This is a genomic window from Corynebacterium sp. CNJ-954 (assembly GCF_001942345.1).
Lineage (GTDB): Bacteria > Actinomycetota > Actinomycetes > Mycobacteriales > Mycobacteriaceae > Corynebacterium.
Map to the genome: position 1 here is coordinate 114,610 of NZ_MKKI01000042.1, position 57,671 is coordinate 172,280.

Here is a 57,671-nt window from a genome sequence, read left to right on the forward strand (position 1 = left end):
GCCCGCCGAGCGCGAGTGTCAGCCCGAGGACCAGCCAACCGGATACCCCGGGGCCGGTACCGTTGGTCACCAGACCGACGAGAACGGCGACGACGTAGCCTGCGGTGATGCCCGCCAGGATCGCGATACCACCCATGGTGGGTGTGCCACGCTTACGCAGGTGCGACTTGAGCCCCTCTTCACGGATCTCCTGGCCGATGCCTTCCGCCGAGAATCGCCGGATCAGCACAGGGGTGAGGAAGATCGAGACGAAGAACGCCACGAGGGCGGCGACGATGATCTGTGTCATGGCTTCGGTTACCTGCTCTCTTCTTCGCCGACGAACAGGCCCTCGGCAACACTCCACAGGCCGTCGGCGTAGGACGCCTTGACCAGGACGACATCATTGGGTTCGACGTTGAGGTCGAGGAAGTTGACGGCGGCGTCGGCGTTCTCGACCTGTCGCACGGAGACCCCGTGGGCTTCCGCAGCCTCCGCCAGCGCGCTCTGGTTGACCCCGTTACCCACGATCACCGCATGACCGATACGACGCTGGGCGAGGACTTCGCCGAGGTGCGCATGCTCGTCACGCGCGCCGTCGCCCAGCTCAGCCATCTGCCCCAGCACGGCCCAGCTCTGCACGTCAGAACGTCCGGCCGCGGTGTAGGCGAGGGCGTCGATACCGGCACGCATCGAATCCGGGTTCGCGTTGTAGGTGTCGTTGATGACCGTCACACCGTCCGCCCGGGTCCGTACGTCCATGCGGTTCGCGCTGGCGGCGACGTGACTGTTCAGGCTCCGGCGACAGTGGCGGCGTCCAGGCCGCATTCCATGCCGACAGCGGCGGCAGCGAGGGCGTTGGACACCTGGTGTGCCCCGAACACGCCGAGTGTGACCTGCACCGGATCCCCGTAGGGGTGGTGCAACGTGAACGACGCACGGGCGACCTCGTCCAGCGTGATGTCCGAGGCGTAGTAGTCCGCGTGGTCCGCCGCGGAACGCCCCTCCTCCGACATCGAGAAACGGATGATCCGCGCATCGGTCCGGGTCCGCATCGCCGAAACGTGGTCGTCGTCGGCGTTGAGTACGGCCAACCCGCCGTCGGCCGCGGACGGGAGGGACTCGACGAGTTCGCCCTTCGCCCGCGCGATCGCCTCACGGGAGCCGAACTCACCCAGGTGTGCAGTGCCGACGTTCAGGACGACGCCGATCCGCGGCGGTGCGATCCGGGCGAGGTGGGCGATATGGCCCTGGCCGCGGGCCGACATCTCGGCGACGAGGAACCTGGTGCTGCGCCCGGCCTTCAGGGCGGTGTACGGGTGCCCGATCTCGTTGTTGAAGCTTCCGGGGGGTGCCACGGTCTCGCCTGCACGGGTGAGGACGGCACCGAGGAGGTCCTTGGTCGAGGTCTTCCCGGCCGATCCCGTCACGCCGACGACGGTGAGTCCTTCCTCGGCGACCAGGGTGTCAGTGTTGTAGCGGGCGAGGCGTCCGACCGCGGTGAGCACACGTTCGCCCACACCGTCCGGGTCATTCTCGAGATAGGCCGCGTTGCGCTGGGCCGCGCCGGCGTCCGGGTCCGTGGAATCCTCGGCGGCCTCACACAGCAACGACGGCTGTCCGACGGGGCGTCCGACCATGGCCAGCGCAGCACCGTCACGCAGTGCCCCCGGGACGAAGTCGTGGCCGTCGACGCGCTCTCCCGGCAGTGCCATGAAGACGCTGCCGGGGGTGATCCGTCGTGAATCGAACTCGACGGGTCCGGTCACGACAGTTTCTGCCGTGGCACCGTCGACCAGGTGTCCTCCGGTGACCTCGGCAATGGTGCCGCTTGTCATCTCAATCATCGTGTCGGTTCCTGTCTGTCCTGTCGGTCCCTGAGTGCTTGTGCGAGTACTGCCACGTCATCGAACTCGAGGACCGTGTCCCCGACGATCTGTCCGGTCTCGTGACCTTTGCCGGCGACTATGACGATATCGCCCCGGCGGGCCCAGGTGACTGAGGCCCTGATCGCGTCGGCCCTGTCACCGATCTCGCGGAGGTCGGTGCCCCTGCTGTCCGCGATGTCCCGGGCCCCGGCGAGGACCTCAGCCCGGATGCCCCCGGGTTCTTCGTCGCGGGGGTTGTCGTCGGTGACGATCACCAGATCCGCGACTTTCGCCGCCTCGGCCCCCATCAGGGGGCGCTTCTCGTGGTCCCGGTTACCTCCGGCTCCGAGCACCACGCCGACGCGGCCCCCGTGTCCCGCGCGTTCCAACTGGTCGGCGAGCGTCGTCAGCGCGGCAGCCACAGCGCCGGGTTTGTGGGCGTAGTCCACCAACGCCAGGAAGTCCCGGGGGTAGCGGGTGTCACCCTCACCGACGGTCACCGCCTGCATTCTGCCGGGGACATGGACGTCGCCGAGCCTCGGTGCTGCCGTGGACACGTCGATGCCGGCCGCCCGGACACATGCCAGGGCCACGACGGCGTTCGCGACATTGAACACGCCGGGCAGGGAGAGCGGGAAACTGAAGGTGGGTTCGGGGAGGTCCGGGCCTCCGGGATGCGTCACCGTCACGTGCTGCAGACCGTCGGTCCCGATCTCGACCGAGTCAACCGACCATGACGCCGGTGCCACACCGGTGGTCGTCACCGTGGCGGCATTCTCCACGGTCTCCGCCAGTTCCCTGCCCCATTCATCGTCGACGCAGACCACGGAGGTCGGCAGCTCCCCGCCGGGATCCTGGGGCACGGTGAAGAGGAGCGACTTCGCCTGGAAGTAGTCCCGCATCGTCGGGTGGAAGTCCAGGTGGTCCTGGCTGAGGTTGGTGAAGCCGGCCACGTCGAAGTCGACCCCGCGCACCCTGCCCATCACCAGGGCATGGGACGACACCTCCATCACGACGTGGGTGACCCCCTCGTCGCGCATCCGGGCGAAAAGCCCCTGCAGCGTCGGCGCTTCCGGCGTCGTCAGCGACGTCGGGACCGCACGGCCGTTGATCCTGGTTCCGGTGGTCCCGATGAGGCCCACACTGTGGTCGTCGAGCAGCATCCGCTCGACCATGTACGACGTGGTCGTCTTCCCACTGGTACCGGTGACGCCGATCACGGTCATCGTCCGGGACGGGTGACCGTGGATCTCTGCGGCGACCGGTCCGAGCCATGCCCTGCAGTCATCGACCACCAGCACGACGGTCTGCACACCGTCCGTACGGAGTACGGTCAGCCCGTCCTCGTCGGTGAGGACGCAGCTGCCCGCCGACTGGCCGGCGAAGGATGCCCCGTGGGCCCGGGTCCCCGGCACCGCCATGAACATGCCGCCGACCGCGACCGAACGCGCGTCGATCGCGGCATCCGTCACGGGGAGTTTTCCTGCCCCACCGCGGGCACCTGACTCGCCGAGCACCACGAGACGCCCTCCGGTCAGATCCGCGAGTGCGGCCAGGGTGGGTGGTTTCACGCTCACTGCGCCTCCAGCGTCAGTCGGGGTGCGGCCTCCGGGGAGAGCGGCACATTGTAATGGTCGAGCAACCAGGACGTGATGTCCCGGAACAGTGGTGCGGCCGACTGGCCGCCGCTTCCGTCGGTCCCACGCTCGGGGTCGTCCAGCATGATGGCGACGACGAACCGGGGGTCGTCTGCCGGGGCGATACCTGCGTAGGTGATCCAGTAGTCGGAGTTGGAGTACGCCCGTGTCTCAGGGTCGATCTGTTGTGCGGTACCGGTCTTTCCACTGGTCTGGTACCCCTCGATGCCCGCGGTCGGGGCGGTGCCCTGCTGGACTCCCGTCGGGTCCGACTGGTTGACGGCCCGGAACATGTCGACCACCGTGCGTGCCGTCTCCGGGGAGACCACCTCCACCGACTCCGGTTCGTCCTGCGGAATGTCGTTGCCGGCGGCGTCGGTCACCGACTTGATGATGCTCGGCGTCACCCGCACACCGTCGTTGGCGAGCGCCTGGTAGATACTGGCCATCTGCAGCAGGCTCATCGACATGCCCTGCCCGATCGGCAGGTTGGCGAAGGTACCGCCGGACCACTGCGACAGGTCCGGGACATATCCGCTGGTCTCACTGGGCAGACCCAGATCCGTGGCCTGACCGATACCGAACTTCTGGACATAGTCCCAGAAACTCTCCTCGCCCACGCGGTCGGCCAACATCAACGTACCGACGTTCGAGGACTTACCGAAGATGCCTGTCGTGGTGTAGGGCACCACTCCGTGGTCCCACGCGTCCTTGACCGTCACACCGGACATGTCGATACTGCCCGGGACCTGCAGCACTTCGTCCGGGGTCGTCTTGCCGTCCTCGATGGCGGCCGCGGCGGTCATCACCTTCGCCACTGACCCGGGTTCGTAGGCGTCCTGCACGACGCGGTTACCGAAGACCTTGCCGTCCTCGAGCTGCTTGTCGATGTCGCCCTGCGGATTGATCGTGTCGGACGTCGCCATCGACACCACCTCGCCGCTCGTCGCGTCGAGCACCACCGCGGAGGCGGATTCGGCACCTGACTTGTCCTTGGCCTGCTGCACCAGCTGCTGAATGTAGGTCTGGGCCTCCAGGTCGAGGGTCAGCTCGTAGGCGTCGCCGTCCACGGCAGGGTGCCGGTCGCGCGTCGAACCGGGGATGGCGAGGCCGTTGGCCCCGACGTCGACGGTGCGGGAGCCGTTGGTGCCCTGCAACCGGGAATCCTGCGAGAGTTCCAGACCGAACTGACCCTCGTTGTCACGGCTGATCTTGCCGATGACGTTCTGCGCCACCGCACCGTTGGGGTACTGGCGGATGTCCTGACGTTCCACCGTGATCTCGGGGTACTCCTCGGAGACCTTCTCCGCGACGTCCGGGTCGACGTCGCGGACCAGGACCTCGTAGGTCGAGTCTGACGTGAGCTTGTCCCGGATGTCATCGGCCTTCACCCCGTCCGCCTCGGACTTGTCGTCGTCCGGATCGGTCTGACTGTCGGATTCATTGAGCAGCTCCGGCAGGCCTTCGGCGATCTCCCCGATCCGTTCTTCCGGTGCGGAGACGCCCTCGGGGTCAAGCTCATGGCGGTCCTCCATGAAGGACTCGAGCAGATGAGGATGCACCGACAGTGAGCGGGCCTCCATGGTGTAGGAGAGCCGCTGGCCGTTGCGGTCGACGATGCTGCCCCGGTGGGCGGGTTCGGTGATCACCGCCGTGCGCTGCTCACTGGCCATCGCAGACAACTCCGGCCCCTTGATCAGCTGTACCCAGGTCAGTCTGAGCAGCAACGCGAGGACCAGGACGACGACGATGATCAGCACCGCCGCACCGCGTTTACCGAAGCTGGCGGCACCGATGTCGAGGGTCTGCCAGGAGTTCCCGGGAACTCCTGACCTGGTGGACCGGGACGACGGTCGCGAGGGACGCGAGGGTCGCTGAGGTCGGGGGTCACGCCCGGCGTACTGCCTTCGGTCCCTGTCCTCGGCCAATGTGACCTCTCCCTTCCATGATGCTCACAGCATGATCCTGTCGACCGGACATGAAACCCGGTCGATTCATCCCGTCCATTGTCCTAGCACGGGTGCCACACCCGGGGCATTGGACGGGGGCGTGTCTTGTCGGCTGTGCTGTCAGTACGGAAGTTCACCGGTCGAGTCGGAACCACGCTGCCCCTCGCCGGCCGGTGCCGCGGAGTCACCGCCCGGGTTGTCGCGCCCGTCGCCACCGTTGTCCAGGGCCTGCGGGGCGAGTCCCGGAACCTGCCCGGTCGCCTCCGGGTCACTGGTCGGGCGCTGGGCACGGACCTCGCCGTTGATGTCGGTCACCGGGCGGGTCGCCTCAGGGTCGGCGGCCCGGAGTTCATTGACGTCGTCGCCGTTGACGTCAAGCACGCCCGCCTGGCCGGGGACGACCATGCCCAGTCGCGACGCCTCGGCCGCAATACGCTGGGTGGAGGACGCGTCCTCCACGTCGCGGTGCAACGACTCCAGCTCATTGGACAACGTCGTGCTCGTCGCTTCCGCCTCGGAGAGCTGGAAGGACTGCTCCGTCGTCTTTCCTGAGAGGTACATGGCGAACGCGACTCCGGCGACGAACAGCGCGAGCAGGACCACCCAGGTCCGCACCACTGAACGCTCAGCTGCGGACGGGACGGCGATCCGGCGCCCCCGGACCGTCACCTGCTGCCTGGAGCCCCGCCGCCTGACGGGGCTGGCGTGGGTACGGCGGCGATCTTCACGCCGGGGCGACGGGGTGACGACGGCGGACCTGTGGTCGTCGTGCCCGGTTACGCTGGTGCGTTGGCGGGTGCGCTGACGGGCTGCGGTGGCGGTGCTCATCTGGTTCCTCGCTGTGCGTCTCGGTGTGTCTGCTGGATTCGTCGGACTGCCCTGACCCGGACGGGCGCCGCCCGTGGGTTCTGCTCGATCTCAGCCTCGGCGGCTTTCTCCGAACCCCGGGTGACCAGCTCGAAATCCGGGGCGTAGTCGGGCAGGGCGACAGGTAGTCCCGGCGGGGTGTGGTCCACCGTCAGGTCGGCGAGAGCCTTCTTGACGATGCGGTCCTCCAGGGACTGGTAACTCATGAAAACCGCGACGCCTCCGACATGGAGGCGTGCCGTCGCCTCGGGGATGACTGCAGCCAGGGAATCCAACTCTGCGTTCACCTCAACCCGAAGGGCCTGGAAAGTGCGCTTGGCAGGGTGCCCCCCGGTGCGCCGGGACGCCGCCGGGATCGTGCGGTAGAGCAGTTCAACCAGGCGCCCTGAGGTCGTGAACGGCTCCGACTCGCGCTCACGAAGGACCGCGGAGGCGATTTTCCCTGCGAAGCGCTCATCTCCGTAGGTCTTCAGGATCCGCGCCAGGTCCCCGTGTGCGTAGTTGTTGAGGATGTCGGCGGCCGTGGTCGGCAGATCCGGGTCCATCCTCATGTCCAGCGGTGCGTCCTGTGCATAGGCGAACCCGCGGTCCGCCTGATCCAGCTGCATCGACGACACACCGAGATCGAAGAGGTAGCCTGAGACGCCGACCTCCCGGACGGTCTCCGGAAGTTTTCCGTCGTCCACCAGCGTGTCCAGTGCGTCCCCGAGTCCGTCGAACCTGGTGCGGTAAGCGAGAAACCGGTCGCCGAAACGCGACAGTCGCTCCCGTGCCTGGGTCAGCGCGGCGGGATCGCGGTCGAGGCCGACGACCACCGCCTGGGGGAAGCTCTCAAGGAACACCTCGGTGTGTCCCCCCGCCCCCAGGGTCCCGTCGACGATCACGGGTGTCTCCGGTGCCCCGGACGAGGCCACCCCCTCACCGACGAGTTCCACCATACGGTCACGCATGACCGGGACATGCCCGTGCTCGCCAGAGACGCGTGCGTTCTTGTCGTCATCGGCGACGGTCATCGAGGAGGTCCTTTCTTCAGGGGCGGTTGTCCGGTCCTGTTCACTTCACGTGGTCATCACAACGCCGCCGGGACTGTACACGGGGCCTCACCTGCACGGGCCCGTTTGATGTCGGGGAAGTACATCAAATCAAGGTCGTCCGCGCAGATGAGGGCCGGCACACAGTCCCACCGGCGTCGCGGGGCATACGGCGGTCACCAACGACTGTCAGAGGATCCCGGTGAGAGAGTCGTCATCGCCGTCGGCGAAAGTGGACTCATGCTCTTCCAGGTAGGCCTCCCAGGCCGCCGCGTCCCAGATCTCGATGAAGTCGACCGAACCGATGACGACGCAGTCCTTGTTGAGGCCCGCGTAACTCCGGTGCCCGGCGGAGAGGGTTATCCTCCCCTGCTTGTCGAGCTCCTGCTCATCGGCGCTCGCCGCCAGGTTCCTGACGTATGCCCTCGCCTGCGGGTTCGCCCGTGACGCCGCCGCTGCTTTCGCGGCGCGCACCTGGAATTCCGCCCTGGTGTGGACAGCGAGGCTGTGGTCCTGCCCGTTGACGACGACCAGCCCGTCCGCCAACTGCTCGCGGAACTTGGCGGGCAAGGTCAACCGACCCTTGTCGTCGAGCTTCGGGGTGAAAGTGCCGAAGAACATGTCGGCCCCCTTCCCCGGTCATCCGGACATCTGAGACGTTGTTGCCGTATGCGTTCTCTGTGAAGTTGTCCCGGGACCAGTCTGCCCCAGTGCGCCCCACAGTACCCCACTTCCAACCACAGTGACTAGCCCACGAGTCACAGAAGACCACAAAAATCGCACTGCGCACCGTCGTAGTGGCGGATAGCCCGCAAGATTACCGCTTTGAACTGTGATTATAAGAATTTCAGCACAGTGGGGGAAGGTGGGGTCTTTTTCCACGACAGCAGCGGATATTGGGCACGTCGGACCCCGTTGACCGACTTCGAGCGGTTCCTGACGGCACAGTGGGGCATTGTGGGGCACACGGGGGCATGAGGGTCGTCGTCAACCGGACACGACAAAACGGGCGGGCCCCGATCACTGATCGGAGCCCGCCCGTGGGGTGCGCGGGATTACGGAAACCCGCAGTAAACTATTCGAACCGCTTCCGGAAGCTGTCCTCCATACGGTCAGCGACACCACCGCTCTTCGGCCCGGAGCCTGACTTCCCGGACGGCGGCCCTGATTTCCCAGCACCGGAGCCCGACGCGCCACCCCCACGGAAAGCCAGCAGCCCGCCGCCGAACATCACGAGGAAACCGACGACGCCGAGGGCCACAAACCAGAGACTGTTCTGGGACAACGCGATGCCGGCGATGAGGAGACACACGCCGAGGAGGAACACCGCGACCGAGCGGATTCCAATGCTGAAGCCACCGCCGGCCGGACCGTCTCCGGCGGCCTGCCTGGCAAGGTTAGGGTCGTCGGCAATCAGCGCCTGCTCGATCTCCTGCAGCATGCGCCGTTCCTGTTCTGAAAGGGCCACGATCGTCCTCCCCTGAGGTGTCGGGTGTCGATATTTACCGGAAGTTCTTTCTCTACCGTCTCAACGCACGATGGGTGGAAAAAGTTCCGTACTGATGTCTTTCAGCCTACCCCAGGACCGCCTTCCCACCGTCACGCAACCTCAGGCAGGTAGCCGACGCGACCCCGGACGACATCGAGGAAGTCGCAGGCATCCTGGTACACCTCGGTCACCTGCGCTTCCGACAGGTCAGGAACCAGTCCCATCTCCACCTGGGCGACCAGGCGGGCATGCGGAGCGAAGCGCCGGCACCAGGTCTCCATCTCCTCATCTCCGGCGAGTGCCCGCACCTTTTCCCATGCACTTCCCGGCGGCAGTCTCCGTCGCTTCTTCCTGGCGAACTGGATGACCGCACCTGCTGCGCGCAGCGCGGCACGGTACGCCCATGTCAACCGTTCCTCACGGACGAGGTCCGTGCGACTGAGCTCAAGCAGTCGCTCCGCCTCGATCACGAATGTGTCCGGCGGAACGGCCCCACCCTTGTGCGACCTGTTCATCCTGGCAACATTGCCGGCAGCTCCCTGTGCCATGCCCGCCTCCTTCCCGAACCGTCCCGTCCGTTGACCGGTGTTGATGTCCCTCACGGTACGAAGACAACCGGACACGGAACGCGGGCCGCAGCACCATTTAGAACGTATGTTCGAGTTTGGCCGTTTGTGCGAGCCCGTCCGATCCGTTTGCCACAATGGAGAGGTGACCGACGACCACCAGATCAGCGTATGCACCCTTCCGGTGCAGGACTATGTCCGCCGCATTGACCAGCTTGTCGACATCCACCTGCGGGCGATGTCGTACCCGCCGGAGACCTTCCACCAGCGTCGACAACTCTGGTTGGCCAATGCCCGGAAACCAGGGTTCAGCTGTGTGGTCGCACTGATCCACCCGTCCCGGTCGCTACCCGACACCGGAAGCTCAGCACACCGTGCGGTCGGGGTGGCCTACGGTTTCCCGGGTGACTGCTCCAGCTGGTGGTACAGGGAAGTGCACCGCGGGCTGATCTCCGCCGGTCACACGTCCGAGGAGGCCGACGCCCTGCTCGCGGACTACGACGAGATCTCCGAAGTCCATGTGCATCCCGACTACCAGGGACGAGGAATCGGCCGGAGAATGCTCACCACGCTTCTTCCCCATCTCCACCGACCGGTCTCCCTGCTCTCCACCCCGGAAGTCGCCGACGAAGCCAATGCCGCATGGTCCCTCTACCGTGACACCGGCTTCCGGGATGTCCTGCGGGGATTCCGGTTCGGCTCCGACCCTCGGCCGTTCGGGGTCCTCGCTCTCACCCGCACCTGACGGGGCGCGTCACCGTACCATGTCCTGGCCCAGCTCAGGACCCCATGCCGGCGCCATCCCCAGGTTATGGAGCACCTCCTGGGTTGCGCGGACGTTGTTCATCGTCATGAAGTGCAGGTCGGGTGCCCCCTCAGCGATGAGTCGCTCCGCCATCCTCGACGTGACCTCGATACCTGCCTCACGGATCCCCGCGGCGTTCTTCACCTCATCACCGGCAGCGGCACGGGTCAGCAGATCATCGAGCTCCTTCGGCAACGAGGCACCGGACAGCTCCAACTGCCGACGTACCGACTTCAACGAGGTGATCGGCATCAGACCGGGAATGATCGGTTTCGCACCATGCACCGGGTCCGCAGCCGCCAACCGATCCCGCAACCGGAGGTAGTGGTCGACGTCGAAGAACATCTGGGTAATGGAGTAGCTGGCCCCCGCCCGCAGTTTCTGCAGCGTATAACGGGTGTCATCCTCCAGACTCCCCGCGCGGTAGTGCCCTTCGGGGAAAGACGCGATACCGATGTCGAAGTCGGCGCATTCGGGTATGGACCGTACAAGCTCGATCAACTCGTGGGCGAAGTTGAGCCCCCCGTCGACCGGCGTCCAGTCCCCCATCGGGTCGCCCGGAGGGTCGCCCCGTAAGGCCAACAGGTTCGTCAGTCCCAGTGAGGCGAACTCGCGCAGAATGTCGCGGAGCTCCTCCTCCCGGTGGTCGACCAGGGTGAGGTGAAGCAACGTCGTCAACGGTTTGACCGCCAACCGGGACGCCACCCGCTCCGTGCGCTCCCTGCTCGACCCCCCGGCACCGTACGTCACCGACACGAAACTGGCGCCGAGGTCGTGAAATGCCTCCGCTGCGGACCAGAGACGCTGCTCTGCAGCGTCGTTGCGCGGGGGCATGAACTCCACCGAAAACGGGACGCGTCCAGGCGTACCCCACTTGAGGGTGTCTGCGACGGCGACCTGCAGGCTCGCCGGGGCGGGGCGGTGAGTTTCATTGACCATAGGGCCCCATCCTAGAAGACCCTCCCCCGCCTCCGGCAGGTCGAGGTCTGCTTTCCCCACCACGGTCCCTACTATTGGGTGGAACCGGACGCGAATGCGCTCCCCCACCTAGTTACGGAGGACCCACCGATGGCCGACGCCGCCCCGACGAAGACCTGGCACGTCGACGCGCCGCTGACCGACGTCCCCCCTGTCGTCGACGACACCCTCGCGGAGTTCCTGGCTGCCAGGCACGCGGAGTTCGACGGCATCGACCCCGTCATCGCACAGGGCATCACCGAACTCGGCGGGTTCGTCGTCGGTGGCAAACGACTCCGTCCACTCTTCGCCTGGGCCGGTGTCCGCGCCGCACTGGAAGGCGGTGGAGGACGGCTCGACCACGCGACCGACGCAGACAACCTGATCGCCGCCGTCAGTTCCCTGGAGTTCATCCAGGCGTGTGCGCTGATACACGACGACATCATCGACCACTCGGACACCCGCCGAGGACGCCCCACTGTCCACCGTTCCTTCGAGTCGCGCCACCGCCGCGACCAGTGGCACGGTGATGCCGGTGACTACGGGGTCAGTCAGGCCATCCTCGTCGGCGACCTCGCCTTCGCCTGGGCGGACGACATGCTCGCCGACTCCGGAATCTCGGCCGAGTCCCTGCTGCGCGCCCGGACACCCTGGCGTGCGATGCGCACGGAGGTCATCGCCGGACAGATGCTCGACATCTCGGTGGAGGCCAGCGGTTCCGAAGATCCTGAGGCGTCCGCGAAGGTCAACACCTACAAGACCGCCGCCTACACCGTGGAACGGCCACTGCACCTCGGTGCCGCCCTCGTGGACGCTCCCGAGCGGACGGTGCAGATGCTGCGCGCCGCGGGCCGTGACATCGGCATCGCCTTCCAGCTGGAGGACGACTATCTCGGGGTCTTCGGTGACCCCGTCGTCACCGGGAAGGCGTCCGGTGACGACCTCCGCTCCGGGAAACGGACGTACCTCGCCGCGACCGCCCTGCGCGCCGCCGACGCCACCGACCCGGCCGCCGCGGCCCGGCTGCGTGCCGGTATCGGCACAGTCACGTCTGAGTCGGAGGTGGACGACCTCCGTGCGATCATCGTGGACTCCGGAGCCGCCGACGACACCACCGCACGTATCCGGTCGCTCACCGACCGTGCCATCGGCACCCTCCGCCACGGCGGACTCGGTGCCTCGGTGACCGAGGAGCTCATCACCGTCGCCGAGCAGCTCACCGAGAGGAGGAGCTGAACCGTGCTGAGAACCGTCGGAGCCCGGGTCCGCGACATGCCGCGTCGCCGCGCCGTCCTGCTCGGAGTGATCGGTTCGGTCCTGCTGGCGTTGTGTTCCCACTCGGTGGGAGCGACCCGCAACCGCGGCGGGGTCCTCCAGGAACTGGGGTGGTCGAACCTGGGGTTCGGGCACCTGTACGGGATCGTCGTCGTATTCATGTGGGTGGCGATCCTGCTGATGATCCTCTCCTGGATCGTGGTCGGCGGACGGATCGTCCGCCTGGGGGAAGCGCTGGGAGCCCGGACGCTCATCGCCTGGGTCGCACCGTTGTTCTTCGCCGGGCCGCTGATGAGCCGTGACATCTACTCCTACCTGATGCAGGGCACCCTCGCCCGCGACGGGTTCAACGCCTACGATGTCGGCGCCTCCGCCAATCCCGGCCGCATGTTCTTCGAGGTGAGCGGGGACTGGCGGAACACGACGACGCCGTACGGCCCGCTCCACCTGTGGATCGGGGAAGGTATCACACGGATCACCGGGGACAACATCACCGCGGGGATCATCGTCTACAAGATCCTCTCGTTGGCCAGCTTCGCCGTCCTCGCCTGGGCGGTGGCCGGCCTGGCCCGGCAACTCGGGTCCTCGCCGCACCTCGCGGTATGGATCGGGGTGGCCAACCCCCTCGCTGTCATCCATTTCATCGGCGGCATGCACAACGAGGTCACCATGATGGCCCTCGTCTGCGCCGGACTGCTCCTCGGCCTGCGAGCCGCACCGGTGCGTGGTCTGGTCTACGGATCGGCCCTGATCGGAGCCGGTGTCTCACTGAAAGCGACCGCCCTGTTCGCACTGCCGTTCCTGGTCTGGGTCTTCGTGGCACGACGCGCCGGCACACTCCCCGGTGAGGATGCCCCCCGCCGTCGCCTCCGGGAGATCCTCCGGGATCTCCGTCAGTTCACCCCCGCCCGCCTGGTGACAATGCTGATCGGTGGGCTCGGTTCCGCCGTGGTGATGCTGGCGTCCGTCGTCGTGATCACCTGGGCGAGCGGCCAGACCTGGGGTTGGGTCGCCGAAATCAGCGGAAACACCAAGGTCATCAACCCCCTCTCCCTGGCGTCCCTGCTGGCCGGTTTCCTCGTGCGGCCGTTGAGCCTGGTCAACGAGGAGATCTACTTCAACGAGATCGTCGCGGTCCTGCGGCCGGTCACGATGGCGCTGATGCTGCTGGGGCTCGTGGTCTGCTGGCTCATCTGGCGGCGCGGGCCGCGTGACGCCATGGTCGGTGCGACAGCCGCCTATGCGGTGACCTGCGTCCTCAATGCCGTCGTCCTGCCCTGGTACTACATGGCACCGCTGGCGCTCTTCGGGGTCTGGGTCCGTGACCGCCGTGCGGTGATCGTCGTGGCCTGGTTGTCGATGGTCATGTCCATGACCTTCGACGGAGGCGGCAACAACCGCCTCTACTCACTGTGGTGGCTCATCGTCATCGGAGTCGTGATGTGGTGGACCGCCACCACCTGTCTCAGGGACTCAGCCGATGGCCATCGCCTGGGCACGACGCATGACCTCCCTGGCGAGGTGCCCGTGGAGAGCGTCGACAGGACGCCCCGGCAGTGACCCGTCCTCGGTGAACAGGAACTCCAGGATCTCCTCGTCCGAGTAACCCCCGTCCGCCAACAGGGCGATGAGACCGGGCAGGAACCGGTTGATGTCACCGGCGTCGGTGAAGAACCGCGCCGGAATCTGCCGGACGCCGTCCACCTGCACCGCCACCAGACGGTGACTGTTGAGGTCATCCATGACCCGGGTCACCAGGACACCGAGCAGTTCTGCGGTTTCAGGGACGTTGAGGACCCGTTCACCAGCCGGGAGTCCCGACACGGCGGACGTGAGCTCACGTCCCGCCACCGCCCCCTCGTCGGCACGGTCGGACCCGGAGGTGACGTCAGGATTGTCGCTGTTGTTATTCGTACTCACGGCATCCACCCTATCCCGTCCTCCCGACTTTCCCGGACTGCCCCGTATACTTCCCCGGTAGCCGTAAATGAAAGGAGGCGGGTCGAACATCATGGAATCCCAGCTGCGACCGGGGGACCTGTTGGACAACCGGTACCGCATCGGCGAGACGATCGCCCGCGGAGGAATGTCGGTGGTCTACCACTGCGTCGACACCAGACTGGACCGCGACCTCGCCGCCAAGGTCCTCGACCCGGGTTTCGCCCGGGAGCCCGCGTTCCGTGCGCGGTTTGAACGCGAGGCGCGGGCCGTGGCCCGCCTGAACCACCCGTGCCTGGTCAACGTCTTCGACCAGGGGGTTGACCACCGTCCGGACGGGGACCATGTGTTCCTGGTCATGGAGCTGGTGCCTGGAGGTACGCTGCGCGAGCTCCTTCGCGAACGCGGTCCCATGCCACCGCACGCGGCACTGGCGGTGATGGGTCCGGTCCTCGAGGCTCTCGCCCTGGCACACCACGAGGGGATGGTCCACCGGGACGTGAAACCGGACAACGTCCTCATCCGGGACGACCACCAGGTCAAACTCGCCGACTTCGGGCTGGTCCGTGCCTCCCGTCGTGACGTCTCGTCCGGGGGGCCGGTGATCGGCACCGCCGCCTACCTCTCCCCCGAACAGGTCCGGGGCGGACATGTGGGCCCGGAGGGCGACGTCTACTCCGCCGGCATCCTGCTGTTCGAACTCCTCACCGGACGGACCCCGTTCCGGGGCTCCTCACCCGAAGAGACCGCGTTGATGCGACTCGACAACGAGGTTCCCCCACCGTCGGGTCTCATCGCAGGCGTCCCGCCAGAGCTCGATGACCTGGTCCTTCGGGCCACACGCCAGAACCCCGCCGAACGTTTCGTCGACGGGGGCGCCTTCCTGGCCGCTGTCCGGGACACCCGCCGCGATCTCGGCCTTCCCGACTTCCAGGTCCCCGCGCCCACGGCCAGCGCCGTCCACCGCGCGCTGGAGGGGTCTGTCGTCTCGGACCGGTTGAGTTGGGACGACGACGCCATGGCCACCAGCATGTTCGCCACCGGGACCACCAAGACCCGCGATGACCTCCCGGCGGCACACACCGCCGAAACCAACCTCGTTCCCCAGGTCTCACCCACCCCTGACCCGGACTATCCCCCCGGACCTCAGCAACCCGGTGACGACCAGTCCGAGGTTCAGGAATACACGCCTCCCCGCTCCCGGCCGTTGACCAACCGCGGCAGCGCAGCCACGCTGATCTGGGGTGTCCTGCTCGTCATCCTCGTGATCGGGGTCGCCGTCGCGGGTTGGTGGGTGACGTCCGGCCGGTACGGTGAAATCCCCCAGGTCCTCGGTCAGGATGTCTCGGGCGCCCGTGCGGCGGTCGAGGCGGCCGGGTTCACCGCCACCGTCAGCGAGGTCTACTCCGATGATGAGCCGGAGGAGACCGTGACCGGAACGGACCCCGACGCGGGCGAACGGGCGTTGCGCGGCGATGACGTCGCGGTCCTCGTCTCCCAGGGCCGTCCCACCGTCCCTACCCCGGGAGCGACCGACAACCTCTCCGCCTACCAGGCGAAGTTGTCCGACAGGACGTTAACCTGGACCGTCGGGGAATCTGTGTACTCCGACGACGTCAGGTCGGGTATCGTCGCCGAGGTTACCCCCAGGGCAGGACAGGCGGTGGACACCGGGACCGAGGTCACCGTCAAGGTCAGTAAAGGCGCGAAGCCGGTGAAAGTGCCGGACGTCTCCGGCATGTCCGAGCGTCAGGCGCGTCGGGCGATCGAGTCCGCAGGTCTGGAGGTCGGTGACGTCGAACGCCGGTTCGACAAGGACGTCGACGGTGGGGACGCCATCGGTACCGACGTCGACGCCGGAAGCGAGATTCCCGGTTCCTCCCCGGTCACCCTGATCCTCTCCAATGCGATCACCGTGCCGGACCTGGAGGGTATGAGTGCCGACGAGGCTGCCGCGGAACTGCGCGACCTCGGCCTGTCCCCCGGTACCGGCGACGGGGTGTCAGACGCCTCCGTCTCCCGCGGTGACATCGCCGACCAGGAACCTTCAGCAGGAACCCGTGTCGACCCCTCGGAGTCGACGACGGTCACGCTGCGGGAATCGACCATGGTCCGGGTGCCCTTCGTCATCGGACGGTCAGTGGACAGCGCGACAAAAGCCCTCGAAGACGAGGGCCTGAAGGTCACGGTCGACGGGCGGGAGGACGGGCGTGTGATCACCCAGTCTCCGGGGCCGACCTCACGCGCCGCCGTCGGCGACACGGTCACGGTCCGGACCCTGTAGACTGCCGGTCCGGCCCGGCGGGGATCTTACTTACGCAGCATCTCCGCCACGAGGAAGGACAACTCGAGGGCCTGCTGGGTGTTCAGGCGGGGATCCACCACAGTCGCGTACCGTGACGGGAGATCCAGGTCGGTGATGTCCTGCGCTCCACCGACCACCTCGGTGACGTCCTCACCGGTGAACTCGATGTGGACCCCACCGGGGTGGGAACCGGCGGCCCGGTGCACCTCGAAGAACCCCTGGACCTCATCGATGATGCGGTCGAAGTCGCGGGTCTTGTAGCCGTTGGACGAGGTGTAGGTGTTTCCGTGCATCGGATCGCACTGCCAGATGACCTTGTGTCCGGTCGCTTCAACAGCCTCGACGATCGGAGGCAGGACGTCCCGGATCTTGTCGTAGCCCATGCGTGTGATCAGGGTCAGCGTGCCCGGTTCATTCCGGGGATCGAGCTTCTGGACGTAGGCGACCGCCTCCTCCGGAGTGGTCGTCGGTCCGATCTTCACACCGACCGGGTTGCCCACCATCGCGGCGAAGGCGATGTGGAAGTCGTCGAGACCGCGTGTGCGCTCACCGATCCAGATCTGGTGGGCGGAGAGGTTGTACAGCACGTCCTCGCCGTCCTCCCCGTGGGCCAGACGGAGCATCGCACGCTCGTAGTCACGCACCAGGGCTTCGTGTGAGCAGTAGATGTCGGCCGTCTGCAGCGTGGAGTCGGACACCCCGCAGGCGCTCATGAACTCCAGACCACGCTCGATCTCACCTGCCAGCGCCTCGTAACGGGCGCCGGCGCGGGAGTTGGCGACGAATTCACGGTTCCATTCGTGCAGCTTGGCCAGGTCGGCGGTGCCCGAGCTGGTCAGTGCCCGCACGAGGTTCATCGCGGCACCCGAGTTGGCGTAGGCACGCACCATGCGGGACGGGTCGTGGCGCCGTTCCTCTTCGGTGGCACCGATACCGTTGACGAGGTCGCCACGGTAGTTCAGCAGTCCGTTGGAATCGCGGTCCGCGGACCGCGGCTTGGAGTACTGACCGGCGATGCGCGCCATCTTCACCACCGGGGTGGAGGCGCCGTAGGTCAGCACCACGGCCATCTGCAGGAGGGTCTTGACGTTGCCGCGGATGTGCGGCTCGGTGTTGGACTCGAAAGTCTCCGCGCAGTCCCCTCCCTGCAGCAGGAACGCCTTGCCGCGCGCAACCTCGGCGAGCTGCGTCTTCAGGCGCCGGATCTCCGGTGCCACGACAATCGGAGGCACGGACTCCAGGATCTTGCGCACGCGGTCGGCATGGCCCTGATCCCACGACGGCTGCTGCTTCGCGTCGCGTGCGATGGTGTCCTGAAAGACCCGTTCGAGGTCGCCGGGCAGCGGCGGCAGATCAGGAAGCTCTTCGAGAGGTGCGTCAATTGTCCAACCCATGCGCGTCATCTTACGAGACGCCGTGCCCGAATGGTGAACTGCCCTATCTTGACAGGCGGAACTTCACCACATTGGCACGCGCATCCTCGAGAGCATCATGTGCCCGGGTCGGCGGATCCGGCAGTTCGGGACGCCCCGCCGACTCCCAGAGCTGCTTGAGCTCCCGGGTGAACCGGGGAAGCTCCTGGGGAAGCTGCGTCATGTCACCCCACAGTTGTGCGAGAGCCACATGGTCGTAGGCGCCGACCCATGCCCAGAGCTCCGGGCGTCGGGACGCGGGCAACCAGTCACCCTGCCGGTGGCCGGGCACCAGGAAAGCGAACAACCGGGAACGGATCTCAGCCCTGGACATCCACGCCGGGTCGGTACGGGGAGGCAGCAACGGCAGGACGTTGCGGCGCACCCAGTCGCCGGCCTTGCGCTCCTTGAACTCGGTCGAGACGGCGTAGAACTCCCGGCCGTCCTCGGCCACCACACCGATCGACACCAGGTCGATGGTGGTGCCGTCCTCGATGAACTCGGTGTCGTAGAAATATCGCACGGCACGTAAGTCTAGACCCGGACGCTCACCCGGTTGTCTTCACGGTCCCCCGTCTTAGTACGGCGCGGCAGTGCCGGCGGGTGCAGAACCCACTTGAGCACCGGCGTCCTCCCCACGAGGTAGAAGACGAAACCGGTCACCACACAGGTCAACAGACCGGTGATGATCATCGCGTTCATGCCCCCCAGGAAGCCCCAGACCACCGGATCAGAGTCGATCAGGGCAGGGACGACACGGTTGGTGACGATATGCAGGGCCGCGTGGTGGGAGACGTAGATCGGCAGCGTGTTGCGCCCGATCGCCGCGATGACGGTGGACAACCCGGGAGTGCGCGAGATCCACGTCGCCACGAGGATCCCCACCGGCACCGCGGTGATGATGCGGACCAGGGCCAGCAGGCTCATGACCGACGCCTCGCCGGTGGACCAGCCGTCCGGGCGCACGTAGTCGGCGGCCAGGGAGTAGACCCACTCCCAACCGGCGAAAACGACGACGGACGCAGCAATCACCGCCAGATTCCCCGCGTGGGCGGCGATCCTGAAGAAGAGGTGCCGGAAGTGCAGACCCAGGAAGAAGGCCGGGGCGTACTGGGTGATGTGCGTGATCTCCGGGTACGCCGTCCACCCCACAGCTGCGACCACCAGCGCCGGGAGGAACGACAACGCGACGGCCCCGACGGGCGGCACACGCCGGAGCACGCAGGCGAGGATGTTGAAGATCATCAGGACGTAGAGGAACCAGATCCCCGGGTCCCCCAGCAGGATGGCCCGCGCGAGACTGGCCCAGCTCAGGTCATCGGCCATGTTGAGCCGGATCGCCGCCTGTACAGGGGTGAAGACCAGGTAGGGCACCAGCAGGAACCAGAGCCTGCGGTACCACAGGTCCCCCAGCGTCCTCTCGATCACACGGTGGGCGAACAGTCCCGAGATCACGAAGAACAACGGCATCCGGATCGGGTCCATGAATTCGTTGAACCAGTTCCACGCAGTCGATGTCCCGCCCGGGACCCCGGTGACCACATGCATGTAACAGACACCGATGATCGACAACCCCTTGGCACAGTCCGCCCACAGGAGGCGGTTCGCCGCACCGCTCGCTGAGCTACCCGCTGCACGAGGCGAAACAGGGTCGCGGGTGTCGCGGGTGTCGACGGCCGGGGTTCTGGAAGTGTCTGACACGAAACTCCAGGGTGCCCGATCAGTGCGGAAGAATCAATTGAGTGTGCCCTGATATAGAGTCAACCACTGTGGAAAAACGCAGCACTCCGTCACGACGCCGACGTACCGCCACCCGCTGGTACATCGGCGTCGTCCTCACGGTGACCGTCATCGGTATTCTCCGGTTCGTCCTCAGCGACAACACCTTCACCTACCACTTCGACTACGACATCTACCGCGGAGGAGGCCGTGCCGCCCTCGACGGGGCCTCCCTCTACAACCAGAGTTTTCAGGCACAGGGCATCACCCTGCCTTTCACCTACCCTCCGTTGTCCGCGCTCGTCTTCGCTCCCCTGGCACTGGTACCGGGGACACTGGGCTATCTCGCATTCACCGTCCTGAGCATCGTCGGACTGGCCATGACCGTGATGATCGTCGTCGGAGCACTTGCCGCGGAGCAGGTGGGCCGCACACGGCCGACCCCCACCAGGCGTCAACTCGTCCTCACCGCACTCGCGGCGCTCCCCGTCGCAGTATGGCTCTGGCCCGTCACCCACACACTGGAGTTCGGCCAGATCAACGTCCTGCTGATGCTCATGGTCGCCGCGGACCTGCTTCTCCCCCGGACCCCCTGGCCGCGGGGCATGCTCATCGGATTCGCGGCGGCGCTCAAACTCACCCCCGCGGTATTCGGCCTATACTTCCTGCTGCGTCGGCAGTGGGGTCCTGCGGTCACCAGCGTGGTCTCCGGCATCGCGGTCACCGCCGTCGCCTGGCTGATCCTGCCGACCGACTCCCGGCAGTACTGGACGGAGACCATCAGCGACCCCTCCCGCATCGGCGGGCTCGCCTACTCCGCCAATCAGTCGCTGCGCGGATTCCTGGCCCGTTTCACCGGTGACCCGCTCCAGACGACCCTGTGGTACGTCCTCGCCGTGGTAACCGTCATCATCGTGGCCCTGGTCATGCTGCGTCTCATTGCCGTCGGTGCGATGACCGCCGCCGTGTGCACCAACGCACTGCTGGCGCTGCTGGTCTCCCCCGTCTCCTGGGCGCATCACTGGGTGTGGGTCATGCCGATGCTGCTGGTCGTCGGCGCGTCGCTCTGGACGCGCCGGCACACCCGCAGCGCCGCCATCCCCCTCACGGTCCTTGCACTCCTGCTCGCGCTGAGCGCCACGGCATTCCCGGTGCACGTGTACCTCCCGTCGGCGCACGATGCCGAGCTCGACTGGGCATGGTGGATGAAGGTACTCGGATCCGAGTATGTTCTGGTCGCCGTCGTCTGGCTCGGAGTCGCCGGTGTCCGTCCACGGGCACTGCGCCCGGGCGGAGGCCACGGTGTCAGAGGCGGTGGTGGAGGAAACGGGGACGGGGCTTCGTCCCCAGCACCCGGCCCGTCCCCGGTTCAGTCCCCTCCGGGTACCCCTTCCCAGCAGTGAGTGACTCCTTGCGTCCGCGGCGTAGACGCTGTCGACGTACTCCTGCCCCGACAGTTCCGCGAGCCTCTCCATCGTGTAGTCGGTCAGGGCCCGTGCACGGGCGTAGTCGTCGTCCCCGTGGTCAGCGAAGTCCGCAGGGTCGATCGGGTCACCGACGACGACACCGACCCGGTGGGGCCGCAACATCCAGGAGCCTGCGACATTCGCCTTCTCGGAGTCGATCATCGCCACCGGGTACACCGTCGCGCCGGAGGCGAGGGCAATCCTGGCCATCCCGGTCTTCCCGCGGTACAGGCGGCCGTCCGGCGAGCGGGTGCCCTCGGGGTACATTCCCAGCGGGTCGCCCTTCTCCAGCACCCGCAGTGCCGTCTCCAGGGCCGCGTCCTGGGAGTCCTTGTCCTTCCGGTCGATGGGGACCTGGCCCACCGAGGAGAAGAACCACTTCTGGATACCGCCGGCGAATCCCGGGGTGGTGAAGTACTCCTTCTTCGCCAGGAACGTCAGCTGGCGTTTCGAGAGCAACGGGAAGTACAGCGAGTCCATCACCGCCAGGTGGTTCGAAGCCAGGATCACCGGCCCCTCGGAGGGGATCCTGTCCAGGCCACGGGCGAATGGCCGGTTGTAGAGCCACAGCCACGGTCCGATGACCACATTCTTCAACCACCAGTAGGTGCGGTTCTGCACTGATCTATCCCTTTCACAAGCCGGTCGAGGACGGACTCAGCTGAGTCTGCCCGGCAAGAAGCGCCACGCCGATCATACCTGCCTCGGAACCCAGGGAGGCCGCTTCCACGCGGGCGAGCGGACGGAAACCGGCGCCGACCACCGACGCCTCCATCTCGGCCCTGGCTCCTGGCAGGTACAGGTCCGCGTCGGCGGAGACGCCCCCACCCAGGACGATCAGTTCGGGATCGAGGATCTCCTGCACGGCGGAGAGACCACGGCCGAGCCACAGGGCGAAGTCGTCGATGACCTCCTTCGCCAGTGGATCGCCGTCCCTGGCGAGCCGGACGACGCTCCGTCCCGTGATCTCCTCCGGACGAGAGTGGAAAATTCCGGCGAGCATACTGTCCGGGTGGCGCCCGGTGGCGATGTACTCCAGCGCAGTGGTCTCCAGTGCGCTGCCGGAACAGTAGCGTTCCAGACACCCCCGCTTTCCGCACGGGCACGCACGCCCTCCTGGAACGACGGTCAGATGCCCGAACTCGGGTGCGGTTCCGTAGGCTCCACGGTAGAGGGCGCCCTCATGGACCAGCGCACCTCCGATGCCTGTCCCGACGGCGAAGAGGACCCATGTCGCAGCATCCCGTCCCGGGCCCAGGATCTGCTCTCCCCAGGCCGCCGCATTGGCGTCGTGTTCCAGGATGACGGGCAGACCGAGCCGCCGGGACAGTCGCTCGCGCACGTCACGGTCACGCCACGGCAGGTGCGGGGCGAAGCGGACCCGCTCCTGGTCGGCGGTGATGAATCCGGCCACAGCGAGCCCGACGGCACCGACGGTGTGACGCCGGCGGAGGGTCCCGACCGCGTGCGCTATCGCGGTCTCGAGGGAGTCGACCGTGGACGGGGTGGGTAGCTGCTCGATGTCGAGCACGTGCCCAGCCGGGTCGACCACCGCGGCACGGAGATTCGTCCCCCCGATATCGATGCCGATGGTCAGTTGCGTCACTTGTCCTCCTGTACGTCGCGCACCGGCGTCCCGGCACAACCTGTCCAGGCTATCGGTCACACCCGCCAGTTCCAACTGTGGCGGCCGGGACGGCCCGCGTCACCGTCGAGCACCGAGACGAGCTGCGCGCCGAGGACGTCCCAGTTCCATGCGTCCCGGACGTACGACTGGCCGGCCGCGGCATACCGGCGGGCACGCTCAGCGTCCGTGAGCAACGCTGACACAGACGCCGCGACCGCCCCGACGTCGCCTCCGTCCACGACATCGCCGGTGACCCCGTCCTGCACCGTCTCCGGGGCGCCGCCACCGGACCCTGCGATGGTGGGGACCCCGCATGCCTGGGACTCCAGGAACACGATCCCCAGCCCCTCCACGCTGAACCCACCGCCCTGTGTGCGGACGGGCATGGCGAAAACGTCCCCGGCACAGTAGTGGGCGACGAGTTCCCCGTAGTCGACGGGACCCGTGACGGTCACACGGTCAGACAGGCCGAGCCCGGCTGCGCGGGAGGCCAGCTTCTCCGCGTAGTCGCCGGGACCGACGATCAGCAGGTGGGCGTCAGGCACCTGCGCCAAGACATCCGGCATCGCCTCGACCAGAGTGTCCTGGCCTTTCCTCGGCACGACACGCGACACGCAGACGATGACACGCCGGTCGTCGATCCCCAGGCGCCGGCGGACCCGTCCACGCCCCTCGGGGTCGGGACGGAACACCGAGGTGTCCACACCGCCGGGCATCGGTTCCCACGCCACATCGGGCCCGAAGGCGGACGCGAACCTGTTTCGCGCGTAACGGGACACGTAGGTCAGGCAGTCGGTCCTGCGACCGATCATCCGGAGGACACCGCGGCCCCCGGGGACCATCGACCACCCCACTTCGTGGCCGTGGGTGGACGCGACGACGCGACGGGCCCCGGCCCGCCGTGCACATCCACCCATCAGCGCCAACGGAGTTGACGACCCGAACCACACGGTGCCGATCCCCCGCTCCCTGATCACTCCGGCCATGCGGCGCGCCGTCGCCGGCGTCGGCAGCATCACCGAGCGTGGCCACCGCACGACATCGAACGGCAGTTGTGCGTCATAGGAGGCCGCTGCTGACGCATCCTGGGTGGATGCGAAGACGGTCAACCGGCCGGGTTGCCGCCGTTCCAGCTCCGCGCAGTAATCACGCAGATAACTCTGGATCCCGCCGACGGTCGGAGGGAAGTCATTGGTGACGAGGAGTACGCGGGAGTCCACGACGGAAGCGTCCGGCGACCGGTCAGTAGCGGGCGGCGCCGGCGAAGGGCATGCTGTCGACGCTCACGACCTGGACCGGGATGCCGTAGTCGGAGGCGTGGACGATCTTGCCGTCGCCGATGTACATGCCTACATGGGTGACGCCCGGGTAGAACCCGACGATGTCGCCCGGCTGAAGTTCGCCGCGGGAGACCGAGGTCCCGCCGGCCACCTGCGCCGAAGAGGTGCGCGGAACCGACTTTCCGATCTGCTGGTAGGCCCAGAACATCAGGCCGGAGCAGTCGAAGGAATCGGGGCCGGTGGCGCCCCAGGAGTAGGGCGAGCCCAACTTGCCCATCGCGGCGCCCACGGCACCTCCTGCGTTGCTGACCGCATCCCCGGCTGCGCCTGCGACCTTGCCCAGGAACTCCTCGACGTCGACGTCGATGGGCCCGTTGCGGTCCACCCAGCGCTGCTTCTGGTCCGGGCTGAGGCCGTCCACCGCGGTGGAGATGTCCTTCTTCAGCCCGTCGAGGTCACGGGTCCGCTCGTCGAGCTGCCCCTGGCGGATCTCAAGCTGGTTGAGCTGGAAGTCTGCGGAGGCCTTGGAGCGGTTCGCCTTGGATTCCAGGTCAGCGGCCTTCTTCAGACCGTCCTGGAAGGTGGAGAGGGTGTTGGTGCGATCGGCGTTCAAGGCGCTCGCGAAGGCACGCCGGTCAATCGCGTCCTGTGGGTTCGCCGAACCGGCCATCGCTGAGACGGGGTCGATGACGGCACCACGGTAGAGAGACTGCGAGAGCTCCGTGACCGGCCCGCGGTTCGCTTCAACATCGGCCCTGGCCCGCTGGGACTCCGCCGAGTAGTACTTGGCCGCGCGGTTTGCGCGGTCGAGCTGTGCACGGGTGTCGTCGAGCGCACGGGAGTTCTCCTGCACCTCGTCGCTGGCTTCCTGCGCCTGGCGCGAGACCTCGGCGAGACGCTCGAGAAGCCCGTCTGCGTCATCCGGGAGGGGTGAGGTGTCAACGGCGTCTGCAGGGGCCGGCGCGGCGGGATCCGCTGCGACGACGGAGGTCGATGCCACAGTGAGCGCGACCGCCGTGCCGATGCCGACGACGAGACGGGTCGGTGTGCCGCGTGTGGAACTACGGTGCCCGGACGGGCGGATCATGCTCACTGTCTCTGAAACCTCTTCGCTTGTCTCTCTATACAACGTCGATATACTGCCACAACTGTGCCCGGGAGCTGTACTCAGACACACGACGCGCCCCGAGAGGGGGTACCACTGCGGGTACCGCCTCACCGGGGCGACAAGACACGGTCTGACGTCCTAGAACCGGACCGCGTTGTTGACGGGCATGTAGTTGAGGTCGTTGACCTGAACCGGGGAGCCCTCGTTGAGTGCCTGGACGACCTTACCGTCGCCGATGTAGATCGCCACGTGGGATGCGCCGGAGTAGTAGGAGACGACATCGCCGGGCTGGAGAGCGTCGAGCGAGACCGGGGTGCCCGATGCCGCCTGCTCTCCGGAGGTCCGCGGGATCGACTTACCGACCTGCTGGTGTGCCCAGCTGGTCAGACCGGAGCAGTCGAAAGCGTTCGGACCGGCGGCGCCCCAGGAGTAGGGAGCGCCCTGCTTGGACATTGCGGCGTCGGCGATCTTCTGACCGACACTGTTCGGGGCGGAAACGGCGTCGCTTCCACCCAGGGAGGGCGCGGAGACCTGATCGGCCGCCGCGAGGAAGGGGTCCACGTCCACGTGCTGCTTGGCGAAGTCCACGGCCTCGTTCGGAACATCGACGCTGATGTCGGTGTTCGGAACCTCGACGGTGACTGCCTGAGCGGTGGCAGGCAGGGCGATGACGGCGCCCATACCCACTGCAGCAACGGCGACTGCGTTGCGGCGGGAGTGGTCCTTCTTCATACGGTGCTTGCCCATGAGGGATGTTGCCTTTCCTGATTGCTGTCGGGGAGCCGGGAACGTCACGTCGCTCCCCTTAAGGTCACGAGAAGATTACGAAACGTGGCAGACCTTGTCCAACCATCGGACCGTGACCGCGCCGTGAGCGCTTCGTTATTTAACCGTTACCGAATCGCGACCAAAGCTTGACTCAATGTCCCCGGCACCGCCCCTCGGACGCACGCAGGACGCTCACCTGCAGGAACACGTGCGACGACACCGTCGACCGCACGCTCCTCATAAATTCCGGACCACGCCGAAAAACCATGATGTGATACTCATCACATTCGCGCTCCCGTGACGGTTCAGCACCTCATCAACCACATGCGCCACACTGTCCGCCGCTCTAGTCGTCCGGTTGCGCGCTCCGTGTCCGGGCCTCCCCGTAGACTGCGTAACTGTGACAAGCACTCTCCGTCGTAGCCTCGATGCCGCACTGGCCGACTGCATCATCATCGACTGCGAAACCACAGGCCTCGATCCCACCGAGGGGAGAATCATCGAGATCGCCGCGCTGCGTCTCCGTAACGGGAGCCCCGCCGAGGAGTTCCACACCCTTGTCGACCCCGGACAACCGCTCCCCGACGAGATCTCCCGGCTGACCGGAATCACTGGGCGCGACCTGGTGGGCAAGCCCGGGTTCGGTGACGTCCTCGACGCGGTCGCCTCGATCACCGACGGCAGGACGGTCGTCGGCCACAATGTCGCCTTCGACATCGCCTTTGTATCCGCCGAGTACCGGCGGCACGGCGCGACAAGCCCGGTAGAGTCGGCTGACACGATCTGTACGGCACGTACGGCGCGGGCACTCATCCCACGTGAACTGGTCGGGCGCTACAGGCTCTCGACACTGGCGGATGCTCTCAGTCTCCACCACAGACCGTCACACCGCGCCGTGGACGATGTACTCGCCACCGCGGAACTACTGACCTACCTGCACCGGATCTCCCGTTGACCGGTCACCGTCCACTCTCAGTCACAGGTCCTTGACGGGAGTACGGGTCCGACGGCGTTGTAGAAGAGGCCGATGCCGCACCGCTTCGGCGCCACCCGGCCACCGTTGCCCCACAACAAGGTCTCAGGACGCGGGGAGACACCTCCGAGAAAACACCCCGTCCCACCGCCGCATCAGATGCGGGGCGGGACGGGGTGTCAACGTCGCTCCGGGGAGCGATCAGGGATTCTCGTGTCCCTCGTCGCCGAGCTTACGACGGTTCTCCTCCTGGAGACGCAACAGCATCTCCTTGTGCTCGTGCTCGTTGGCTTCCTCGATCTTCTCGACCTGGGACACAATGTCCTCCGGGTCCGGGGAGAACAGTGAACCACGACCAGGCTGTCCGGCGAAGCCCAACTGGTTGAGCCGCCTGGGAACCTGAGCACCCGCGTAGTCGAGCGGGATCGGGTGCCCGTGCTCGTCGACCGGGCCGAGGGGCTGGTGCACCTCGATGAACCCGCCGGACGGGAGCTGCTTGATCGTGCCGGTCTCGATACCGTGTTCCAGCACCTCACGGTCCGACCGCTGGAGACCCAGGCAGATCCGGTAGGTGACGAAGTAGGCGATCGGAGGCAGCATGATGAAGCCGATTCGGCCGATCCACGTCATAGCGTTCAACGAGATGTGGAAGAACACCGCCACGTGGTCGTTACCACCCGAAATCGTCAGGATCGCGTAGGCGACCAGGGCCATGACCCCCAGCGAGGTACGGACCGGGACGTCGCGCGGACGCTGCAGCAGGTTGTGGTGCGCTGTGTCCTTCGTGAACCGCTGTTCGATCCAGGGGTAGGCGAAGAGCAGCATCACCAGGATGCCCAGCAGGATCGCGACCCACACCACTGCAGGAATGGTGTAACTACCGAGGTACAGCTCCCATGCGGGCATGATTCGGGCAGCACCGTCAGTCCACAGCATGTAGATGTCAGGCTGCGAACCCGCGGAGACCTGTGAGGGATTGTACGGGCCTAGGTTCCAGATGGCGTTGATCTGGAACATGCCGGCCAGCAGTGCGACGAAACCGAAGGTGATCAGGCCGAATGCCGAGGAGTGCACGGCGAACACCGGGATCACGCGGGCACCGACGACGTTGCGTTCGGTACGGCCCGGTCCGGGGAACTGCGTGTGCTTCTGGTACCACACCAGCGCCAGGTGAGCCGCGATGAGCGCGAGCAGGATCGCGGGGATCAGCAGGACGTGGGCGATGTACAGACGCGGGATGATGATGTCACCCGGGAAGTCGCCGGCGAACATGATCCAGTGGAGCCAGGTGCCGATGATGGGCAGACCGATGATGATCGCCGACATGATGCGGAGGCCGACACCCGAGAGCAGGTCGTCAGGCAGGGAGTAGCCCATGAAGCCCTCGGCGATGGACAACAGCAGCAGGACGCAGCCGATGATCCAGTTCGCCTCACGGGGCTTACGGAACGCACCCGTGAAGAAGATGCGCATCATGTGGACCATGATCGACACAGCGAACAGGAGTGCCGCCCAGTGGTGCACCTGACGGATGAAGAGTCCTCCGCGGACCTCGAAGGAGATGTTCAGGGCCGTCTCGTAGGCGCGGGACATCTCGACGCCGTTGAGGGGCGCGTACGCACCCTCGTAAACGACCTTCGACAGCGAGGGGTCGAAGAACAGTGTCAGGTAGACACCTGACAGCAGCAGGATGATGAACGAGTAGAGGGCGATCTCGCCGAGCATGAACGACCAGTGGCTCGGGAAGACCTTGTTCATCTGCTTCCGGAGGCCACCTGCTGCGGTGTAGCGCTCATCGAAATTGTTGGCCGCCTGGGCCAGGTGGGAAGGCTTTGTGGGTGTGCTCATGACTGACGCTCCCAGAAGGCAGGGCCGACGGGCTCGACGAAGTTCTTGTCCGCGTACAGGAACCCGTCTTCATCGACGTTGATGGACAGCTCGGGCAGGGCACGTGCGGCCGGACCGAACACCGGCTTACCCCAGTGCAGCGCATCGAACTGCGACTGGTGGCACGGGCAGAGAATACGGTTGGTCTGCTGCTCGTAGAGCGAGGTCGGGCAACCGATGTGTGTACAGATCTTCGAGTACGCGTAGTAGTCGCCGTAGTGGAAGTCCTCCTGACCCTCACGCTGGACGGCCTTGACCGCGTCAGCGTGACGGAGACGAATCAACATGACCGCGTTGCGGGAACCGTGGATCGAGTGCATCTGCTCCTCGTACACGTCACGCTCGGGGTTGAACTCGTCGTGGTCGTTGACCATGTCCTGGGTCATGGGGAACACCGTCTCCATGGCACCGGCGTCGAGGTCCTCGGGACGCACGCGCACCAGGCGGTTCACACCCTGCGTGCTCCAGTGGCCGTGGTGCTCTTCAGCGATGGCACCCGTGTCCCTGCCGAGGTACACCTTCTCGCCGTCGTTGACGAGCGTCCAACCGGTGGTCCACAGCGTGCCGTCACCGTCGATCCCCATCGCGCGGGGCTTCCACGGGTTCTTGACGATACCGCCCATGGGCAACGCGATCGCTACACCGGCCAGGGCGACACCGGCGCCGCCGAGCCCCATCAGGACCTTGCGACGACCCAGGGTCGACGTCTTCCAGGCGTCGTTGAGCAGCGCGGTCATTGTACGGCGGTCAACCTCGTCGGACGGACCGTCGTGGCGCTTCTGGACCGCGATCTCCTCGGGGATGAACTTCTTGGAGAACTGGACCGCACCGATACCGAGGGTGATGATCGACAGACCCGAGGTCACTCCCAGCAGCGGGGTGTAGAGCGAGTAGACCCAGAGCCCGTCCTCCGCGAGGTGCTTGTACTCCCACGGCCAGAACAGGTAGACGCCGACGAATGCGAGCCCGAAGATCACCGACAGGGCCCACCAGAAGCCGACGCCGCGCGCGGCACGCTTCTCAGCGGGATCGCCCTCGACCGGGAAACGCTCCTTGCGGTAGGCGACGGTGACGTCGTCCATCTCGGTACCGAGGCGGGCGAGCTCCTCGTCACTCATGCCCTTGATCTCTTCTTCAGAGTAGGTGCTCTTCATCTCACTCATGACCGGGTTCCAATCCACATGGCCGCGCCGATGAGCACGACGATCCCGACGATCCACATCAACATGCCCTCAGTGACCGGGCCGATCCCGCCGAGTCCGAGCCCGCTGGGGTTCGGGGTCTCCTTGGACGACTTGATGAAGGCGATGATGTCCTTCTTCTCGTCGGCGGTGAGCTGGCGGTCGGAGAACTTCGGCATGTTCTGGGGGCCGGTGAGCATCGCCTGGTAGATCTCCTGCTCATTGGCTGCGTCGAGATTGGGGGCGTACTTACCACCGGACAATGCGCCACCACGACCGGTGAAGTTGTGGCAGGACGCACAGTTCAGCCGGAACAGATCGGAGCCACGGGCCACGTCCGACGGATCGATCTCACCGTCGTTGTTGTGGGAGCCACGCAGGGAATCCATGGCGATGGTCCCGTCCTCGTCCTTGACGATTCCGGGGCCGCCACCGTTGGCGTTGACGTATGCAGCGAGAGCGAGGGTCTGGGCTTCATTGAAGCGGGCGCCTTGCGGTCTGCCTGCGCCTCGTTACGCTTCATCGGCATACGACCGGAGTGGACCTGGAAGTACACGGCACCCTCACCGACGCCGACCAGGGAGGGACCGCGGTCCTCGACACCCTGGAGGTTGGCACCGTGACAGGTGATGCAGGCGACCTCGTAGATCTCCTGGCCCTGCGTGATCATCGACTGCGCATCCTGTTGCGCGGTCGCTGACTGCGGGTCCGGGGTAAAGGCCTGGGCGACCAGGCCTGCACCGGTCAGACCGAGCACGAGCGCGAGCGCTCCGGCCATGGTCCGGCGCAGTTTACGTCGGGTACGACGCTTCTTGCCTGTTGTGGATACCGGGGTGGAGTCCACCACCGGGTTCTCCCCCTCGGGAGTTGGATTGTTCGTATCCATCTTGTTCCCTTAACTCGTCATTTGGAAGGCGATGGGCTTAACGGCCGAGCGTCACACATCGGCCCGTCCGGCCTACTGGATGAAGTAAATGGTGATCCACAGTCCGATCCACACGACGTCGACGAAATGCCAGTAGTAGGACACGACGACGGCGGCGGTGGCCTGGGCTGGAGTGAACTTCGACTTCATCGTGCGAAGAATCACCACGACGAAAGCAAGCACGCCGGCGAGGACGTGTGCGCCGTGGAAGCCGGTGGTGATGAAGAACACCGACCCGTAGACGCTGCTCGAGATCGTGGTGCCGTGCTGCACGAGGTGGATGTACTCATACGTCTGACCGGCGAGGAAGATTGCGCCGAGGACGATGGTGAGTGCATACCACTTCCGTAGACCGAACACGTCGCCACGCTCCGCGGCGAACACACCCCACTGGGCGGTGAACGACGACGACACCAGAATCACGGTGATCGCCAGAGCGAACGGCACGTTCAGCTCGGTCGGCTCGGAGGGCCAGTTTCCGTTCGAGTTCGCCTTCGAGACGAAGTACATCGCGAACAGGCCCGCGAAGAACATCAATTCCTGGGACAGGAACACAATCGTGCCGACGCTGACCATATTGGGTCGGTTCAGCGTCACGGCACGCTGTGGTGCTGCCATGCTTTGGTTTCCAACTGCGCTCGTCACGCGTACAAGTATGACCGACCCTGGCCCCCTAGTCGATTCGCGCCCCCGGCGAGTTTCGGGGTTTCTGTAAAACCGCTGGTAGTCGCTTCACGTTTCCTGGCAACTCACCACAAACGGGGTTAGCCGGGAACTCTTCGGTCTGAATTACGACGGCACCGTATCTCCGCAGGTTGATCACCCGCAGCGGCAGTCTGGCCTCTCCCCCTGCCATGCCACCAGCCCACCAAATCACCCCCGTTCGAGGGCCGTGCCACACCGCCCAGGAACCGGTCACGGCAATCACGCCGACGGTCTTCCCGCAGTCTACCTGGGACGGCCCCGCGCACCGAATCTCCCCACCTCGCGACACCCTCCGGCCCCCTGTCCGCCGCCACCCGTAATAGGATGGATCCGTCCGTAGCCGCTCACCCACGAACGGCCGGACACAGACATCCAACTTCGAGAGGACGACACTGATGCCCGACGATATGAGTCTGACCACCCCGGACCACATCACGCCGCTGGGCTCCGACCGACTACCGGAAAGCTACTTCACGTGGCCGGGGGTACTCGACCGGATCGGGCGGCACGAGGAACTCAGTGAATCCCAGATCACCTGGGCGGTCAGCCGCATCATGGAGGGCGGTGCGACCGACGCACAGCTGGCCGCCTTCGCGTTCGGACTCCGCGTCAAAGGGATCACAGCCGCCGAACTCTCCGCCGCTGCGTCGGCGATGCGGGCCTACGCCACGCCCGTGGACTTCAGCGACATCCCCGACGCCGTCGACATCGTCGGCACCGGCGGCGACGGTCACCACACCGTGAACATCTCCACCATGGCTTCCTTTGTGGTAGCGGCAACCGGAGTGCCGGTCGTGAAGCACGGCAACCGTGCAGCGTCCTCGAAATGCGGCGGCGCCGACGTCCTGGAGGTGCTCGGACTCGATATCGACCGCTCCCCCGAGACGATCCATGAGGACGCCCTGAAGACCGGGTTCGCGTTCATGTTCGCCAAGACCTACCATCCCGCGATGCGTTTTGCAGGGCCGGTGCGCTCCGAGCTGGCTGTCCCCACCCTCTTCAATCTCCTCGGGCCGATGACGAACCCCGCAGGGCCGAAGTTCGGCCTCATCGGATGCGCCTTCCGCGACATGATGCCCATCATGGGTGGGGCATTCGCTCATCAGGGCGTGCGGGCGCTGATCGTGCGGGGGCTCGACGGCATGGACGAGATCAGCGTCTGTGCCCCCACCGAGGTCGTGACCGTCGACGCGGCGGGACGGACCGGTGAGTTCACCATCAATCCGCGTACGTACGGTCTCGACGTCTACGACGACGACGCACTCAAAGGCGGGGACCCCCAGTACAACGCGGACATCGCCAGGCGTCTCATGGCCGGCGAGATCACCGGAGCTGTCAAGGACGCGGTCTTGATCAACGCAGCAGCGGCCCTGACGGCAGTACACGGTTGGGAGGGTGACGACCTGAGGTCAGCGCTCACCACCCAGCTCGCCGTGGCGCGTGACGCGCTCGAATCCGGGGCCGCCCAGCAGAAGATGAACGACATCATCAGCCTGTGACGCGCGGTGCCGGCCGCCGGCGCACGCAGAAGGAGCACCCGCGAGGAAGATGCGGGTGCTCCTTGTTTTCGTGCCTGCGCTGCCTGATCGCCGCCGCGGCGTCATCACCGGCGCGACGGCTGGACGACTACTCCTTCTCGGGCGGAAGTCCGTACTGCAGGTTGAGCATGGTGGTGGCCCAGATGAGCATCGCGGCGCCCAACAGGATCACCCAGATCAAGAAGAAGGCGATGCCGTAGCCCATGATCACGATGGCCATCGCCATGATGAACGGCCACCCGGAGTGAGGCGAGAAGAATCCGAGCACGCCCGCGCCGTCCTCGATCTCGGCCTCCTCCCAGTCCTTCGGCTCGATGTCTGCCTTGGAGTTGGTGAGGTGGAAGTACACGCCGAGGAAGAGGGTCAGCAGTGTCGCCAGGACAAGTCCGGTCCCACCTGCCCACTCAATACCCTGCTGGTTCGCACCGTCATTGAGCTGCGACGTCGCGTAGAAGTACACGACCGTCATCACTGTGAGGAACAGTGCGAGTCCGTACATCAACTTGGCTGTCTGCCGCATTGTTGTCTCCTAGTGTTTCTTCGCCGACTTAGGCGGAACGGTCGATGTAGTTGTCACCCTCGACTCCCCGCGTGGAATCACGTCCGGGAAGGAAAGGCTGAGTCGAGGTGGCGTAGGGATCCTCGCCGATCTCCGCCAACGCATCAGCATTGGTGGCCTCCGGGTTGGCCTCACGGTAGGCGATGTAGGCCGCGAAGTTCTCCGGGCTCACGGCACGGACCTCGAAGTTCATCATCGCGTGATAGGTACCGCACATCTCGGCACACCGTCCGACGAAAGCACCTTCACTGTCGATGCCTTCGATCTGGAACCGCCGCTCGGACTGGTTCGCTTCGGGGTGCGGGAACACGTCGCGCTTGAAGAGGAACTCGGGAACCCAGAAGGAGTGGATCACGTCCGAGGAAGCGAGGTTGAACTCGATCGGGGTGTTCGTCGGCAGGACGAGCACAGGAACCTCTTCGGACGTACCGAGAGTCTCGATCTGGTCGTAGTTCAGGTAGGTGAAGTCTTCCTTGGACTTACCGTGGATCGGGCCGACGGACTTGCCGTGCTCGTCACGGTCGTCCTGCGGCACGGCGGCGTTGGCCTCCGCAGCCTCGGCGCGCTCCTCGTCCTCACCGACGTATTCCTGACCGTCCTGGGTGAGATCGCCACTGACATTGCCGTAGCCGAACTTCCAGTTCCACTGGTAGGCGGTGACGTCGACACTGACCTGCGGGTCCTTGTCGAGTGCGGTGACCTTGTCCTGGGTCTGCACCGTGAAGAAGAACAGACCCATGACGATCAGCACGGGAATGACGGTCAAGGTCAACTCGAGCGGAACGTTGTAGGCAGTCTGCCGGGGAAACTCCGGCTTGCCCTTCTTGGCGGCCCGCTTGTCACTGTCGCGGAAGATCACCACGAACATGAGGGCCCACATGATGATGCCGATGACCCACGCGACAACCCAGGTCCACACCCAGAAGTTGCCCATGGACTGGGACTCCGGGGTGATTCCGTCGGGCCAACCCATGCGCAGGGCATGGAAGAATCCGTTGTCGGGGGGTGCGACATCGCAGCCGACCAGGGCAAGGGAGCCAAGTCCCAGCACTCCGGCGAGGCCGAGCTTGCGACCTCTTCCGTGAACTTTTCGCTGTTCCACGCGAGTATGCCTTCCTCAATCACACGTCGTGTTCATCGGGACCACCGTGTCCGTCGCCTGCAGAGGACGGACACCGGCCCCGTGTCATCTCCCGACAATAGTGCATGGAGGGGGATGCCCCTGCATCATGCACACCATTGTGATTCTCTGTCGGCCCTATTCGGGGTTGCTGGACGCGAGCTGGGTGACCACGCCGCTGCCCGGCATGTCTCGTCTGGGTCAGCGCGACCTCGGCGAGTAGTCTTGTGTGCTTACGCACGCGCACGCGGCCGGCACCTCACCGTCCTGTCCCTCTACCCCGGGGGCCTGACACGCCGGCTCCCGACGACACTTACGGAGATGACCCCAGAGCACATGTGTGGACTTCTTGGAATTCTGACGGCCCACGGTGACGCCCCCCGTTTCGTGGACACGACCGCCCGGGCACTCCCCTGCATGCGGCACCGCGGCCCGGACGAAGACGGCACCTGGAACGACGACGACGTCGTCTTCGGGTTCAACCGCCTGTCGATCATCGACCTCGAGCACTCGCATCAGCCTCTCCAGTGGGGTCCGGCCGATCAGCCGGACCGCTACTCGATGACGTTCAACGGCGAGATCTACAACTACGTCGAACTCCGGGAGGAGCTCCAGGCAGAAGGTTACGAGTTCGCCACATCCGGTGACTCGGAGACCATCGTGGTCGGTTTCCACCACTGGGGCACGGACGTCGTCAACCACCTGCGTGGAATGTTCGCGTTCTCGGTGTGGGACTCAGCTGACCGGACGATGTTCCTCGCCCGCGATCCTTTCGGCATCAAGCCTCTGTTCTATGCGACGACGGATGCCGGCACCGTCTTCAGCAGTGAGAAGAAGTCCGTCCTGGCGATGGCCGACGACATCGGTCTCGACCTGAGCCTTGACGACCGGGCAATCGTCCACTACACGGACCTCCAGTACGTCCCCGAACCGGAGACTCTGCACACGGGCGTCCGACGGCTCGAGTCGGGGTGCCACGCCACCGTCCGCCCCGGAGAGGCGGTCACGGCTGTGCGGTACTTCGAGCCGACGTTCCCGGTCGCCCCCGTACCGACTGGACAGGAACACGCCCTTTTCACCCGTATCGCCGACGCCCTGCAGGATTCTGTCGCCAAGCACATGAGGGCCGATGTCACCGTCGGTTCCTTCCTCTCCGGAGGGATCGACTCCACCGCCATCGCGTCACTGGCCAAGCAGCACAATCCGGACCTGATCACGTTCACCACCGGTTTCGAGCGGGAGGGGTACTCGGAGGTCGATGTCGCCGCGGAATCCGCGGAGGCGATCGGCGTCGAGCACGTGGTCAAGGTCGTCTCCCCCGAAGAATTCGCTGCCGCCGTCCCGAAGATCATCTGGTACCTCGACGACCCGGTCGCGGATCCGGCGCTGGTCCCCCTGTACTTCGTCGCCGCCGAGGCCCGTAAACACGTCAAGGTCGTCCTGTCCGGTGAGGGCGCGGATGAACTGTTCGGCGGGTACACGATCTACAAGGAACCCCTGTCGCTCGCGCCGTTCGAGAAGGTCCCCTCCCCTGTCAAGAAGGTCCTCCGTTCAATCGGCGACGCCCTGCCCGACGGTATGCGTGGCAAGTCACTCCTCCAGCGTGGGACGACACCGATCGAGGAGCGCTACTACGGCAACGCCCGGTCGTTCAACTATGAACAGCTCGAACGCGTGCTGCGGATCGCCCGGCCCGAATGGGACCACCGCGAGGTGACCGCACCGATCTACGCGAAGTCCGTGGACATGGATCCGGTGGCGCGGATGCAGCACCTCGACATGTTCACCTGGTTGCGCGGGGACATCCTGGTCAAGGCGGACAAGATCACCATGGCCAACTCGCTGGAGTTGCGTGTCCCGTTCCTGGACCGTGTCGTCTTCGACGTCGCACGTACCATCCCCCACGAGCTCAAGGTCGGCAACGGGACCACGAAGTACGCCCTGCGACGCGCTCTGGAGCTCATCGTCCCCGAACATGTCATCAACCGGAAGAAGCTGGGGTTCCCTGTCCCGCTCCGCCACTGGCTCGCGGGTGACGAGCTCTACGACTGGGCGAAGAAGAACATCGAGGACTCCGCCACCGACCACATCTTCGACAAGTCCCAGGTGCTGGCCATGTTGGACGAGCACCGGGTGTCGATGAACACGGGTTCCGGCCCGGACCACTCTCGACGACTGTGGACGGTCATCGCCTTCATGATCTGGCACGGCATTTTCGTCGAACAGCGCATCCACCCGGACATCGACGAACAGGACTACCCGGTCCACCTCTGATCTCTCTTCCGGGTGCGACACTGCACCGGAAATGGAGGAACTCCCCGTCTTCTGTGCGAAGGCGGGGAGTTCCTCTGTACCGGGCAGGTCCGTCAGCTGAAGGAGTCGCCGCAGGCGCAGGAGCCGCCGGCATTCGGGTTGTCGATGGTGAAGCCCTGCGATTCGATCGTGTCAGAGAAGTCGATCTTCGCTCCCGTCAGGTACGGAGCGGACATCTTGTCCACGACGAGACGGACGCCCTCGACATCGTCGACAAGGTCACCGTCCAGGGTCCGGTCATCGAAAAAGAGCTGGTAGCGCAGGCCTGCGCAACCACCCGGCTGAACGGCGATGCGCAAGGCCAGGTCGTCCCGACCCTCCTGCGCGAGCAGACCGGCGGCCTTACCTGCGGCAGCGCTGGTCAGTTCGACACCGGTGGACTTCTCGGCGGTCTTTTCGGGAGCAGTCATCATTTCCTCCTCAGTAATGCGGATATGCCCAAACTACTCGTCCACAACCATGAAATCCAGTGATCTATTCCCGACAGCCTCACCCGCGTTGGTACCGGTGTCCGCTCGTGCTCTAGCCTGTGAGGTGTGAAACTCCCGTGGAAGAAAGATGATGACAGTGATGTCGCCGACGGCGACGTCACCTCGGCAGGCAGCTCCCTCGCCGACGAGGACGCCGCCACGACACCGAAGGGCTACACGCCCAAGAAGGGCCGTCCGACGCCGAAGCGCAACGAGGTCGAACGCTCCACCGGCGTCCGGCGGGTCCATTTCGACGCTCCGATGACGCCGAAGGAAGCGCGTCAGCGCAAGAAGGACTACAAGAACTCCATGTCGAAGGAGGAGTTCAAGGAGGCCAAGCGTAAGCAGCGTGAGGACGCGGCCGAGTCGCGCCGCAAGGCCAACGAGCGGATGATGGCCGGCGACCCTGACTACCTTCTCGCCAGGGACCAGGGCAAGGAGAAGCTCTTCGTCCGGAACTACGTGGACTCCCACCGCTACCTGATGAACTACTTCCTGCCCATCGCGCTGGTCGTGGTTGTCGTCATGATCCTCGGCACCCGGATGCCGTTGATCGCCAACTACATCAGTCTGTTCATGCTGGTGGTGATCCTGATCCTGGTGGTCGAGGGGCTCTTCCTCGGTCGCAAGGTCAACAGGCTGGTGCGCGAGCGGTTCCCGGACACGACCTTCGGGAAATGGACCATCGGTTTCTACGCCTTCACCCGGGCCACCATGGTCCGCAAGATGCGGACGCCCGCGCCACAGGTGAATATCGGCGACTCGGTCTGATGTCAGAACGTCCGGTACTCCAGCAGCTCGACACCTGGGCCGACCGCACCGGGTACACCGGGACCAGGTCTGGCGACGAGGCCGCTGGCCCGCGTCCCGAGCTCCTGCTGGTGGCCGGGGATCACGCGGTCGCCGCGCCGTCCTCCGGCCCGGACAGCCCGGTTTCCGCGCTCCCCTGGGGGCATGGACCCGCGGAGGCCGACCGGATCAACGCCGGCGTGTCCCCGCTCTGCACGCTGGCGGCGCGACAGGGCGTCGACATCTCCGTCACCGGGTTCCCCGACTCTTCCGGGGACTCACCGTCTCAGTGGCTGGATGCGGGACGGGAGACTGCCGACGCCCGCGCGGACGCCGCGGTTCCACTGGTTCTCACCGGAGCCATCGGAACAGGGGCGACGACGACCGCAGCGGCACTCGTCGGAGTCCTGTGCAATGTCGAGCCGGTGAAGGTCGTCGGCCGCGGTGGGGGCCCGGCACCGGTCAGTGACGAGAAATGGAAGCACAAGACCGTCGCCATCCGCGACTGATGTTCCAGGCACGGGCACACCGGAGGCGTCCGGTCGATGCTTCCGCGGCACGCGACATCCTTGACATCCTCGGCACCCCGGACACCGCCTTCATGGCGGGGCTACTGGCTCAGTCCGCGACCCGGCGGACGCCCGTGATCCTGGACGGTGTCAGCGGACTCGCCGCGGGACTACTCGCAGACGCCCTCACCCCGGGGTCTGCCCGCTGGTGGCTGTTACCCGAGGTCTCCTCGGAACCCGCAGCCGCTGTCGCCACGCGCCGCCTGGCACTCGCCCCGGTCGTCGACCGTCCCCTGGGCGCACCCGCCGCTGCCGCAGGGCTTGTGGTCCTCCCCCTCCTGGACGCGGCGGTGTCTCTGCGCCAGGAGTAGTACCCCGCTACGCCTGAACCAGCGTGTGGTTCCAGGAGTGGGAGTCCTCTTCGGTACCACGCTGGATACCGGTGAGACGCTCACGCAGGCGCATGGTGATCTCTCCGGGGTTCCCACCGTTGATCTGGAACTCACCCGTACGGTCCTTCACCGTACCCACCGGGGTGATCACCGCGGCAGTCCCACAGGCGAACGCCTCCGCCATCTCACCGGAGGCCGCCGTCGCCCGCCATTCATCCACCGTGAACCGACGTTCCGTGACCTTCAGCCCTTCGTCAGCTGCGAGCTGCAGCAGCGAATCACGGGTGACGCCGGGCAGCAGTGAGCCGGAGAGCTCCGGGGTCACCAGTTCCGCCGGCTCCCCGTCCTGCCCCCCGAGGATGAAGGCGAGGTTCATCCCGCCCATCTCCTCGATGTTCGTGTGGTTCGCCGCGTCCAGCCACACAACCTGGTCACACCCCTGCTTCTCAGCGTAGGACTGCGCCGCGAGAGACGACGCGTAGTTTCCGGCGAACTTCGCCGCGCCGGTGCCCCCGGGGGCTGCACGGACGTACTCGGTGGACAGCCAGACGCTGACGGGGGTGACCCCGCCCTTGAAGTACGCGCCTGCCGGAGACGCGATCACGTAGTAGCTGTAGCTCACGGACGGGTGCACACCCAGTCCGACCTCGGTGGAGATGATGAACGGACGCAGGTAGAGCGCTTCTTCACCGCCGGAGGCGGGAACCCAGTCCCGGTCCACGTCGACGAGCTCACTCAGGGACGCGAGGAAGAGGTCCTCCGGGACCTCCGGCATGGCGATACGGCGGGCGGAGGAACGGATTCGCTCGGCGTTCTTGTCCGGGCGGAAGGTGGCGACCGAGCCGTCCGGCTGGCGGTACGCCTTGAGCCCCTCGAAGATGGCCTGCCCGTAGTGGAGGACCGACGTCGCCGGGTCCATGGTGATCGGTGCGTAGGGAACGAGCCGTGCGTCATGCCATCCGGCGTCCTCGGTCCAGTCGATGACCACCATGTGATCGGTGAAGTACCGGCCGAAACCGGGGTTCGCGAGTACTTCGGCGATCCTCTCCGGCGGAGTGGGGTTCTCCGTCAGCGTACGGGAGAAGGTGGTGGACGTGGAGTTGGCGGGCGCGGAATCAGACATGGCCTGTATCTTAGACCCGTCGGTGCCGGTCCGGAACACATGCCCGGCAGGACGCCTGACGACGACTCCTATCAAGCTTGAGGTGAGCGATGACATCCGCTGGACTGCCCCGGGGCACCATGCCGCCGTTGGAACTTCTCACGGACGCCTCGACGGTCGCCGAGGCCGACGTGGACATCCTGGTGATCCCGTCGTTCTCCGGGGACAACGGAATCGAGCTGTCCCTGGGTTCGGCCCCCGGGTCCCCCTCCAGCACCTCCTCCCCCTTCGACAGGGAGACGCAGGTGGCCATCTGGAAGTCGCTGGTCGATATCGGCGCACGCGGGCGGGCAGGGGAAACGCACCTGCTTCCCGCCGTCCCCGGCATCGCGGCGACCCGCCTGCTTGCGGTCGGTCTCGGTGACGCGGACACACTGACGGACGAAGGGCTGCGAACCGCCGCGGGTACCGCCTCACAGGCCCTCGACCGCCTGCCCGCGTCCGTAGGCGACGGCGACCTCACCGCACTGAGCCTCCTGGGGACCCTGGGGATCGGCCCTGCGACGGAAGGACACGGTCTGGGCAGCTACAGCTACACCGGGGCGAAGTCCGACGGCGCTCAGGCAGGCCGCCTCAGGCGTCTGGTCATCGCTCCGCCGACCGCCCCGAGCGCCGCAGGGTCCGCCGCCACCGACTTCTCCCGGGCCTGTGTCGTCATCGAGGCCGTGACCTGTGCCCGTGACCTGGTGAACGCCCCGGCGAACCTTCTCTACCCGGACAGCTACGCCCGCATCATCTCCGACCTGGGTTCACAGGCCGGGCTCACGGTGGAGGTCCTGGATGAGCGTCAACTCGCCGACCAGGGGTTCGGGGCCCTCGTGGGTGTGGGCCAGGGGTCGCCCCGTCCTCCCCGCCTCGTCCGTGTGTCCTACCGACCTGACATCCCCGAGGCAGCGGGCACGGATGCACCGCCACACGTCGCCCTCGTCGGAAAAGGCGTGACCTTCGATACCGGCGGTATCTCGTTGAAGCCCTCGCCCAACATGGGGAACATGATCTCGGACATGGGGGGTTCCGCTGCCGTCGTCGCTGCGGTGATCGCAGCGTCCGAACTCGATCTGGCAGTCTCCGTGACGGCCACCGTGCCACTGGCGGAGAACATGCCGGACGGCACCGCCGTACGCCCCGGGGATGTTCTGCGCCACTACGGCGGGTTGACCACCGAAGTCCTCAACACCGACGCGGAAGGCAGGTTGATCCTCGGGGATGCCATCGCCCGGGCGTGTGAGGACAACCCGGACTACCTCGTGGAGACAGCCACGTTGACCGGCGCCCAGGTACGGTCTCTCGGAGACCGGACTCCTGCCGTCATGGGCACGCCCGCCCTCCGTGACCGGGTGTCCGCGCTGTCGCGCGACGTGGGTGAGGGTGCCTGGTCCATGCCTCTACCGGCGGAAATCGCCTACGACATCCGGTCCGACGTCGCCGACCTGCGCAACATCCCCGGCAAGAGCTGGGGAGGCATGGCCGCCGCCGGCCACTACCTTGCCGCTTTCGTCCCGGAAGGACTTCCCTGGGTCCACCTGGATGTCGCTGGTCCCGCGTACAACACCACCGCACCGCACGGCTACACCCCACGGCGGGCGACGGGAGTACCGGTCCGGACGCTCATCGCGGTCCTGGAAGACGTCGCCAGCGGCACCGACGCTGCAGGAACGACGGAATGACCAGGTCGGTCAATCCCCTCCGTCGCGACGTTCCTCGAACCGGGCCCGTCGTTCCTGCTGTTCGAGACGTTTGCGGATAATCCGGTCACGCTCGATACGGTCCCTCATCCGCTGGGGGTAACCGCTCTTCTCCGCGTCGTAGAGCCGGACACCGGTCGCCGAGATCACGTCGTCGACACCACGGGGCCCGCCGATGCGTCGACGGGTCCAGTCACCGGTGGCGTCCACGAAAACCACGGACATCTCATTGACCAGGGTCTCGGGTTCGACGAAGCCTTCCACGCCTTCGCGCTGGCCCGCCCAGTGTCTCAGGTGGTCGAGGTCTGCGGGACGCGTACGCCCACCCGGTGCCCGCGGTGGACGGGGCCCGGAGCGACGAGATCGACCGAATAGATTGAACACACCACAGATTCTAAGGGATTTCGTGACGACGCTGCGACCAGTCTCCTCTGCCGGCGACAGGCCCTACGGGGCGGCATGGGCCGACCCCCTCCGGCAGGACGACGTTCGCAGCGCTACCATATATAGTATTCGGTCAGAGACCACTTCTCTGCTTTCTCTGCGTACTGCGGACCGATCCACGTACTCCACATCTGTACCCCGTCGTTAAATAGGAGCTTCAACACCATGGCGCACTCCGTCGAAATGCCCGAGCTGGGCGAATCCGTCACAGAAGGCACTGTTACCCAGTGGCTGAAGAAGGTCGGCGACACCGTGGAGGTCGACGAACCCTTGCTCGAGGTCTCCACGGACAAGGTCGACACGGAGATCCCCTCCCCCGTCGCCGGCGTACTGCTGAAGATCATCGCCGACGAAGATGACACCGTCGACGTCGGTGCCGTCATCGCGGAGATCGGTGACGAGGGTGAGGAAAGTGAGGGGAGCGGGGATTCCGCCTCCTCCGACGAGGCCTCCGCAGATGAGCCCGCCGAGGACGAGGACGCGACAGACGACACGTCCGACGACCAGGAGGAATCCGCTCCGGCACCGGCCTCCAGCGGTGGCGGCGCAGGAACCGATGTGACGATGCCTGAACTCGGCGAGTCGGTCACCGAGGGCACCATCACCCAGTGGCTGAAGAAGGTCGGCGACGAGGTGGAGGTCGACGAGCCCCTCCTCGAGGTCTCCACCGACAAGGTCGACACCGAGGTTCCTTCGCCGGTCGCCGGCACCCTGCTGGAGATTCTCGCTGAGGAGGACGACACCATCGACGTCGGTGGCGTGATCGCCCGCGTGGGTGACGGAAGCGCCGCTGAGGAGGCTCCCGCCAAGGAGGAGAAGGAGCCCGCGCCGGAGAAGAAGGAAGAGCCTGCGAAGGCGGAGGAGCCGAAGGAGGAGCCCAAGGCAGATCCTCAGCCGGAGAAGGAGTCTCCGAAGCAGGAGGCGTCCTCCGCGTCGGATGCCGGCGAGCCGTCCGACGGCAACCTCCCCTACGTCACTCCGCTGGTGCGCAAGCTCGCTGAGAAGCACGGTGTGGATCTTTCGACCGTCGAGGGCACCGGGGTCGGTGGACGCATCCGCAAGCAGGACGTCATCGCCGCCGCCGAGGGCGGCACGGCGAAGGAGTCGGCACCGGCTCCGGCCAAGGGCGTCGACCCGGAGAAGGCCTCGCTGCGGGGCACCACGCAGAAGGTCAACCGGATCCGGGCGATCACCGCCAAGACCACGCTGGAGTCCCTGCACGGAGCGGCGCAGCTCACGCAGGTCCACGAAGTCGACATGACCCACATCGCCGAGCTCCGCAAGGCGTCGAAGGCAGCGTTCCAGGACAAGCACGGCCAGAACCTCACGTTCCTGCCGTTCTTCGCGAAGGCCATCGTCGAAGCACTTGTCGCCCACCCGAACGTCAACGCCTCCTACAACGCCGACACCCAGGAGATGACCTACCACGGCCAGGTCAACCTCGGTATCGCGGTCGACACCAAGGACGGCCTGCTGTCCCCGGTGATCCACGACGCCCAGGACATGTCACTGCCTGAGCTGGCCGCGGCGATCGCCGACATCGCCGACCGCGCCCGGAACAAGAAGCTCAAGCCGAACGACGTCAGTGGCGGCACCTTCACCATCACCAACATCGGCTCTGAGGGCGCACTCACCGATACCCCGATCCTGGTGCCGCCGCAGGCCGCGATGATCGGCACGGGTGCCATCCGCAAGCGTCCGGTCGTGATCACCGAAGACGGTTCCGACAGCATCGCGATCCGCAGCATGGTCTACCTGCCGATGACCTACGACCACCAGATCGTGGACGGCGCTGACGCAGGCCGGTTCCTGACCACCATCAAGGACCGCCTGGAGAACAGCGACTTCACCTCCGACCTGGAGATCTAAGTCCGCTGCCCCTTCCCGTCCTCTACCCCCGCACGGCGATACCGCGGTGGCGGGGTAGAGTCGTTAGGCATGGGATATCAACGCGGATCCATCCGGATGTCGGACACTCCTGTCGCCGTCGACAACCTCGGGACGGTGGACTACCTGTCAACCTGGGACAGACAGGCCGCCCTGGCTCGTCAGCGTGCCGACGGACAGATCGAGGACACCGTCCTGCTGTTGGAGCATCCGCCGACGTACACCGCGGGCAAACGGACCCCACCGGAGGACCTGCCCACCAACGGCCTCCCCGTCGTCGATGTCGACCGTGGCGGGAGGATCACCTGGCACGGTCCGGGACAGCTCGTCGCCTACCCGATCATCAAACTGGACGACCCGATCGACGTCGTCGACTACGTCCGGCGCATCGAGGAGGCCGTCCTGGCGACCTGCCGTGACCTCGGCCTCGACAACGTGGGACGAGTCCCGGGGCGGTCCGGCGTGTGGCTTCCCGCAGGTCTCCGACGTGGAGAACTGGTCCCCGCCCGCAAGGTGGCGGCGGTGGGGATCCGTGTGACCCGTGGAGTCACGATGCACGGTGTCGCCTTGAACTGTGACAACACCCTGGACTACTACGACCACATTGTGCCGTGCGGACTGGCGGACACCGGTGTGACGACACTGTCCGAGGAACTGGGCCGGGAGGTCCGGGTTGCGGACGTGACCGAGATCTTCACCGGCCATCTGCTCGCAGCACTGGACGGGTCGCTTGAAATGTCCGACCACGACGTGCCCGAGGAACTGGCACATGGCGTACTGACGTCCTGAACAGGCATTTTATGATGTCTTCCAGCGCTGGAGTCAGTTAGCGTCACTGAACGATGCAGCGTAGGGTGGGGGCCGTGACTGTTACATCAGACGGACGACGACTTCTCCGCATCGAGGCGAAGAACTCCCAGACCCCCATCGAACAGAAGCCACGGTGGATCCGTACCCAGGCCAAGATGGGACCGGAATACCGTGACATGAAGAACCGTGTCTCCGGTGCCGGTCTGCACACGGTCTGCCAGGAGGCCGGGTGTCCCAACATCCACGAATGTTGGGAGGAACGCGAGGCCTCCTTCCTGATCGGTGGCGACACCTGCTCCCGTCGGTGTGACTTCTGCCAGATCAAGTCGGGCAAGCCGAGTCCGTTGGACCGCGACGAGCCCCGCCGTGTCGCCGAGAACATCCGCGAGATGGACCTGCGGTACGCCACGATCACCGGTGTCACCCGCGACGACCTTGATGACGAGGGAGCCTGGCTGTACGCCGAGATCGTGCGGAAGGTGCACGAACTCAACCCGAACACCGGCGTCGAGAACCTCACACCTGACTTCTCCGCCAAGCCCGACCTGCTGGCCGAGGTCTTCGAGGCACGTCCGGAGGTCTTCGCCCACAACCTCGAGACCGTGCCCCGGATCTTCAAGCGGATCCGTCCGGCGTTCCGCTACGACCGGTCGTTGGAGGTCATCCGTGCGGCACGTGATTTCGGACTGGTGACCAAATCGAACCTCATCCTCGGCATGGGCGAGACCGCTGAGGAAGTGCAGTCGTCCCTGACGGACCTGAAGGACGCCGGGTGCGACATCATCACGATCACCCAGTACCTGCGGCCGACCTCCATGCACCACCCGATCGAGCGGTGGGTGAAGCCGGAGGAGTTCATGGAGCACTCCGAATTCGCCAAGGAACTGGGATTCGGTGCAGTCATGTCGGGCCCGTTGGTCCGGTCGTCCTACCGGTCCGGTCGGCTCTACGCCGAGGCCAAGGCCGCACGTGGCGAGGCACTCCCCGAGAACCTGACCCACCTGGGCGACACCCTGGGATCCACCACCAGTCAGGAAGCCAGCACTCTGCTGGAGAAGTACGGGCCGTCCAAGGAGACTCCGGTCTCCTCCGCACGCTAGTTGTCCCCACGCCCCGGCGGACGTCGTTGACGGCCCCGGGGCGCCGATGTTCTAAGGTAGGCGGTATGGCGAAGGATCCCCGGGAGAAAGAAAACAAGCGGCTCGAGAAGGCCGCCAAGAAGTCACGGCGCAAGCAGACACGAGGCCAGATGTGGCAGGCCTTCCAGATGCAGCGCAAGAAGGACAAGAAGCTCATCCCCTACATGCTGCTGGGCCTGCTCGGCCCGGTAGTGGTCATGTTGGCGCTGAGCCTGGTGTTCGGCTGGTGGTGGCTGAACCTCATCGTCGGTATCGCCATCGGTGTGATGGTCGCCTTCTGGATCTTCTCCCGCCGCCTGCAGTCCGGTGTCTACGACCAGATCGAAGGGGAGGCCGGTGCCGCGGGATGGGCGCTGCAGAACCTTCGTGACGGTGTCGGCGTCAAGTGGATCACCGAGACCGCGGTGGCCTCGAACACACACATGGACGCCGTCCACCGGGTTGTCGGTGTTCCCGGCGTGATTCTCGTCGGCGAAGGCAGCCGGCACCGTCTCAAGCCGATGATGGCGCAGGAGCGGAAGCGGCTCGCCCGCATCCTCGGTAACACGCCCATCTACGACGTGTACATCGGCGAGGGCGAGGACGAGGTGCAGATCCGCAAACTGCAGAACCACCTGGTCCGCCTGCCCCGCAACATCAAGAAGAACGAGGTCGACGCACTCAACAGCAAGGTCGAGTCGATCGCCCGTCTTCACTCCCGGGAATCGATGCTCCCGAAGGGGCCGATGCCCCGCAACGCCGCGAACCCGGCCGGCGTCAACCGTCGTGCCCGCCGCGCCGCACAGCGCAACAAGAAGGGTTGAGTCCGGGACTCCCCGACCCCGGTGCCCTGATCGAGCGAATCAGGCACCGGGCTTTTTCGTCCCTCCCCCTGCTGCCCCTGACGCACCAGGAGTGTGTCGGTTCGCGGGGTGACACACCGACACAGCCATGGTGTCCGGCATGACGGTCGCCCACTCCTGCCTACCTGGTCCGGATCACCGCGGTCCCGGTAGCGCGGTCGTGCATGCCCCTGCTGTCGGTGTCCTGGATCAACGGGGGGAAGAGGAACACCGTGAGCACCGTGCGCACCACCGCCCGGATGAGGCCCACGCGCTGATCCGGGTCGTCCACGCGGGCGACACCGATGCCCATCACCGCGTGGCCGGGTGACTGCCCGAACAGCCACACGGTGACGATGCGCCAGACCACCCACACCATCAACACCACTGTCGAGGTCCCACCGAGCGCACCCGTCATCTGCGTGATGAAGAAGGCGATGCCGTAGCAGATCAACCAGTCGACCAGTAGCGCAAGCACACGGGGAAAGATCGAGGCGACGGACCCGGGCCCCGAGGCCGGCAGCCCCAGCAGTTTGCCGGGGTACGAACTCAGGTCGTGGGGGTCCTCGAACTGTCCCGGAACCTGGGGGCCTTCCAGCCAGCTCGGCTGTCTGGCACGTTCATCACGGAGCCCCTTCCGTCGTTGACGGCGGTCGTCCCCGGTGCCACTGCTACCACTGTTCTTCTGCCGTTTCGCCATGATTCTCAAGCGTACCGGCCTCTTGACCGACCCCCAATTTCATGGCGGACCACCCCGACTGTGCACACCCGGGGACCACTGCCCGTATCCTAGAGGTCAAGCCCCGACCGGGGACTACCGGAATCGACCGTGGCACCGGAGGAAAGGTGGGTCGCATCAGTGACGAGCGACACCGCCTGACCAGTTACACGCCGGTAACATTGGATTGACACTAGGGCAACAACCCCAGAATATGGTTGTTCACGACGCACCCGTAAGGGTGAATCCCCTCGTGAGACAACGAAACAACGAGTTGGGTCGAACATGACTGCAAGGAGTCCAGAAGTGGCATTTAAGACGGCCGAAGAGGTCACCAAGTACATCGCGGACAACGACATTGAGTTCGTCGATGTCCGATTCACGGACGTACCCGGCGTGGAACAGCACTTCACCATTCCCGCCTCCGCCTTCGACGAGGATGCCATCGAGACCGGCCTGGCGTTCGACGGATCATCGGTGCGTGGTTTCACCACCATCGACGAGTCGGACATGAACCTGCTGCCCGACCTCGCGACCGCCAAGGTCGACCCCTTCCGTAAGACCAAGACCCTGAACGTGAAGTTCTTCGTCCACGATCCGTTCACCCGTGAGCCTTTCTCCCGCGACCCCCGTAACGTCGCGCGCAAGGCCGAAGAGTACCTCGCGTCCACTGGCATCGCCGACACGTGCAACTTCGGGCTTGAGGCCGAGTTCTACCTCTTCGACAAGGTCCGTTACTCCGCCGAGCAGAACTCCGCCTTCTACGAGGTCGACTCCAACGAGGGCTGGTGGAACCGCGGCAAGGAGACCAACACCGACGGCACGCCCAACACCGCCTACAAGACCCGTGTCAAGGGCGGTTATTTCCCGGTCCCGCCCTACGACCAGACCGTGGACGTCCGCGACGAGATGGTGAAGAACCTCGCCGCCTCAGGTTATGATCTCGAGCGCTTCCACCACGAGGTCGGCACGGGTGGTCAGCAGGAGATCAACTACAAGTTCAACACCCTGCTGCACGCTGCGGACGACCTGCAGTCGTTCAAGTACATCATCAAGAACACCGCTGCCGCCCACGGCAAGTCCGCCACGTTCATGCCGAAGCCGCTGGCCGGCGACAACGGCTCGGGCATGCACGCCCACCAGTCCCTGTGGAAGGACGGCAAGCCGCTCTTCCACGATGAGGCAGGCTACGCCGGTCTGTCCGACCTGGCCCGCTACTACATCGGCGGCATCCTGCACCACGCCGGCGCCGTCCTGGCGTTCACCAACCCGACGCTGAACTCCTACCACCGTCTGGTCCCGGGCTTCGAGGCACCGATCAACCTGGTCTACTCCCAGCGCAACCGCTCTGCGGCCGTCCGTATCCCGATCACCGGATCGAACCCGAAGGCCAAGCGTCTCGAGTTCCGCGCACCGGACCCCTCGGGCAACCCCTACTTCGGCATGGCGGCGATGATGCTCGCCGGTCTCGACGGCATCAAGAACCGCATCGAGCCGCACGCCCCCGTCGACAAGGACCTCTACGAGCTTCCCCCGGAGGAGGCCGCCAGCATTCCGACGGCACCGACCTCCCTGGAGGCCGCGCTGCACGCACTGGAGGAGGACAACGACTTCCTCACCGAAGGCGGCGTGTTCACCGACGACCTGCTGGAGACCTACATCGCCTACAAGTACGACAACGAGATCTCCCCGGCCCGTCTGCGCCCGACCCCCCACGAGTTCGAGCTCTACTACGACTGCTAGTTCCCCGCTCCGGCTCCGCCGACAGAACAACCCCCGCCTCCTCATCGGTGGCGGGGGTTGTCCGTGTACGGAACCTCAGCTGTAGACGTGCAGCTCGTTGTGCATCAAGGCGCTCGGGGTCTCCGCGAGCGTGTCGGACGCGACACCGGCACCCCGTGCCTCCAGCACACCCCCGTAGAGCTGTTGGAAGCCGGTCAGGGCTGCGGCGTAGTGGCTGACAGCGGTCTCGTAGGTCACGCCGATGCCCCCGTGGAGCTGGACCGACTCCTCAGCCACCACACGTGCCTGGCGGGCCAGGAACACGTAGGCGTCGAGTGACGCCGCCTCCAGCTCCTCCAGGGTCAGCTCCTCCGTCTGTGCCATCGCAGCGGCCCACAGCGCGGTGGAACGGGCGAGTTCGACATCCGCATAGAGCTGCGCGGCACGGTGATTCAGGACCTGGAAGTTGTTCAGGGTCACCCCGAACTGTTTGCGGACCTTGAGGTAGTCCACGGTCTGGTTCATGGCGGTACCCATCAGGCCCACCGCGCGTCCACCCTGCACCACGCGTGCGAGGGACACCGCGCGACGCAGTGCGCGGTCGGTGTCTTCGGCGCTCCCTCCGAGGCGCTCCGCCGAGGCCTCCTGGAAGGAGACGCGCCCCGTGGGCGCCCATTCGGCATCACGGTGCACGGTCACCTCGACCCCGTCTCCCGGGGTGACGAGGTACACACCGAGCGCGCCGTCCTCGACGGCGGTGACGAGGAAGGCGTCGATGTCGCCGGGGGCGACGACTGCGCGCTTCTCCCCCGTGAGCCGCCCACCGGTGACGGTCGTGGTGCGGGCGTCCGCCCATCCCGTGGTCGGTTCAGCATGGGCGAGCGTCACGAGACGCTCTCCCGCAGCCAGCGGCGGCAGCCAGGTCGACTTCTGGTCATCGGACCCGAGGTCCTGGAGCAGCCATGCCGGGACGTAGGCGAGGTCGGTGACCTGTTCGGGAGCGGCGAGCTCGCCCAGGGCCTCCGCTGCGGCATAGGCTTCACCGACCCCTGCGCCGGCACCGTCGTATTCTTCGTCGATGACCAGGGCGGTCACACCGAGCTCAGCGGCCTGTCGCCACAGATCGCGGCGGAAGTCCAGGGCGACCTCGGGCGCGTCCGCGCCGGCGGTGGGGTCGCCGTCGGCACCGGCGAAAACGCTCCGGACGGAGTCAGCGAGCATACGCTGTTCGTCTGTCAGGGAAAGATCCATGTCGTGGTACTCCTAAAGTCCGAGAATGCCCTTGGCGATGACGTTCGCCTGGACCTCATTGGTGCCTCCGTAGATGGAGACCTTGCGGTTGTTCAGGTACTCGACGACCGGGTCACCGTAGACGCCGGAGTCATCGACGGTGATCTCGACGGCGTCGCTGCCGAGAGCCTCCACCGCCAGTTCGTTGAGCTCCTGGAGGATCCGGCTCCCCTCGATCTTCAGCATCGAGGACAGCGGGCTCGGCTTACCGTCCGAACTGGCGGCGGTGACCCTCAGCTGTGTCGACTCGACCGCCTTCAGCCGCAGCTTCACGTCGTAGAGACGGTTGCGGAAGATCGGGTCGTCGAGCACGCGTCGGCCACCGTGGGTGCGTGCAGCGGCCATCTCCACGAGGTCTGCGTAGTGCCGCTGGCTGGTACCAACCTGGGTGATGCCGTTGCGCTCGTTCCCCAGCAGGAACTTCGCGTAGGTCCAGCCCTTGTTCTCCTCCCCGACCAGGTTCTCCGCGGGGATCCTGACGTCGGTGAAGAAGAACTCGTTGACTTCCACCGAGCCGTCGATGAGTCGGATCGGCCGGTGTTCGATGCCGGGGGTGTCCAGGTCGACCAGCAGGAAAGAGATACCCTGCTGCGGCTTGGGTGCGTCCGGATCGGTGCGTACCAGCAGGAACATCCACTCACCGTACTGGCCGAGCGTGGTCCAGGTCTTCTGGCCATTGACGATGTAGTGGTCACCGTCCCGGACTGCCGTGGTCTTCAACCCCGCAAGGTCCGATCCCGCGCCCGGCTCCGAGAATCCCTGCGACCACCAGATGTCCAGGTTCGCCGTCTTGGCCAGGAAACGGTCCTTGATGGCGTCGCTTCCGAATGCCGCGATGACTGGCCCCACCATGCCGGTGTTGAACGCCAACGGCTCCGGGATACCGGCCCGCTGCAGCTCATTGGTGAAGATGTGCCGCTGGATGGGTGTCCAGTCCTGGCCCCCGTACTCCACCGGCCAGTGCGGGACTGCGACACCATGCTTGTTGAGGACGCGCTGGGAGTCGATGATGTCCTCGCGTGTGACGTGGCCGGCGCGCGTGCGTGCGCGAATTTCTGCAGGTACTTCAGCAAAAATACTGCGGAGTTTGTCGCGGAAGGCGACATCCTCCTCGGAAAGCTCGAGATTCACGGGCACTACTCCTCGATTATGTCTTGAATCACCGTTCAGTATGGACGTGACCCACATTACTACTTCTCGTGCCACTTCGGGAGTCGGCCCCTGACAACGCCGTGGCGTACGGGAATAGACGGAGCTGTCCATCTGTTGTGACCACCAGACAGAGCCCGAACCAACCTGCACAGGAGGAAGATCATGACGAACGTTCTCATCATCGGAGGGCACGGCAAGGTAGGCCTTCTCGCCACCCCGAAACTGGTCGACCACGGCTTCTCGGTGACATCCCTGATCCGCAACCCGGACCAGGTCACCGAGATCGAATCGCTGGGCGCCACCGCACTGCTCAAGGACGTCACCGAGGTGACGGCGGACGAATGGGACAGTATCCTCGCACGCTTCGACGTGGTCGTCTGGACGGCCGGCAACGGAGGTCGCGGGGGATCCGAGGTGACCTACGCCGTCGACCGCGACGCCGCTCTCGCGGTCATCGACTCCCTGGAGAGGCTCCGCGATTCGGGGACCACGCCGCGGTACCTCAATGTGTCCTACGCCGGGGCACGGAACCACACCGTCCCCGAGACCGACAGCTTCTTCCCGTACGCGGACTCGAAGAAGACGGTGGACGACCGACTGGTCGCGACGGAGGGCCTGGACTACGTGATCCTCGGGCCGGCGACGCTCACGGAGGAGCCCGCCGAAGGAGCAGCCCGCGTCACCGACGGGCTCGACAGGTCAGACGCACACACCGCGCGTGAGCTCGTCGCAGACGTGATCGTCGAATTCGCCGGCCGGGAAGACCTGTCCGGGCAGCGCACGGTCGAATTCGTGGACGGCACCTCACCCGTCAGCGAACTCTGACACGACGGGGCCATGCCTCACGACGCTGAACTCGCCGCGCTGGACTGGCACGGCAAACGGTTCGACAGCGTCGACGACGAAACGTCCGCGGGCCCGTATGTCTTCAGGCTGCTCAGGGCCTGACCGGGAAGGACGTCAGCTGCGCCTTGAGTTCTGAGGCGGCCTGGCGAGGATCGTCCGCCTCGGTGATCGCCCGTACAACGACCGCACGCCGGGCGCCGGCCGACAGGACGTCCGGCAGAGTGCACCGGTTGAGCCCGCCGATCGCAAACCACGGCGTTGCACCAGTAGGCTCCCCTCCCCCGTCGCCGACCATTTCCGCGGTCCGGGCCACTAGCCCCGGCCCTGTCGCTGCGCGTCCGGGCTTCGTCGGCGTCTCCCACACCGGCCCCGTGCAGAAGTAGTCCAGGTCAGGATCATGGAACGCCGCCTCCGCCTGGTCGGACGAATGGGTGGACAGCCCCAGGACCACGTCCGGCCCCAGCAAACTACGGGCCTGGGCCACGCTCAGGTCGTCCTGCCCGACGTGCAGCACATCGGCCCCCACCAGGGCCGCGATATCCGCCCGGTCATTCACCGCGAACAACGCGCCATGGTCGGCGGCCACCTCGGCGAGGACCTCGATCGCCGCCACTTCATCGCAGGTGTCGAGCGTCTTGTCCCGCAGCTGGATGATGTCGACACCCCCTTCGTAGGCGGCATGCAGGAAGTCCCGGAGATCCCCCTGCTCCCGGCGCGCCGGTGTACAGAGGTAGAGCGACGCCCGCTGCAGGAGCTCCCTGCGTCGTCTCCCTGCCGCGGTTTCGGGGGCACCCGTGCACTGATGTAGGTCCATGTGGTGTGATGGTAGCCGTTACGCGAACTACGGGAGCCCCCGACGCCGGGGCTGAGAGGACCGGGAGCCACCGGTCGACCGTCGACACCTGATGCGGATCATGCCGCCGGAGGAAAGAACGCACATGTCCGAGACACTTGTCGTCGGTGCCGGGATAGCCGGGCTCAGTTCGGCCTGGTATCTGCGGCGGGCCGGCCATGCCGTCACCGTCATCGACCCGGATCCCGGCAACGGTGCCAGCCACGCCGCCGCCGGCATGATCGCGGCGGTCAGCGAAGTCGTCCACCAGCACGACGCCATCCGGCCACTCATGCTCGCCTCTGCCGGAGAGTACCCGCAGTTCATCGCGGACCTTGAGCGGACCGTCGGACACTCCGTCGGTTACCTGCGGACCGCGACACTGGGCGTGGGAGCCACCCCCGGTGATGTCGCGGCCTTCCGGGACCTGTCCGACGTCCAACGTGCTGCCGGCATGGCGGTGGAGCAGCTGACCGTCCGCCGGGCACGCCGGTTGGAACCGTCACTGGCGCCCGGCGTCTCAGGCGCTTTTCTCGTCGCGGACGACCACCAGGTCAACCCACGGTCGTTGCTCGAGGCCCTGGCTGAAGCGGTGTACGCCCCGTCCGGGACGGGAGGCCCGCAGGGGCGTCTGGTCCGGGAGCGGGTGACTGCTGTCCTGCGCGAGGGAGGCACCGTCACCGGAGTCCGCCTGGCCGACGGCAGGGAGGTGCGTGCTGACGCAACCGTCCTGTGTCCCGGGGTGTCTTTCCCCGCCATCGACGGCCTCCCCGAGGCCCACGCCGTCCGGCTGCGCCCGGTGCACGGGGACATCCTCCGGGCGCGGGTGAAGCCGGGTCATCCCGCACTGCTGGAGCGTACGGTGCGCGGACTGGTCGACGGCAGACCCGTCTACCTCGTCCCCCGTACCGACGGCGAGATCGTCATCGGGGCGACGGAACGCGAGGACGGCTTCGACGGAGTGTCACTGGAAGGCGTCCATCAGCTGCTCCGGGACGCGCAGATCCTCGTGCCGGGTGCCGCGGACCTGGAGCTCACCGAGATCCTGGCGCGTGCCCGCCCCGGCACGCCGGACGACCTGCCGTACCTCGGCGGTGTCCCCGGTGTGGACGGTGTCACCGTATCCACCGGATACTCCCGTCACGGTGTACTGCTCGCCCCGCTCTGCGCCAGATTCACCGCCGTACTGGCGTCGGGTGAGGTTCCACCCGGCCCGCACGACACGACGCTTCTCACCACCACCTCCCTGGAAAGGACACCGTGAACATTCCGGACAACAACACCACCGTCGCCGTCACAGTCAACGGGACGGCGCATTCCGTGACCTCGGCAACCACCGTCGGCGACATCGTCTTCGACGTCACCGGACAGGATCCGGAGACCGAGGCACTGGGGCTCGCCGTAGCGTTGGATTCCACGATCGTGCCCCGTAGCCGCTGGGCCTCCGCACCGGTCCACGACGGCGCCGAGATCGAGATCATCACCGCCATGCAGGGAGGCTAGACACCATGACTACCCACCAGTCGCAGACGACACAGCTCACGATCGGCACCTCTCCCCTCACCTCCCGGTTGATCATGGGAACTGGCGGAGCGACGTCCCTGGAGGTGCTGGAACAGGCGCTCGTCGCATCGGGGACGTCACTGACCACGGTGGCGCTGCGCCGGTTCAACCCCGCTACGGGTACCTCGCTGTTCGGCCTGCTCGACCGCCTCGGGATCGACGTCCTCCCGAACACCGCAGGCTGCTACACGGCCCGCGATGCACTGCTGACCGCGCGGCTGGGCCGTGAAGCACTCGGCACGAACCGGGTGAAGCTGGAGATCCTCGCCGACGACCGGACGCTGCTGCCAGACGTGATCGAACTGGTCGACGCGACCGAGGAGCTCACCGCCGACGGTTTCGAGGTCTTCGCCTACACGTCTGACGATCCTGCGACGGCCCGGCACCTCGAGGCCGCCGGCGCGGTGGCGGTGATGCCGCTGGGCTCGCCCATCGGAACCGGTCTCGGAATCCTCAACCCCCACAACATCGAGTTGATCTGCGACAGGGCGAATGTCCCGGTGATCCTCGACGCCGGCATCGGCACCGCATCGGATGCGGCGCAGGCGATGGAGCTCGGTTGTGACGGCGTACTTCTGGCCAGTGCGGTCACCCGCGCCCAGGACCCGGCATCCATGGCCAGGGCCATGCGGCATGCCGTCGAGGCCGGACGTCTCGCCCGGGGTGCCGGACGCATCCCCCGCCGTCCCTGGACGCAGGGCGCTCTGGCGTCGTCCACACCGGAGGGGTTGATCGGCAGCGGGCCGGTTGCGGAGGCGTCGCTGTGACCGGCCCACTCACGGTCCCGCTGGTCGAGCCTGGGGCGGAGCTCACCGCTGAGGAGTTGTCACGCTACGCCCGTCATCTGACGCTCGACCAGGTGGGGATGACCGGTCAACGTCGGTTGAAGAATGCCCGGGTTCTGGTCATCGGTGCCGGCGGGCTGGGCTCTCCGGCGCTCCAGTACCTCGCCGCCGCCGGGGTCGGTACGCTCGGCATCGTCGACGACGACGTGGTGGAGGTGACGAATCTGCAACGTCAGGTCGTCCACGGCGTCGATTCCCTCGGTGCACGGAAGGTCGATTCCGCTGCCGCGGCCGTCGCCCGGATCAACCCGCTGGTGACTGTCGAACGCCATGCCGTGCGGCTGGACGCCGACAACGTGACCGGGATCGTCGGCGACTACGACCTCGTCCTCGACGGGGCCGACAACTTCGCCACGCGCTACCTCGTCTCCGACGCCTGCACGTTGACCTCCACGCCCTGCGTATGGGGCTCGATCCTCCGCTTTGAGGGGCGGGTCTCGGTCTTCTGCTCCGGGCCGTCCCATGACGGGGTGACCTACCGTGACCTGCATCCGGACCTCCCTCCCCCGGGATCCGTCCCCAGCTGCGCCGCCGGTGGCGTCATCGGCTCGCTACCGGGAACCGTCGGCTCAGTGATGGGCACGGAGGCGGTGAAGCTGATCACCGGGTGCGGGGAGCCGTTGTACGGGCGTCTCCTCCTCCACGACGGTCTGTCGATGAGCTTCCGCGAACTACGTATCACCATCGACACTGACGCTCCTCCGGTGACGGCCGTGGGGGACGTGGAGGACATGGTCCAGGTGTGCACGACCGGTCCTCACCCGACGGTTTCTCCCGAGGACCTGGAGGACCGGATGCGGGCCGGAGCTGTCCTCGTGGATGTCCGTGACGCCTGGGAACGCGACGTGGTCAGCATCCCGGGTTCCGTACCCGTCCATCTGTCTGCGGTGGAGGAACGCGGTGCAGCCGCCCTGCCGACGTCGCTGCGCAACCGTGACATCATCTTCCACTGCAAGTCGGGCGCCCGGTCAGCCCGTGCGGTGGACGCCGTGGCATCCCATTTCGCCCGGCGGGAGGAGAACGTCGCGCACCTGGAGGGTGGTGTCCTGGCCTGGGTCGAGCAGATACGACCGGGGTTACCGACGTACTGACCGCGCGACGAGCTCCCGCACCGGGATATTGAGCACCGCGCCCTGGGCGCCCACCGACAGGATCGAGAACGACGAGCCGACCGACGCCACGGACATGAACGAGCCCAGTGACACCGCCGACATCGACGATCCGGCGCTGGCGAAGGACGCGAAGCAGCCCGCCGAGAGTGCGGACAACGCGGAGAGTGCCGAGCGCCAGCTCAGTGCACTCAACAAGGAACGGTTAGAACGAAAACTCGCGATAGAGGGTGCCACGG

Annotated in this window: 52 protein-coding genes, 3 pseudogenes and 1 riboswitch (1 of these 56 running past the window's edge); of the genes and pseudogenes, 22 read left to right on the forward strand and 33 right to left on the reverse strand. The window is 66.1% G+C overall.

Going from position 1 to position 57,671, the window contains the following annotated elements:
* The 9 genes and pseudogenes from mraY to BJF89_RS13275 all read right to left on the reverse strand — a co-directional run.
* Positions 1 to 289, reverse strand: partial view of a phospho-N-acetylmuramoyl-pentapeptide-transferase gene (mraY, locus tag BJF89_RS13235; protein ID WP_075815567.1) — the 5' portion only. Its footprint begins 812 nt before the window's first position; only the first 289 of its 1,101 coding nucleotides appear in the window; the start codon lies at positions 287 to 289; its stop codon lies beyond the left edge, outside the window.
* A gap of 8 nt (positions 290 to 297) precedes the next feature.
* Positions 298 to 1,826: pseudogene (gene murF, locus BJF89_RS13240) on the reverse strand (UDP-N-acetylmuramoyl-tripeptide--D-alanyl-D-alanine ligase).
* Positions 1,823 to 3,424, reverse strand: coding sequence for a UDP-N-acetylmuramoyl-L-alanyl-D-glutamate--2,6-diaminopimelate ligase (locus BJF89_RS13245; RefSeq protein ID WP_075815569.1), 1,602 nt, complete (start codon positions 3,422 to 3,424; stop codon positions 1,823 to 1,825). Before BJF89_RS13245 ends, murF begins: the two are co-directional and overlap by 4 nt.
* Complete coding sequence (locus BJF89_RS13250; protein WP_255372666.1) at positions 3,421 to 5,280, reverse strand: penicillin-binding protein 2; 1,860 nt, start codon at positions 5,278 to 5,280, stop codon at positions 3,421 to 3,423. The genes BJF89_RS13245 and BJF89_RS13250 overlap by 4 nt, the downstream gene beginning before the upstream one ends.
* A 273-nt stretch (positions 5,281 to 5,553) precedes the next feature.
* On the reverse strand, positions 5,554 to 6,261 hold the full coding sequence (locus tag BJF89_RS13255; protein WP_075815573.1) for a hypothetical protein: 708 nt from the start codon (positions 6,259 to 6,261) through the stop codon (positions 5,554 to 5,556).
* Positions 6,258 to 7,313, reverse strand: coding sequence for a 16S rRNA (cytosine(1402)-N(4))-methyltransferase RsmH (rsmH, locus tag BJF89_RS13260; RefSeq protein WP_075815575.1), 1,056 nt, complete (start codon positions 7,311 to 7,313; stop codon positions 6,258 to 6,260). Before rsmH ends, BJF89_RS13255 begins: the two co-directional genes overlap by 4 nt.
* Positions 7,314 to 7,520: 207 nt before the next feature.
* Positions 7,521 to 7,952, reverse strand: a complete 432-nt coding sequence (mraZ, locus tag BJF89_RS13265) for a division/cell wall cluster transcriptional repressor MraZ (RefSeq protein WP_075815577.1) — start codon at positions 7,950 to 7,952, stop codon at positions 7,521 to 7,523.
* A gap of 454 nt (positions 7,953 to 8,406) precedes the next feature.
* Complete coding sequence (locus BJF89_RS13270; RefSeq protein WP_075815579.1) at positions 8,407 to 8,799, reverse strand: DUF3040 domain-containing protein; 393 nt, start codon at positions 8,797 to 8,799, stop codon at positions 8,407 to 8,409.
* Between the two features lie 131 nt (positions 8,800 to 8,930).
* Positions 8,931 to 9,368, reverse strand: coding sequence for an SAV_6107 family HEPN domain-containing protein (locus tag BJF89_RS13275; RefSeq protein WP_075815580.1), 438 nt, complete (start codon positions 9,366 to 9,368; stop codon positions 8,931 to 8,933).
* Between the two features lie 163 nt (positions 9,369 to 9,531).
* Here BJF89_RS13275 and BJF89_RS13280 point away from each other — a divergent pair, with 163 nt between their 5' ends.
* Complete coding sequence (locus tag BJF89_RS13280; protein WP_075815581.1) at positions 9,532 to 10,131, forward strand: GNAT family N-acetyltransferase; 600 nt, start codon at positions 9,532 to 9,534, stop codon at positions 10,129 to 10,131.
* Between the two features lie 9 nt (positions 10,132 to 10,140).
* Here the strand turns inward: BJF89_RS13280 and BJF89_RS13285 are convergent, their stop codons facing one another.
* Positions 10,141 to 11,130 carry a methylenetetrahydrofolate reductase gene (locus BJF89_RS13285; protein ID WP_075815582.1) on the reverse strand — a complete coding sequence of 330 codons (990 nt, stop codon included), beginning with the start codon at positions 11,128 to 11,130 and terminating at the stop codon, positions 10,141 to 10,143.
* A gap of 129 nt (positions 11,131 to 11,259) precedes the next feature.
* On the opposite strand from BJF89_RS13285, the gene BJF89_RS13290 reads away from it, so the two are divergent.
* Complete coding sequence (locus tag BJF89_RS13290) at positions 11,260 to 12,384, forward strand: polyprenyl synthetase family protein (protein ID WP_075815583.1); 1,125 nt, start codon at positions 11,260 to 11,262, stop codon at positions 12,382 to 12,384.
* A gap of 3 nt (positions 12,385 to 12,387) precedes the next feature.
* Positions 12,388 to 13,983, forward strand: a complete 1,596-nt coding sequence (locus tag BJF89_RS13295) for an alpha-(1->6)-mannopyranosyltransferase A (RefSeq protein WP_075815584.1) — start codon at positions 12,388 to 12,390, stop codon at positions 13,981 to 13,983.
* On the opposite strand, the gene BJF89_RS18920 is transcribed toward BJF89_RS13295, so the two are convergent.
* Entirely contained in the window at positions 13,897 to 14,247 is a 351-nt protein-coding gene (locus tag BJF89_RS18920; protein ID WP_369803732.1) for an Rv2175c family DNA-binding protein, read from the reverse strand. The two genes, BJF89_RS13295 and BJF89_RS18920, sit on opposite strands and share 87 nt — an antisense overlap.
* Before the next feature lie 187 nt (positions 14,248 to 14,434).
* Between BJF89_RS18920 and pknB the strand changes: the two genes are divergently transcribed.
* Positions 14,435 to 16,645, forward strand: a complete 2,211-nt coding sequence (gene pknB / locus BJF89_RS13305) for a Stk1 family PASTA domain-containing Ser/Thr kinase (protein ID WP_075815585.1) — start codon at positions 14,435 to 14,437, stop codon at positions 16,643 to 16,645.
* A 26-nt stretch (positions 16,646 to 16,671) separates the two neighbouring features.
* Here the strand turns inward: pknB and BJF89_RS13310 are convergent, their stop codons facing one another.
* From BJF89_RS13310 to BJF89_RS13320, 3 genes are read right to left on the reverse strand one after another with little or no spacing between them, the layout of a single operon-like run.
* A complete protein-coding gene (locus BJF89_RS13310) occupies positions 16,672 to 18,060 on the reverse strand; it encodes a class II 3-deoxy-7-phosphoheptulonate synthase (RefSeq protein WP_075815586.1) in 1,389 nt (462 codons plus the stop codon).
* A 43-nt stretch (positions 18,061 to 18,103) separates the two neighbouring features.
* Complete coding sequence (locus tag BJF89_RS13315; protein ID WP_075815587.1) at positions 18,104 to 18,601, reverse strand: polyadenylate-specific 3'-exoribonuclease AS; 498 nt, start codon at positions 18,599 to 18,601, stop codon at positions 18,104 to 18,106.
* Positions 18,602 to 18,612: 11 nt separating this feature from the next.
* Positions 18,613 to 19,779, reverse strand: coding sequence for an acyltransferase family protein (locus BJF89_RS13320; RefSeq protein ID WP_075815588.1), 1,167 nt, complete (start codon positions 19,777 to 19,779; stop codon positions 18,613 to 18,615).
* 68 nt (positions 19,780 to 19,847) lie between these two features.
* Here BJF89_RS13320 and BJF89_RS13325 point away from each other — a divergent pair, with 68 nt between their 5' ends.
* Positions 19,848 to 21,200 carry a glycosyltransferase 87 family protein gene (locus BJF89_RS13325; RefSeq protein ID WP_075815589.1) on the forward strand — a complete coding sequence of 451 codons (1,353 nt, stop codon included), beginning with the start codon at positions 19,848 to 19,850 and terminating at the stop codon, positions 21,198 to 21,200.
* On the opposite strand, the pseudogene BJF89_RS13330 reads toward BJF89_RS13325, so the two are convergent.
* The 5 genes and pseudogenes from BJF89_RS13330 to BJF89_RS13350 all read right to left on the reverse strand — a co-directional run bounded on the left by BJF89_RS13330 (position 21,103) and on the right by BJF89_RS13350 (position 26,025).
* Positions 21,103 to 21,884: pseudogene (locus BJF89_RS13330) on the reverse strand (lysophospholipid acyltransferase family protein). The gene BJF89_RS13325 and the pseudogene BJF89_RS13330 overlap by 98 nt on opposite strands.
* A gap of 13 nt (positions 21,885 to 21,897) precedes the next feature.
* Positions 21,898 to 22,869 carry an ROK family protein gene (locus tag BJF89_RS13335; RefSeq protein WP_075815590.1) on the reverse strand — a complete coding sequence of 324 codons (972 nt, stop codon included), beginning with the start codon at positions 22,867 to 22,869 and terminating at the stop codon, positions 21,898 to 21,900.
* A 56-nt stretch (positions 22,870 to 22,925) separates the two neighbouring features.
* Complete coding sequence (locus BJF89_RS13340; protein ID WP_075815591.1) at positions 22,926 to 24,110, reverse strand: glycosyltransferase family 4 protein; 1,185 nt, start codon at positions 24,108 to 24,110, stop codon at positions 22,926 to 22,928.
* A 22-nt stretch (positions 24,111 to 24,132) separates the two neighbouring features.
* Positions 24,133 to 25,257 carry an NlpC/P60 family protein gene (locus BJF89_RS13345; protein ID WP_075815592.1) on the reverse strand — a complete coding sequence of 375 codons (1,125 nt, stop codon included), beginning with the start codon at positions 25,255 to 25,257 and terminating at the stop codon, positions 24,133 to 24,135.
* A 159-nt stretch (positions 25,258 to 25,416) separates the two neighbouring features.
* Positions 25,417 to 26,025, reverse strand: coding sequence for an NlpC/P60 family protein (locus BJF89_RS13350; RefSeq protein WP_075815593.1), 609 nt, complete (start codon positions 26,023 to 26,025; stop codon positions 25,417 to 25,419).
* A 421-nt stretch (positions 26,026 to 26,446) separates the two neighbouring features.
* Here BJF89_RS13350 and BJF89_RS13355 point away from each other — a divergent pair, with 421 nt between their 5' ends.
* Positions 26,447 to 27,001, forward strand: coding sequence for a PolC-type DNA polymerase III (locus tag BJF89_RS13355; RefSeq protein ID WP_255372654.1), 555 nt, complete (start codon positions 26,447 to 26,449; stop codon positions 26,999 to 27,001).
* A gap of 219 nt (positions 27,002 to 27,220) precedes the next feature.
* On the opposite strand, the gene BJF89_RS13360 is transcribed toward BJF89_RS13355, so the two are convergent.
* From BJF89_RS13360 to BJF89_RS13375, 4 genes and pseudogenes are all read right to left on the reverse strand, one after another.
* Positions 27,221 to 28,867, reverse strand: coding sequence for a cytochrome bc complex cytochrome b subunit (locus BJF89_RS13360; RefSeq protein ID WP_075815594.1), 1,647 nt, complete (start codon positions 28,865 to 28,867; stop codon positions 27,221 to 27,223).
* Entirely contained in the window at positions 28,864 to 30,069 is a 1,206-nt protein-coding gene (locus tag BJF89_RS13365; protein WP_075815595.1) for a ubiquinol-cytochrome c reductase iron-sulfur subunit, read from the reverse strand. The genes BJF89_RS13360 and BJF89_RS13365 overlap by 4 nt, the downstream gene beginning before the upstream one ends.
* Positions 30,066 to 30,973: pseudogene (locus tag BJF89_RS13370) on the reverse strand (cytochrome c). The gene BJF89_RS13365 and the pseudogene BJF89_RS13370 overlap by 4 nt, the downstream one beginning before the upstream one ends.
* Positions 30,974 to 31,045: 72 nt before the next feature.
* Entirely contained in the window at positions 31,046 to 31,657 is a 612-nt protein-coding gene (locus BJF89_RS13375) for a heme-copper oxidase subunit III (protein ID WP_075815596.1), read from the reverse strand.
* Between the two features lie 467 nt (positions 31,658 to 32,124).
* Between BJF89_RS13375 and trpD the strand changes: the two genes are divergently transcribed.
* Positions 32,125 to 33,216 carry an anthranilate phosphoribosyltransferase gene (gene trpD / locus BJF89_RS13380; RefSeq protein WP_075815704.1) on the forward strand — a complete coding sequence of 364 codons (1,092 nt, stop codon included), beginning with the start codon at positions 32,125 to 32,127 and terminating at the stop codon, positions 33,214 to 33,216.
* Between the two features lie 127 nt (positions 33,217 to 33,343).
* On the opposite strand, the gene BJF89_RS13385 is transcribed toward trpD, so the two are convergent.
* Together BJF89_RS13385 and BJF89_RS13390 are read right to left on the reverse strand one after the other, a co-directional pair.
* Positions 33,344 to 33,775, reverse strand: coding sequence for a cytochrome c oxidase subunit 4 (locus tag BJF89_RS13385; RefSeq protein WP_038549138.1), 432 nt, complete (start codon positions 33,773 to 33,775; stop codon positions 33,344 to 33,346).
* 28 nt (positions 33,776 to 33,803) lie between these two features.
* Positions 33,804 to 34,916 (reverse strand): cytochrome c oxidase subunit II, encoded by a 1,113-nt coding sequence (locus BJF89_RS13390; RefSeq protein WP_075815597.1) that lies wholly within the window; start codon positions 34,914 to 34,916, stop codon positions 33,804 to 33,806.
* Positions 34,917 to 35,270: 354 nt separating this feature from the next.
* On the opposite strand from BJF89_RS13390, the gene asnB reads away from it, so the two are divergent.
* Positions 35,271 to 37,208, forward strand: coding sequence for an asparagine synthase (glutamine-hydrolyzing) (asnB, locus tag BJF89_RS13395; RefSeq protein ID WP_075815598.1), 1,938 nt, complete (start codon positions 35,271 to 35,273; stop codon positions 37,206 to 37,208).
* A gap of 92 nt (positions 37,209 to 37,300) precedes the next feature.
* Here the strand turns inward: asnB and BJF89_RS13400 are convergent, their stop codons facing one another.
* Positions 37,301 to 37,657, reverse strand: coding sequence for an iron-sulfur cluster assembly accessory protein (locus tag BJF89_RS13400; protein ID WP_075815599.1), 357 nt, complete (start codon positions 37,655 to 37,657; stop codon positions 37,301 to 37,303).
* A gap of 126 nt (positions 37,658 to 37,783) precedes the next feature.
* On the opposite strand from BJF89_RS13400, the gene BJF89_RS13405 reads away from it, so the two are divergent.
* Genes BJF89_RS13405 through BJF89_RS13415 form a run of 3 tightly spaced genes read left to right on the forward strand, consistent with a single transcriptional unit; the run spans position 37,784 to position 39,386 of the window.
* Positions 37,784 to 38,488 carry a DUF3043 domain-containing protein gene (locus tag BJF89_RS13405; protein ID WP_075815600.1) on the forward strand — a complete coding sequence of 235 codons (705 nt, stop codon included), beginning with the start codon at positions 37,784 to 37,786 and terminating at the stop codon, positions 38,486 to 38,488.
* Positions 38,488 to 39,015, forward strand: a complete 528-nt coding sequence (locus tag BJF89_RS13410; RefSeq protein ID WP_075815601.1) for a nicotinate-nucleotide--dimethylbenzimidazole phosphoribosyltransferase — start codon at positions 38,488 to 38,490, stop codon at positions 39,013 to 39,015. The genes BJF89_RS13405 and BJF89_RS13410 overlap by 1 nt, the downstream gene beginning before the upstream one ends.
* Complete coding sequence (locus BJF89_RS13415; RefSeq protein ID WP_083650803.1) at positions 38,982 to 39,386, forward strand: nicotinate-nucleotide--dimethylbenzimidazole phosphoribosyltransferase; 405 nt, start codon at positions 38,982 to 38,984, stop codon at positions 39,384 to 39,386. Before BJF89_RS13410 ends, BJF89_RS13415 begins: the two co-directional genes overlap by 34 nt.
* A 7-nt stretch (positions 39,387 to 39,393) precedes the next feature.
* On the opposite strand, the gene BJF89_RS13420 is transcribed toward BJF89_RS13415, so the two are convergent.
* Entirely contained in the window at positions 39,394 to 40,530 is a 1,137-nt protein-coding gene (locus BJF89_RS13420; RefSeq protein WP_075815705.1) for a branched-chain amino acid aminotransferase, read from the reverse strand.
* 89 nt (positions 40,531 to 40,619) lie between these two features.
* Between BJF89_RS13420 and BJF89_RS13425 the strand changes: the two genes are divergently transcribed.
* Positions 40,620 to 42,236, forward strand: a complete 1,617-nt coding sequence (locus BJF89_RS13425) for a leucyl aminopeptidase (RefSeq protein WP_075815603.1) — start codon at positions 40,620 to 40,622, stop codon at positions 42,234 to 42,236.
* A gap of 9 nt (positions 42,237 to 42,245) precedes the next feature.
* On the opposite strand, the gene BJF89_RS13430 is transcribed toward BJF89_RS13425, so the two are convergent.
* Positions 42,246 to 42,638 (reverse strand): oxidoreductase, encoded by a 393-nt coding sequence (locus BJF89_RS13430; protein ID WP_075815604.1) that lies wholly within the window; start codon positions 42,636 to 42,638, stop codon positions 42,246 to 42,248.
* A 225-nt stretch (positions 42,639 to 42,863) separates the two neighbouring features.
* Between BJF89_RS13430 and sucB the strand changes: the two genes are divergently transcribed.
* From sucB to BJF89_RS13450, 4 genes are all read left to right on the forward strand, one after another.
* Complete coding sequence (gene sucB, locus BJF89_RS13435) at positions 42,864 to 44,567, forward strand: 2-oxoglutarate dehydrogenase, E2 component, dihydrolipoamide succinyltransferase (RefSeq protein ID WP_075815605.1); 1,704 nt, start codon at positions 42,864 to 42,866, stop codon at positions 44,565 to 44,567.
* A gap of 69 nt (positions 44,568 to 44,636) precedes the next feature.
* Positions 44,637 to 45,374 carry a lipoyl(octanoyl) transferase LipB gene (gene lipB / locus BJF89_RS13440; protein WP_075815606.1) on the forward strand — a complete coding sequence of 246 codons (738 nt, stop codon included), beginning with the start codon at positions 44,637 to 44,639 and terminating at the stop codon, positions 45,372 to 45,374.
* A gap of 74 nt (positions 45,375 to 45,448) precedes the next feature.
* Positions 45,449 to 46,495: a lipoyl synthase gene (gene lipA, locus BJF89_RS13445; protein ID WP_075815607.1), complete on the forward strand. Its 1,047-nt coding sequence runs from the start codon at positions 45,449 to 45,451 to the stop codon at positions 46,493 to 46,495.
* A gap of 65 nt (positions 46,496 to 46,560) precedes the next feature.
* Positions 46,561 to 47,337, forward strand: a complete 777-nt coding sequence (locus tag BJF89_RS13450; RefSeq protein ID WP_075815608.1) for a DUF4191 domain-containing protein — start codon at positions 46,561 to 46,563, stop codon at positions 47,335 to 47,337.
* Between the two features lie 160 nt (positions 47,338 to 47,497).
* On the opposite strand, the gene BJF89_RS13455 is transcribed toward BJF89_RS13450, so the two are convergent.
* Positions 47,498 to 48,055 carry an RDD family protein gene (locus BJF89_RS13455; protein WP_083650805.1) on the reverse strand — a complete coding sequence of 186 codons (558 nt, stop codon included), beginning with the start codon at positions 48,053 to 48,055 and terminating at the stop codon, positions 47,498 to 47,500.
* A gap of 324 nt (positions 48,056 to 48,379) precedes the next feature.
* Between BJF89_RS13455 and glnA the strand changes: the two genes are divergently transcribed.
* On the forward strand, positions 48,380 to 49,816 hold the full coding sequence (gene glnA / locus BJF89_RS13460) for a type I glutamate--ammonia ligase (RefSeq protein WP_075815609.1): 1,437 nt from the start codon (positions 48,380 to 48,382) through the stop codon (positions 49,814 to 49,816).
* A gap of 75 nt (positions 49,817 to 49,891) precedes the next feature.
* Here glnA and BJF89_RS13465 read toward each other — a convergent pair whose 3' ends face one another.
* On the reverse strand, positions 49,892 to 51,046 hold the full coding sequence (locus BJF89_RS13465; protein ID WP_075815610.1) for an acyl-CoA dehydrogenase family protein: 1,155 nt from the start codon (positions 51,044 to 51,046) through the stop codon (positions 49,892 to 49,894).
* 12 nt (positions 51,047 to 51,058) lie between these two features.
* On the reverse strand, positions 51,059 to 52,216 hold the full coding sequence (locus BJF89_RS13470) for an acyl-CoA dehydrogenase family protein (protein WP_075815611.1): 1,158 nt from the start codon (positions 52,214 to 52,216) through the stop codon (positions 51,059 to 51,061).
* A gap of 183 nt (positions 52,217 to 52,399) precedes the next feature.
* On the opposite strand from BJF89_RS13470, the gene BJF89_RS13475 reads away from it, so the two are divergent.
* Positions 52,400 to 53,062, forward strand: coding sequence for an NAD(P)H-binding protein (locus BJF89_RS13475; RefSeq protein ID WP_075815612.1), 663 nt, complete (start codon positions 52,400 to 52,402; stop codon positions 53,060 to 53,062).
* 112 nt (positions 53,063 to 53,174) lie between these two features.
* Here the strand turns inward: BJF89_RS13475 and thiE are convergent, their stop codons facing one another.
* Positions 53,175 to 53,897, reverse strand: coding sequence for a thiamine phosphate synthase (gene thiE, locus BJF89_RS13480; protein WP_075815613.1), 723 nt, complete (start codon positions 53,895 to 53,897; stop codon positions 53,175 to 53,177).
* Between the two features lie 19 nt (positions 53,898 to 53,916).
* Positions 53,917 to 54,029, forward strand: a riboswitch (TPP riboswitch).
* Between thiE and thiO the strand changes: the two genes are divergently transcribed.
* The 4 genes from thiO to moeB all read left to right on the forward strand — a co-directional run bounded on the left by thiO (position 54,022) and on the right by moeB (position 57,414).
* The gene (gene thiO, locus BJF89_RS13485) at positions 54,022 to 55,179 is read left to right on the forward strand and encodes a glycine oxidase ThiO (protein ID WP_075815614.1); all 1,158 of its coding nucleotides are present in this window, start codon (positions 54,022 to 54,024) and stop codon (positions 55,177 to 55,179) included. It overlaps the preceding riboswitch by 8 nt.
* Positions 55,176 to 55,418: a sulfur carrier protein ThiS gene (gene thiS, locus BJF89_RS13490; protein ID WP_255372655.1), complete on the forward strand. Its 243-nt coding sequence runs from the start codon at positions 55,176 to 55,178 to the stop codon at positions 55,416 to 55,418. The genes thiO and thiS overlap by 4 nt, the downstream gene beginning before the upstream one ends.
* 5 nt (positions 55,419 to 55,423) lie before the next feature.
* Complete coding sequence (locus BJF89_RS13495) at positions 55,424 to 56,245, forward strand: thiazole synthase (RefSeq protein WP_075815615.1); 822 nt, start codon at positions 55,424 to 55,426, stop codon at positions 56,243 to 56,245.
* A complete protein-coding gene (gene moeB, locus BJF89_RS13500; protein ID WP_075815616.1) occupies positions 56,242 to 57,414 on the forward strand; it encodes a molybdopterin-synthase adenylyltransferase MoeB in 1,173 nt (390 codons plus the stop codon). The genes BJF89_RS13495 and moeB overlap by 4 nt, the downstream gene beginning before the upstream one ends.
* Here moeB and BJF89_RS13505 read toward each other — a convergent pair.
* Entirely contained in the window at positions 57,400 to 57,627 is a 228-nt protein-coding gene (locus BJF89_RS13505; protein WP_139312059.1) for a hypothetical protein, read from the reverse strand. The two genes, moeB and BJF89_RS13505, sit on opposite strands and share 15 nt — an antisense overlap.
* Positions 57,628 to 57,671 lie beyond the last annotated feature (44 nt).

Bases quoted from the DNA above. Each gene is read 5' to 3' on its own strand.
- BJF89_RS13255 (WP_075815573.1), bottom strand. From the start codon at position 6,261: ATGAGCACCGCCACCGCAGCCCGTCAGCGCACCCGCCAACGCACCAGC.
- rsmH (WP_075815575.1), bottom strand. From the start codon at position 7,313: ATGACCGTCGCCGATGACGACAAGAACGCACGCGTCTCTGGCGAGCAC.
- mraZ (WP_075815577.1), bottom strand. From the start codon at position 7,952: ATGTTCTTCGGCACTTTCACCCCGAAGCTCGACGACAAGGGTCGGTTG.
- BJF89_RS13275 (WP_075815580.1), bottom strand. From the start codon at position 9,368: ATGGCACAGGGAGCTGCCGGCAATGTTGCCAGGATGAACAGGTCGCAC.
- BJF89_RS13285 (WP_075815582.1), bottom strand. From the start codon at position 11,130: ATGGTCAATGAAACTCACCGCCCCGCCCCGGCGAGCCTGCAGGTCGCC.
- BJF89_RS13290 (WP_075815583.1), top strand. From the start codon at position 11,260: ATGGCCGACGCCGCCCCGACGAAGACCTGGCACGTCGACGCGCCGCTG.
- pknB (WP_075815585.1), top strand. From the start codon at position 14,435: ATGGAATCCCAGCTGCGACCGGGGGACCTGTTGGACAACCGGTACCGC.
- BJF89_RS13310 (WP_075815586.1), bottom strand. From the start codon at position 18,060: ATGGGTTGGACAATTGACGCACCTCTCGAAGAGCTTCCTGATCTGCCG.
- BJF89_RS13345 (WP_075815592.1), bottom strand. From the start codon at position 25,257: ATGATCCGCCCGTCCGGGCACCGTAGTTCCACACGCGGCACACCGACC.
- BJF89_RS13350 (WP_075815593.1), bottom strand. From the start codon at position 26,025: ATGGGCAAGCACCGTATGAAGAAGGACCACTCCCGCCGCAACGCAGTC.
- BJF89_RS13360 (WP_075815594.1), bottom strand. From the start codon at position 28,867: ATGAGCACACCCACAAAGCCTTCCCACCTGGCCCAGGCGGCCAACAAT.
- BJF89_RS13365 (WP_075815595.1), bottom strand. From the start codon at position 30,069: ATGAGTGAGATGAAGAGCACCTACTCTGAAGAAGAGATCAAGGGCATG.
- trpD (WP_075815704.1), top strand. From the start codon at position 32,125: ATGAGTCTGACCACCCCGGACCACATCACGCCGCTGGGCTCCGACCGA.
- BJF89_RS13385 (WP_038549138.1), bottom strand. From the start codon at position 33,775: ATGCGGCAGACAGCCAAGTTGATGTACGGACTCGCACTGTTCCTCACA.
- asnB (WP_075815598.1), top strand. From the start codon at position 35,271: ATGTGTGGACTTCTTGGAATTCTGACGGCCCACGGTGACGCCCCCCGT.
- BJF89_RS13400 (WP_075815599.1), bottom strand. From the start codon at position 37,657: ATGACTGCTCCCGAAAAGACCGCCGAGAAGTCCACCGGTGTCGAACTG.
- BJF89_RS13410 (WP_075815601.1), top strand. From the start codon at position 38,488: ATGTCAGAACGTCCGGTACTCCAGCAGCTCGACACCTGGGCCGACCGC.
- BJF89_RS13415 (WP_083650803.1), top strand. From the start codon at position 38,982: ATGGAAGCACAAGACCGTCGCCATCCGCGACTGATGTTCCAGGCACGG.
- BJF89_RS13420 (WP_075815705.1), bottom strand. From the start codon at position 40,530: ATGTCTGATTCCGCGCCCGCCAACTCCACGTCCACCACCTTCTCCCGT.
- BJF89_RS13425 (WP_075815603.1), top strand. From the start codon at position 40,620: ATGACATCCGCTGGACTGCCCCGGGGCACCATGCCGCCGTTGGAACTT.
- sucB (WP_075815605.1), top strand. From the start codon at position 42,864: ATGGCGCACTCCGTCGAAATGCCCGAGCTGGGCGAATCCGTCACAGAA.
- lipB (WP_075815606.1), top strand. From the start codon at position 44,637: ATGGGATATCAACGCGGATCCATCCGGATGTCGGACACTCCTGTCGCC.
- BJF89_RS13450 (WP_075815608.1), top strand. From the start codon at position 46,561: ATGGCGAAGGATCCCCGGGAGAAAGAAAACAAGCGGCTCGAGAAGGCC.
- BJF89_RS13455 (WP_083650805.1), bottom strand. From the start codon at position 48,055: ATGGCGAAACGGCAGAAGAACAGTGGTAGCAGTGGCACCGGGGACGAC.
- BJF89_RS13465 (WP_075815610.1), bottom strand. From the start codon at position 51,046: ATGGATCTTTCCCTGACAGACGAACAGCGTATGCTCGCTGACTCCGTC.
- BJF89_RS13475 (WP_075815612.1), top strand. From the start codon at position 52,400: ATGACGAACGTTCTCATCATCGGAGGGCACGGCAAGGTAGGCCTTCTC.
- thiE (WP_075815613.1), bottom strand. From the start codon at position 53,897: ATGGACCTACATCAGTGCACGGGTGCCCCCGAAACCGCGGCAGGGAGA.
- thiO (WP_075815614.1), top strand. From the start codon at position 54,022: ATGTCCGAGACACTTGTCGTCGGTGCCGGGATAGCCGGGCTCAGTTCG.
- BJF89_RS13495 (WP_075815615.1), top strand. From the start codon at position 55,424: ATGACTACCCACCAGTCGCAGACGACACAGCTCACGATCGGCACCTCT.